Annotated in this window: 48 protein-coding genes and 2 tRNA genes (1 of these 50 running past the window's edge); 25 read left to right on the forward strand and 25 right to left on the reverse strand. The window is 58.9% G+C overall.

Features of this window, described 5'->3' with window-relative positions; translation table 11 throughout:
• Positions 1 to 433 (forward strand): transposase (locus IOD40_RS03145; RefSeq protein ID WP_233713825.1); only part of this gene is annotated, 433 nt, incomplete at its 5' end.
• A 122-nt stretch (positions 434 to 555) separates the two neighbouring features.
• Here the strand turns inward: IOD40_RS03145 and IOD40_RS03150 are convergent.
• The 3 genes from IOD40_RS03150 to IOD40_RS03160 form a co-directional block, all read right to left on the reverse strand.
• Positions 556 to 3,672, reverse strand: coding sequence for an efflux RND transporter permease subunit (locus IOD40_RS03150; RefSeq protein WP_198474276.1), 3,117 nt, complete (start codon positions 3,670 to 3,672; stop codon positions 556 to 558).
• Between the two features lie 15 nt (positions 3,673 to 3,687).
• Entirely contained in the window at positions 3,688 to 4,860 is a 1,173-nt protein-coding gene (locus IOD40_RS03155; protein ID WP_198474279.1) for an efflux RND transporter periplasmic adaptor subunit, read from the reverse strand.
• A gap of 181 nt (positions 4,861 to 5,041) precedes the next feature.
• Entirely contained in the window at positions 5,042 to 5,869 is an 828-nt protein-coding gene (locus IOD40_RS03160; RefSeq protein ID WP_198474280.1) for a MurR/RpiR family transcriptional regulator, read from the reverse strand.
• A 172-nt stretch (positions 5,870 to 6,041) separates the two neighbouring features.
• Here IOD40_RS03160 and IOD40_RS03165 point away from each other — a divergent pair, with 172 nt between their 5' ends.
• The 3 genes from IOD40_RS03165 to IOD40_RS03175 all read left to right on the forward strand — a co-directional run bounded on the left by IOD40_RS03165 (position 6,042) and on the right by IOD40_RS03175 (position 10,070).
• Entirely contained in the window at positions 6,042 to 7,412 is a 1,371-nt protein-coding gene (locus tag IOD40_RS03165; protein ID WP_198474282.1) for a glutamine synthetase family protein, read from the forward strand.
• Between the two features lie 27 nt (positions 7,413 to 7,439).
• Positions 7,440 to 8,825, forward strand: a complete 1,386-nt coding sequence (locus IOD40_RS03170; RefSeq protein WP_198474284.1) for an aldehyde dehydrogenase family protein — start codon at positions 7,440 to 7,442, stop codon at positions 8,823 to 8,825.
• A gap of 72 nt (positions 8,826 to 8,897) precedes the next feature.
• On the forward strand, positions 8,898 to 10,070 hold the full coding sequence (locus tag IOD40_RS03175; protein WP_198474286.1) for an iron-containing alcohol dehydrogenase: 1,173 nt from the start codon (positions 8,898 to 8,900) through the stop codon (positions 10,068 to 10,070).
• Positions 10,071 to 10,143: 73 nt separating this feature from the next.
• On the opposite strand, the gene IOD40_RS03180 is transcribed toward IOD40_RS03175, so the two are convergent.
• Complete coding sequence (locus IOD40_RS03180) at positions 10,144 to 11,313, reverse strand: TMEM43 family protein (protein WP_198474288.1); 1,170 nt, start codon at positions 11,311 to 11,313, stop codon at positions 10,144 to 10,146.
• 186 nt (positions 11,314 to 11,499) lie between these two features.
• On the opposite strand from IOD40_RS03180, the gene IOD40_RS03185 reads away from it, so the two are divergent.
• Positions 11,500 to 12,405: a bifunctional 5,10-methylenetetrahydrofolate dehydrogenase/5,10-methenyltetrahydrofolate cyclohydrolase gene (locus tag IOD40_RS03185; RefSeq protein ID WP_210336785.1), complete on the forward strand. Its 906-nt coding sequence runs from the start codon at positions 11,500 to 11,502 to the stop codon at positions 12,403 to 12,405.
• Between the two features lie 56 nt (positions 12,406 to 12,461).
• Here IOD40_RS03185 and IOD40_RS03190 read toward each other — a convergent pair whose 3' ends face one another.
• Positions 12,462 to 12,773 (reverse strand): hypothetical protein, encoded by a 312-nt coding sequence (locus tag IOD40_RS03190; protein WP_198474290.1) that lies wholly within the window; start codon positions 12,771 to 12,773, stop codon positions 12,462 to 12,464.
• 140 nt (positions 12,774 to 12,913) lie between these two features.
• Positions 12,914 to 12,988: transfer RNA gene (locus IOD40_RS03195), tRNA-Val, on the reverse strand.
• 166 nt (positions 12,989 to 13,154) lie between these two features.
• On the opposite strand from IOD40_RS03195, the gene IOD40_RS03200 reads away from it, so the two are divergent.
• Positions 13,155 to 14,093, forward strand: coding sequence for a DUF3387 domain-containing protein (locus tag IOD40_RS03200; protein ID WP_407649061.1), 939 nt, complete (start codon positions 13,155 to 13,157; stop codon positions 14,091 to 14,093).
• Between the two features lie 38 nt (positions 14,094 to 14,131).
• On the opposite strand, the gene IOD40_RS03205 is transcribed toward IOD40_RS03200, so the two are convergent.
• Positions 14,132 to 15,157, reverse strand: a complete 1,026-nt coding sequence (locus tag IOD40_RS03205; RefSeq protein ID WP_198474292.1) for a tyrosine-type recombinase/integrase — start codon at positions 15,155 to 15,157, stop codon at positions 14,132 to 14,134.
• 348 nt (positions 15,158 to 15,505) lie between these two features.
• Here IOD40_RS03205 and IOD40_RS03210 point away from each other — a divergent pair, with 348 nt between their 5' ends.
• Positions 15,506 to 16,069 (forward strand): recombinase family protein, encoded by a 564-nt coding sequence (locus tag IOD40_RS03210; protein WP_198474294.1) that lies wholly within the window; start codon positions 15,506 to 15,508, stop codon positions 16,067 to 16,069.
• Between the two features lie 397 nt (positions 16,070 to 16,466).
• Complete coding sequence (locus tag IOD40_RS03215; protein WP_198474296.1) at positions 16,467 to 18,350, forward strand: hypothetical protein; 1,884 nt, start codon at positions 16,467 to 16,469, stop codon at positions 18,348 to 18,350.
• 111 nt (positions 18,351 to 18,461) lie between these two features.
• Here the strand turns inward: IOD40_RS03215 and IOD40_RS03220 are convergent, their stop codons facing one another.
• From IOD40_RS03220 to cpdR, 3 genes are all read right to left on the reverse strand, one after another.
• A complete protein-coding gene (locus IOD40_RS03220; protein ID WP_198474298.1) occupies positions 18,462 to 19,466 on the reverse strand; it encodes a site-specific integrase in 1,005 nt (334 codons plus the stop codon).
• Between the two features lie 105 nt (positions 19,467 to 19,571).
• Positions 19,572 to 19,646: transfer RNA gene (locus IOD40_RS03225), tRNA-Val, on the reverse strand.
• Positions 19,647 to 19,721: 75 nt separating this feature from the next.
• On the reverse strand, positions 19,722 to 20,084 hold the full coding sequence (gene cpdR / locus IOD40_RS03230; protein ID WP_198474300.1) for a cell cycle two-component system response regulator CpdR: 363 nt from the start codon (positions 20,082 to 20,084) through the stop codon (positions 19,722 to 19,724).
• A gap of 189 nt (positions 20,085 to 20,273) precedes the next feature.
• Between cpdR and IOD40_RS03235 the strand changes: the two genes are divergently transcribed.
• Complete coding sequence (locus IOD40_RS03235) at positions 20,274 to 21,164, forward strand: N-formylglutamate amidohydrolase (protein ID WP_198474302.1); 891 nt, start codon at positions 20,274 to 20,276, stop codon at positions 21,162 to 21,164.
• Between the two features lie 208 nt (positions 21,165 to 21,372).
• Positions 21,373 to 22,152 (forward strand): histidinol-phosphatase, encoded by a 780-nt coding sequence (hisN, locus tag IOD40_RS03240; protein ID WP_198474304.1) that lies wholly within the window; start codon positions 21,373 to 21,375, stop codon positions 22,150 to 22,152.
• Here the strand turns inward: hisN and IOD40_RS03245 are convergent, their stop codons facing one another.
• A complete protein-coding gene (locus IOD40_RS03245; protein WP_198474306.1) occupies positions 22,153 to 23,097 on the reverse strand; it encodes an alpha/beta fold hydrolase in 945 nt (314 codons plus the stop codon).
• 428 nt (positions 23,098 to 23,525) lie between these two features.
• Between IOD40_RS03245 and IOD40_RS03250 the strand changes: the two genes are divergently transcribed.
• The gene (locus tag IOD40_RS03250) at positions 23,526 to 23,987 is read left to right on the forward strand and encodes an Hsp20 family protein (protein ID WP_198474308.1); all 462 of its coding nucleotides are present in this window, start codon (positions 23,526 to 23,528) and stop codon (positions 23,985 to 23,987) included.
• 54 nt (positions 23,988 to 24,041) lie between these two features.
• Here IOD40_RS03250 and IOD40_RS03255 read toward each other — a convergent pair whose 3' ends face one another.
• Positions 24,042 to 25,091, reverse strand: a complete 1,050-nt coding sequence (locus IOD40_RS03255) for a threonine aldolase family protein (protein WP_198474310.1) — start codon at positions 25,089 to 25,091, stop codon at positions 24,042 to 24,044.
• Between the two features lie 355 nt (positions 25,092 to 25,446).
• On the opposite strand from IOD40_RS03255, the gene gltB reads away from it, so the two are divergent.
• Together gltB and IOD40_RS03265 are read left to right on the forward strand one after the other, a co-directional pair.
• Entirely contained in the window at positions 25,447 to 30,153 is a 4,707-nt protein-coding gene (gltB, locus tag IOD40_RS03260; RefSeq protein ID WP_233713826.1) for a glutamate synthase large subunit, read from the forward strand.
• Between the two features lie 185 nt (positions 30,154 to 30,338).
• Complete coding sequence (locus IOD40_RS03265) at positions 30,339 to 31,796, forward strand: glutamate synthase subunit beta (RefSeq protein WP_198474314.1); 1,458 nt, start codon at positions 30,339 to 30,341, stop codon at positions 31,794 to 31,796.
• A gap of 3 nt (positions 31,797 to 31,799) precedes the next feature.
• Here the strand turns inward: IOD40_RS03265 and IOD40_RS03270 are convergent, their stop codons facing one another.
• Positions 31,800 to 33,005, reverse strand: coding sequence for an SGNH/GDSL hydrolase family protein (locus tag IOD40_RS03270; protein ID WP_198474316.1), 1,206 nt, complete (start codon positions 33,003 to 33,005; stop codon positions 31,800 to 31,802).
• 59 nt (positions 33,006 to 33,064) lie between these two features.
• Entirely contained in the window at positions 33,065 to 34,291 is a 1,227-nt protein-coding gene (locus tag IOD40_RS03275; RefSeq protein WP_198474318.1) for a lytic murein transglycosylase, read from the reverse strand.
• 225 nt (positions 34,292 to 34,516) lie between these two features.
• On the opposite strand from IOD40_RS03275, the gene galU reads away from it, so the two are divergent.
• Positions 34,517 to 35,428 carry a UTP--glucose-1-phosphate uridylyltransferase GalU gene (galU, locus tag IOD40_RS03280; protein WP_198474320.1) on the forward strand — a complete coding sequence of 304 codons (912 nt, stop codon included), beginning with the start codon at positions 34,517 to 34,519 and terminating at the stop codon, positions 35,426 to 35,428.
• 45 nt (positions 35,429 to 35,473) lie between these two features.
• On the opposite strand, the gene denD is transcribed toward galU, so the two are convergent.
• The 4 genes from denD to IOD40_RS03300 all read right to left on the reverse strand — a co-directional run bounded on the left by denD (position 35,474) and on the right by IOD40_RS03300 (position 38,152).
• The gene (gene denD, locus IOD40_RS03285) at positions 35,474 to 36,439 is read right to left on the reverse strand and encodes a D-erythronate dehydrogenase (RefSeq protein ID WP_198475289.1); all 966 of its coding nucleotides are present in this window, start codon (positions 36,437 to 36,439) and stop codon (positions 35,474 to 35,476) included.
• A 10-nt stretch (positions 36,440 to 36,449) separates the two neighbouring features.
• A complete protein-coding gene (locus IOD40_RS03290) occupies positions 36,450 to 36,647 on the reverse strand; it encodes a hypothetical protein (protein ID WP_198474322.1) in 198 nt (65 codons plus the stop codon).
• On the reverse strand, positions 36,647 to 37,405 hold the full coding sequence (locus IOD40_RS03295) for an SDR family oxidoreductase (RefSeq protein WP_198474324.1): 759 nt from the start codon (positions 37,403 to 37,405) through the stop codon (positions 36,647 to 36,649). The genes IOD40_RS03290 and IOD40_RS03295 overlap by 1 nt, the downstream gene beginning before the upstream one ends.
• Positions 37,406 to 37,468: 63 nt before the next feature.
• Positions 37,469 to 38,152, reverse strand: coding sequence for a GNAT family N-acetyltransferase (locus IOD40_RS03300; RefSeq protein ID WP_198474326.1), 684 nt, complete (start codon positions 38,150 to 38,152; stop codon positions 37,469 to 37,471).
• A gap of 83 nt (positions 38,153 to 38,235) precedes the next feature.
• Between IOD40_RS03300 and IOD40_RS03305 the strand changes: the two genes are divergently transcribed.
• A complete protein-coding gene (locus tag IOD40_RS03305; RefSeq protein WP_198474328.1) occupies positions 38,236 to 39,405 on the forward strand; it encodes a pyridoxal phosphate-dependent aminotransferase in 1,170 nt (389 codons plus the stop codon).
• A 50-nt stretch (positions 39,406 to 39,455) separates the two neighbouring features.
• Here IOD40_RS03305 and IOD40_RS03310 read toward each other — a convergent pair whose 3' ends face one another.
• From IOD40_RS03310 to trhO, 3 genes are all read right to left on the reverse strand, one after another.
• On the reverse strand, positions 39,456 to 40,214 hold the full coding sequence (locus tag IOD40_RS03310; protein ID WP_198474330.1) for an SDR family oxidoreductase: 759 nt from the start codon (positions 40,212 to 40,214) through the stop codon (positions 39,456 to 39,458).
• Between the two features lie 203 nt (positions 40,215 to 40,417).
• Positions 40,418 to 41,137, reverse strand: a complete 720-nt coding sequence (locus IOD40_RS03315; RefSeq protein WP_198474332.1) for a tellurite resistance TerB family protein — start codon at positions 41,135 to 41,137, stop codon at positions 40,418 to 40,420.
• 115 nt (positions 41,138 to 41,252) lie between these two features.
• Positions 41,253 to 42,173 (reverse strand): oxygen-dependent tRNA uridine(34) hydroxylase TrhO, encoded by a 921-nt coding sequence (gene trhO, locus IOD40_RS03320; protein ID WP_198474335.1) that lies wholly within the window; start codon positions 42,171 to 42,173, stop codon positions 41,253 to 41,255.
• Between the two features lie 111 nt (positions 42,174 to 42,284).
• Between trhO and IOD40_RS03325 the strand changes: the two genes are divergently transcribed.
• Positions 42,285 to 42,995 (forward strand): N-acetylmuramidase family protein, encoded by a 711-nt coding sequence (locus IOD40_RS03325; RefSeq protein ID WP_198474337.1) that lies wholly within the window; start codon positions 42,285 to 42,287, stop codon positions 42,993 to 42,995.
• A gap of 84 nt (positions 42,996 to 43,079) precedes the next feature.
• A complete protein-coding gene (locus IOD40_RS03330; RefSeq protein ID WP_198474339.1) occupies positions 43,080 to 43,727 on the forward strand; it encodes a 2-dehydro-3-deoxy-phosphogluconate aldolase in 648 nt (215 codons plus the stop codon).
• A gap of 1 nt (position 43,728) precedes the next feature.
• Here the strand turns inward: IOD40_RS03330 and cueR are convergent, their stop codons facing one another.
• A complete protein-coding gene (gene cueR, locus IOD40_RS03335; protein ID WP_198474341.1) occupies positions 43,729 to 44,169 on the reverse strand; it encodes a Cu(I)-responsive transcriptional regulator in 441 nt (146 codons plus the stop codon).
• A gap of 2 nt (positions 44,170 to 44,171) precedes the next feature.
• Positions 44,172 to 46,649 (reverse strand): heavy metal translocating P-type ATPase, encoded by a 2,478-nt coding sequence (locus tag IOD40_RS03340; RefSeq protein ID WP_198474343.1) that lies wholly within the window; start codon positions 46,647 to 46,649, stop codon positions 44,172 to 44,174.
• A gap of 136 nt (positions 46,650 to 46,785) precedes the next feature.
• Here IOD40_RS03340 and IOD40_RS03345 point away from each other — a divergent pair, with 136 nt between their 5' ends.
• Positions 46,786 to 46,977: a heavy-metal-associated domain-containing protein gene (locus tag IOD40_RS03345; protein WP_233713827.1), complete on the forward strand. Its 192-nt coding sequence runs from the start codon at positions 46,786 to 46,788 to the stop codon at positions 46,975 to 46,977.
• 69 nt (positions 46,978 to 47,046) lie between these two features.
• Here IOD40_RS03345 and IOD40_RS03350 read toward each other — a convergent pair whose 3' ends face one another.
• Both IOD40_RS03350 and IOD40_RS03355 read right to left on the reverse strand, forming a co-directional pair.
• Positions 47,047 to 48,813 carry a DUF882 domain-containing protein gene (locus IOD40_RS03350; RefSeq protein WP_233713828.1) on the reverse strand — a complete coding sequence of 589 codons (1,767 nt, stop codon included), beginning with the start codon at positions 48,811 to 48,813 and terminating at the stop codon, positions 47,047 to 47,049.
• A 240-nt stretch (positions 48,814 to 49,053) separates the two neighbouring features.
• Entirely contained in the window at positions 49,054 to 50,598 is a 1,545-nt protein-coding gene (locus tag IOD40_RS03355; RefSeq protein ID WP_198474347.1) for a sigma-54-dependent transcriptional regulator, read from the reverse strand.
• A 139-nt stretch (positions 50,599 to 50,737) separates the two neighbouring features.
• Between IOD40_RS03355 and IOD40_RS03360 the strand changes: the two genes are divergently transcribed.
• The 7 genes from IOD40_RS03360 to hemH form a co-directional block, all read left to right on the forward strand.
• Positions 50,738 to 52,603: a M3 family oligoendopeptidase gene (locus IOD40_RS03360; protein WP_198474349.1), complete on the forward strand. Its 1,866-nt coding sequence runs from the start codon at positions 50,738 to 50,740 to the stop codon at positions 52,601 to 52,603.
• 16 nt (positions 52,604 to 52,619) lie between these two features.
• Positions 52,620 to 53,777, forward strand: a complete 1,158-nt coding sequence (locus tag IOD40_RS03365) for an aminodeoxychorismate synthase component I (protein ID WP_198474351.1) — start codon at positions 52,620 to 52,622, stop codon at positions 53,775 to 53,777.
• Positions 53,726 to 54,391, forward strand: a complete 666-nt coding sequence (locus tag IOD40_RS03370) for an aminotransferase class IV family protein (protein WP_198474353.1) — start codon at positions 53,726 to 53,728, stop codon at positions 54,389 to 54,391. The genes IOD40_RS03365 and IOD40_RS03370 overlap by 52 nt, the downstream gene beginning before the upstream one ends.
• A 7-nt stretch (positions 54,392 to 54,398) precedes the next feature.
• A complete protein-coding gene (locus IOD40_RS03375; protein WP_198474355.1) occupies positions 54,399 to 55,313 on the forward strand; it encodes a heme-dependent oxidative N-demethylase family protein in 915 nt (304 codons plus the stop codon).
• 137 nt (positions 55,314 to 55,450) lie between these two features.
• The gene (locus tag IOD40_RS03380) at positions 55,451 to 55,855 is read left to right on the forward strand and encodes a hypothetical protein (RefSeq protein ID WP_198474357.1); all 405 of its coding nucleotides are present in this window, start codon (positions 55,451 to 55,453) and stop codon (positions 55,853 to 55,855) included.
• Positions 55,856 to 55,940: 85 nt separating this feature from the next.
• On the forward strand, positions 55,941 to 57,194 hold the full coding sequence (locus tag IOD40_RS03385; RefSeq protein WP_198474359.1) for a phenylacetate--CoA ligase family protein: 1,254 nt from the start codon (positions 55,941 to 55,943) through the stop codon (positions 57,192 to 57,194).
• Positions 57,195 to 57,353: 159 nt separating this feature from the next.
• Positions 57,354 to 57,671, forward strand: partial view of a ferrochelatase gene (gene hemH / locus IOD40_RS03390; RefSeq protein WP_198474361.1) — the 5' end (the start) only. The gene runs 747 nt beyond the window's last position; only the first 318 of its 1,065 coding nucleotides appear in the window; its start codon is at positions 57,354 to 57,356; its stop codon lies off the right edge, out of view.

Raw genomic sequence — 57,671 nt, forward strand, 5'->3', positions numbered from 1 at the left:
ACTTGCCAGCCTCGATGACGAGATGGACGGCCACATCCGCAAATCACCGATCTGGCTGGTGCGCCGACAGTTGCTCACCTCCATGCCGGGCGTGGGCACCGTGACCGCACGCACGCTCCTGGCCGAGCTTCCAGAACTTGGGCAGCTTGACCGGCGTCAGATCACGGCGCTGGTCGGACTTGCGCCGTTCACGCGCCAGTCAGGCAAATGGCGCGGCAAAAGCTTCATTGGCGGCGGGCGAAGCGGGGTGCGAGCGAGCCTCTTCATGGCCGCCCTCAGCGCCGTCCGACACAACCCTCAACTCAAGGAATTTCGCGATCGGCTGGTCGCTGCCGGCAAGCCCAAACTCGTCGCGCTGGTAGCTGCCATGCGCAAACTCGTCACCATCCTCAACGCCATGCTCCGGGACAGCAAACCATGGAAAACAGCTTGACCCCCAACACAGTCGCTCCCCCCCACAGGCGGGGGAGGATCGGAGCGCCGAGCGCTACGTTCCCTTATCCTCCCCGCCTGCGGGGGAGGTGTCGCAAAGCGACGGAGGGGGCTGTTGACCCTTTACTCCGCCGGTTGCGCTGCGATGCGGTGAGCTTCTTCCAGTTCGCGCACGAGGCGCTTTTCTTCTTCGACTTTCGGGGTGACGAAGCGGCCGAGCAGAAGATAGACCACGGGTGTCAGGTAAAGGGTCGAGATGGTCGAGAGGCCAAGGCCGCCGACGATGACCCAGCCGAGCGAAACGCGTGCTTCTGCACCCGCTCCACTTGCCAGGACCAGCGGCAGGCCGCCGACGATCGTGCAGAGCATCGTCATCACGACCGGACGCAAGCGAATGTTCGACGCTTCCTCGATCGCATCGCGCACATTCATGCCGCGATCTCGCAGCTGATTGGCGAACTCGACGATGAGGATACCGTTCTTCGCCATGATGCCAACGAGAAGGACAAGACCGATCTGGCTGTAGACGTTGAGGCTGGTGCCCGTCAGGAGTAGCGCGAAGACGGCGCATGCGAGGCCAAGCGGTACGGTTGCCATGATGATGGCCGCCGACACGAAGCTCTCAAACTGCGCGGCGAGGACCAGAAGGATGATGACGATCGCAAAGCCGAACACGGTCGTCATGCTGCCCTGTGTCTCGCCCAGCGTCGCAGCCTCTGCCAGCGGAATGATACGGCTCCCGTCCGGGAGATGGGGTTCTGCGATGTCCAGAACCGCGTCATAGGCGGTGCCCAGGGCAACTTCCGGCGCAAGCGCGGTCGTGACGGCGACCGAGCGCATCTGCTGCTCGCGGGCGAGCGACGGGGCGACGGCTTGTTCGGTCAACGTTGCGATCGTCGACATCGGCACGAAACGACCATCTTGGGCGCGCAGGAAGATGTTTTCGAGATCAGTTGGATCGTTGATCGGGTTCGTTGTCGACAGGAGCTTCACGTCATAGGAGCGATCATCGATGAAGACCGAGCCGATTTCCCGCCCGTCGAGCATGGCCTGGATCGCGGCGTCGAGACCGTTGATCGGGATACCCATATCCGAAGCGCGTTCGCGGTTGATCTGAACAGAAAGCTGCGGCTGTGTCGTTTCCTGCGTCAGGCGAGGCTGCCGGAAGCGCGCATCATCTCTCAGATCTTCAACGATGTTTTGCGCAGCGCGTGTCAGGTCCGCATAATTATTGCCGACGATTGCAAATTGCAGGCCGCTCCCGGCTCCGCGAATGCCAAGGCTATTGGGCTGGAATGCAAAGGCGCGCACGGCCGGAAGGTTTTCCACGCGCTTGCTGATATCTGCGAGAATTTGCTGCTGGCTGCGCGTGCGCTCCTCCCAAGGAGCCAGGGTCATGACCATGAAGCCGGAATTCTGTCCGCCACTGCCGGCGATCGCAAAGGTCGAGGCAATCTCGCCAGAATCCCGCAATGGCTGGATAAGCGCTTCAATCTCCCGCATCTGCTGGGCAAAGTAGTCGAGCGAGACGCCCTGCGGTGCGCTGACGCGCAAGAAAGCGGACGAGCGATCTTCCTCTGGCGTCAATTCCGAACGGATGGTGGGGAACAGCGCAATTGCAAGGGCAGAGAACAGCACCGCGACGAGGATCACGATGGACGGTGCGTTCAGGGAAGCGCGCAGCGTCTTGCGGTAGAACGAGCCAAGCGCCCCGCCGATCTTCCCAATGATGCCGGTGTGAGAATGTTCGACATTCGCGCCGAGCATGCGGGAGGCCAGCATCGGGCACAGCGAGAGCGCGACCACGGCCGACAAGATCACCGAAACTGCAAGAACAAAGCCGAACTCGCGGAACAGGCCGCCAGTCTGCCCGGGCAGGAAGGAGAGCGGAACAAAGACCGCGACAAGAGTTGCGGTGGTCGCGACCACCGCGAAGAACACTTCTTGCGTGCCCAGAACCGCCGCTGCCCGTGGCCCAAGTCCTTCGTTGCGACGGCGCACGATGTTCTCGAGAACGACGATGGCGTCATCGACCACCAGACCAGCCGCCAGCACGAAGGCAAGCAGCGTCAGGATGTTCATCGAAAAGCCCGCCATCCAGACGAAGGCCACCGACCCGATCAGCGCGATGGGAAGCGCGAAGCTTGGGATCAGGGTCGCCCTTATATCCAGAAGGAAGAGGAAAATGATCAGCAGGACGACCGTGACCGAGATGCCAAGCGCAATCTCCACCTCGTGGATCGCGCCGTTGATGAAAACGGCTTCGTCGCCGGTGATGAAGATGTCGACGCCCTCGGGCAGGGTCGGCCGGATGCGTTCGACGGTTTCGTGAACGTCCGCCGATATCTGGAGCGTGTTTGACTGAGCCTGGCGGATGATGCCCATGCCAATGCCGGTGCGGCCGTTGGCACGCAGCTGCGATTCACCGATGTCCCCGCCAAGAGTCACCGTTGCGACGTCCCGCAGGCGCGTCTTGCCGTTGATGATGATATTCTCGAAATCATCCGGTGTGGTAACCGGTGCTGTCGCGCGAACGATCAGATCCTGGGTATTGCTCGTCAGCGACCCCGCTGGCGTGTCGAAGGAGATCGTGGCGAGCGCGTTGCGGATATCCGCGACCGTCAAACCAAGGCTTGCAAGGCGGGACTGGTCGATATCTACGCGAAAAATCTTGTCTCGACCGCCATAGACCTGCACGTCGGCGACGCCGTCAATCGACGAGAAGGAATCGACAATCTGGTCCTCGACGAGGATCGTCATGTCGTGGACGCTCATCGAGTTGGAGGTGATCGCAAGGCGGACGACGGCTTGGGAATCTGCGTCGGCTTTCACGACCCGCGGAATTTCGGCATCGTCAGGCAGGCGGTTCTGGACCTGGCTGACAGCGTCGCGCATGTCGGATGCAGCGGTGTCGAGATCGACGCCATCTTTGAATTCGACAGTGATCCGGCTGCGCCCGAAAGACGATGAAGAAGAGATCGCCTTAACGCCGGAAACCCGGGCAACCGCGCCTTCAATTTCCGCAGTGATCTCGCGGTCGATCGATTCAGCGGAAGCGCCGGTGTAGGTCGTGTTGACGGTGATGACTGGGCGGTCGACATCCGGCAGCTCGCGCACTTCAACAGCGTAAAGCGCGGCAAGTCCGGCAACTGCTATCAGCGTATTGAGGACGAACGCCAGAACAGGGCGGCGAACGAAAAGTGCGGTCATGCCGCCTTCAGCGGAGGTGATACGGTTCATATCCTGACCTCCAGCTTACGAATTGGTTGTAGAAAGTGCGGCCTGCGGCCGACTTTCCTGCGGGTCTCCAACGATGCGCACGGTCGCTCCCTCGCGAACCGAGTGTATTCCCTGCGTGACGACGCGCTCCGCCTCGCCAATATCGCCGGTGATCAGAACGTTTTCGGTGTTTCGCTGGACGATCTTGACGTTGACCCGCTTTGCCTTTCGCTCATCATCAAGAACCCAGATGAATGCTCCCTCGGTTCCCCACTGGATCGCAAGAGGGTCAACGGACGGGTAAGTATCGCCGGGAAAGCGCATGGAGACTTCGAAGGACATGCCTGCGGACAGCCTGTCCTCCTCGTTAGGCAGCCGCGCCTGAACGTGAAGCGTGCGGCTTTGCGGATCAACCTGATTGTCGAGTGCGGAAATGGTGCCCTCATAAGCCTCGCCAGCACGCGCCAGTGACGAGGCTGTCACCGACTGGCCGATAGAGATCATTCCGGCAAAACGCTCTGGCACCCAGAAGTCGACCACAAGCTGCGAGCGATCTTCAATGGTTGCGATGACGGTCTGTGTTGCGACGTAATTGCCAGCCGAGACCGGTAGAATTCCGACGGTGCCGGAAATCGGCGCGGTGATCGAGCGGCGGCGAAGTGTCACTTCTGCATCCTGCAGGGCGAGACGCGCATTGTTCACGTCCCGCTCGGCATCGGTAACCTGAACCGCCGTTGCTGTGTTTGATGATCGCAGCGAGCGCACCCGGTTAAGCCGTGCCTCGGCATCGTCAAGAGCGAGGCGAGCCCGCTCAACGGCAATTTCCTCAACCTCGCTGTCGAGCCTCGCGATCACGTCGCCAGCTTCTACCTGTGATCCGGACTGGACCAGAAATTCAGTGAGGCGGCCCGAAGAAAATGGCGTGACCGAAACTGAGTTCAGCGCCTTGCCGGTGCCAATGGCAACAAGACGGTCATTGATTGTCGAGGTTTCAATTTGCGATGCGATCACCAATGCTGGCTGGCCGAAGCCGCCTGCGGGACCGGGCGTGCCCGAGGGGGCGCTGGTTGCAACGGCTGGGTCAGGCACTATCCAGTCCAGCCCCCAACGCGCCAAAACTTCGTTTGAGCCCGGGAAAAACTTTACCCACAATCCTGCTGCAACGGCGAGAATGATCAGCGCTGATGCCAGTTGCTTCCAGAACGACATGCAATACTCCGGGCTTGGCTTGGTCCCAAACTGAAATTGGCGACCATCCGACGAGCGAATTTGGGCAACGCGGTGCGCCTTTTGCGTGCAGCGCATTACCCGCACGGAATGTTATGCCAACACTTCGACGCCAATGCATCCGAAAGTTCATTAAATATCGGTAAGTTGACCTCGCGCGGGATCAGCTGCCCCGAAGCTTTTCCATCTCGCGGATCCGGTGCGCACTCTCATCATCAAGCGCGCGCGTTAGTTCTGCAATCAACATCTCTGCAACGACAAACAGGGAGGCGCTAGAATCCCAGGCAGAAGGGACCGCAGTGCGGCCCGCAATCACATGCCTGGAAAAGCGGGTGATCGGCGAGAGCCACTGGTCCGTGAACAGGACGACCTGCGAGCCACGCTTGTGAGCGGCTTCGGCGAGGCGAAGGAGGCTATCCTGATATCTGCGAATATCGAAAATGATGACGACGTCGCTTTTGCCCATGTCGAGCAGGCGGTCGCGCCAATTGCTCTCCTGACCGGAAAGACGAAGCACCCCGGGTCTGATTATGGCCATATGCGCCGCCATGTAGGCGGCGATCGGATCGGTAAACCTTCCTCCGATTAGAAACACTTTCCCCTTCGTGTTGCTGAGGGTGCGCACAATTGCCGTGAGCTGCGCTTCGGAGAGATGGCGGTAGGTCTCGTGCAAGTTCTGGATCGCAGCCGAGAGGAAAGGCGGAGCCTTGGCGCCAAGGTTCGGCTGGGTTGCGCGCGACAAAGGCGATTGCAGCTGAGCTGCCAATTCATCCTGAAGCCTTGCCTGAAAGTCGGCATAGTTGTGAAATCCGAGCCGTGCTACGAAACGAAGAATAGTTGGGGGAGATACACCTGCCTGGGCAGAGAATTCGGCGACTGTCTTCAGGCCCGTGACGGGGTAATTGGCAATCAGAACCTGGGCAGCGCGGCGTTCACCAGCTGGCAGGCTGTCGATACGTTCGGCAATCAGTTCGGCGACGCCGATATTCATTGGAAAGGCTTTCGATAACCGGTTTGACAAAGTTGTTGGAAGTGTATGAAATCATCCAGAACAGCGCAATCTAGTCGATCTCGTAATATTCATTACAGATTTTCGAAGATGGCTGACGGTCGAAAAGTAGCCGGGCAGGCTCGGGCCGGAAAGGGAACACGCGGAGTAGATGATGACAGGCAATATTTCGTTCGACCAGTTGAAGCAGCTTGTTGGGGAAGATCGGGTCGATACGGTGCTGGTCGCCGGGGTGGACATGCAGGGCCGCCTCATCGGCAAGAGATTCTTGGCGAGGTTCTTCGTCGAGTCAGCATATGACGAGACGCACGCTTGTAGCTATCTGCTCGCCGACGACATCGATATGGAGCCTGTCCCGGGCTACAAGGCAGCAAGTTGGTCGAAGGGCTACGGCGATTTCGTGCTGAAGCCGGATCTGGGCACCATCCGCGTATTGCCATGGCTTGAAAAGACCGCGCTGATCCTCTGCGATATTCAGGACCACGAAAATCACGAGGATCTACCGCATTCGCCGCGTGGCATCCTGCGCCGGCAGATCGCTCGATTGCAGGAGCGCGGATACCTCGCTTATTTCGCGTCGGAGCTGGAATTTTACCTTCTGGACGAGAGCTTTGACTCTGCCCGTGCCAAGGGTTTCCGAAATCTCGCGACGGCATCTCCTTACATTGAGGATTACCTGATCGGCCTGACGACCAAGGAAGAGTATTTCATGCGCCGCCTGCGCAATGAAATGGACGCAGCGGGTATCCCGATCGAGAACTCCAAGGGTGAATGGGGTCCCGGCCAGGAAGAAATTAACGTTCGCTACGCCGAAGCGCTCGAGATGGCTGATCGCCACGTCGTTCTGAAAAACGGTGCCAAGGAAATTGCGCATGCCGAAGGCAAGGCGATCACCTTCATGGCCAAGTACAGCTACGATCTTGCGGGAAGCTCCAGCCACATCCACAACTCACTATGGAGCGCGGATGGCAAGACCCCCCTCTTCTTCGACAAGAACGCAAAGTGGACGCTGAGTGAGCTGGGCCAGCAATGGGCCGCAGGTCAGTTGAAGTATGCCAAGGACTACACCTGGTTCCTGGCGCCTTACATCAACTCGTACAAGCGCTTCCAGGCAGGAACTTTCGCGCCCACCAAGATCATGTGGAGCGAAGACAATCGTACCGCCGGGTTCCGCCTCTGCGGCATGGGGACAAAGGGTATTCGCATGGAGTGCCGCATCGGCGGGGCTGACATCAATCCCTATCTGGCATTCGCGGCGTTGATCGCCGCCGGCCTTGCTGGCATCGACGAGAAGCTGACGCTGGAGGAGCCTTTTGTGGGGGACGCCTATTCAGCAAGCGAATTGCCGGATGTGCCGCGAACCTTGCGCGATGCCATCGTCGCGTTGGATAATTCGAAGATGCTGCGCGAGACTTTTGGCGATGATGTGGTCGAGCACTATGTGCACACGGCGCGCTGGGAGCAGATGGAATACGATCGTCGCGTGACCGATTGGGAACTGCATCGCGGCTTCGAACGATACTAGAACTCCGACTTACTCACGAGGTATCCCATGACCGAGATGGTCAAACTCAAATCTCCGGTGGACGGCTCGATTTATATTGAGCGTGCGGTTGCCGAGGATGCGGCGATTGAATCGGCGGTCTCGCGCGCACGCGCTGCACAGGCTGAGTGGTCGCAGGTATCGATCGCCGAGCGCGGAAAATATTTGCTTTCGTTCCTTGAGGCTTTGCTGGCGATGAACGATGACATCGTTCCGGAAATCGCCTGGCAGATGGGCCGACCCGTCCGGTATGGCGGCGAAAAGGGCGGCGTCGAGGAACGAACGCGTTACATGGTGGAAATCGCCGAGAAGGCGCTGGCACCCTACATCCCCGACGATCGTCCCGGCTTCCGCCGCTATCTCAAGCGCGCTCCGCTCGGCATCGTCTTCACGATTGCCCCGTGGAACTACCCTTACCTGACGACCGTGAACTCGGTTGTGCCCGCGCTGATGGCGGGAAATGCAGTCATCCTGAAGCATGCAGCGCAGACGCTGCTGGTCGGCGAGCGTTTCCAGCAGGCCTTTGACAAGGCGGGGCTTCCGAAGGGTCTCTTCCAAAACCTCGTGATGAGCCACGGTCAGACGGAGAAGCTTCTCGCTTCAGGCAGGGTCGACCATTGCAACTTCACCGGATCGGTAGCTGGCGGCCGCGCGATTGAAAGGGCTGCGGCGGGGACGTTCACGTCACTCGGCCTCGAACTAGGCGGCAAGGATCCGGCCTATGTTCTGCCCGATGCGAAGCTTGATCATGCGATCGCCAATCTCGTTGACGGCGCCTTCTACAACACCGGCCAGTGCTGCTGCGGCATTGAGCGCGTCTATGTGCACGAGAAGGTTTATGACGAATTCGTTGAAGGGTTCGTCGCGGAAACGAAGAACTACGTTGTCGGCAATCCGCTCGACCCGTCGACCACGATGGGCCCGATGGCGCAGGCGCGCTTTGCCGATTTCATCCGCGAGCAAAAAGCTGAGGCGCTGCGCAAGGGTGCAACCGCGCATATCAATATGAAGGTCGAGAACGATGTCGCTGGCTCGCCCTACATTGCGCCGGAGGTCCTGACCAACGTTGATCACCAGATGAGCGTCATGCGCGAAGAATCCTTCGGCCCGATCGTCGGCATCATGAAGGTGCGAAACGATGAAGAAGCTCTCGCGCTGATGAATGACAGCCCCTACGGCCTGACCGCGTCTGTCTGGACGACGGATACCGACCACGCTGCCGCGCTGGGCGATCGCATCGAGACCGGCACCGTCTTCATGAACCGCTGTGACTACGTCGATCCGGGCCTCGTCTGGACGGGCGTCAAGGACACCGGCAAGGGCGGTGCAATGGGCGTTGTCGGTTACCAGAACCTGACGCGACCGAAGAGCTATCACTTGCGTGAAGCGATCTGAATTCAAATCTACAACGCAATTCCTGATGCGCCAGTCTCCGCCCGTCTCAGGAATTGCTCTGGAAAGGCTGACATGAGCAATCTCGTTTCCAAGTGGAATTATCCGACCACGGTTCGTTTCGGTGCAGGCCGCATCAAGGAACTGCCCGAAGTCTTGAAGGAAGTCGGCATCTCCAACCCGCTCTTCGTCACCGACCCTGGCCTGGCGAAACTTCCCGTCGTTTCTTCGACCCTGAAGCTTCTGGTTGAAGCCGGCGTGCCACATGGCGTGTTTTCGGATGTTAAGCCGAACCCGGTTGAGTCAAACCTTTACGACGGCATCGAGGTCTTCAAGAGCGGTCATCATGATGGCGTTATCGCCTTTGGTGGTGGCTCGGCGCTTGATCTTGGCAAACTAATTGCCTTCCAGGCGCATCAAAGCCGTCCGGTTTGGGATTTCGAAGATATCGGTGATTGGTACACCCGCGCTGACGCGTCGAAGATTGCGCCGATCATTGCCGTACCGACAACAGCGGGAACCGGGTCGGAAGTTGGCCGCGCCGGCGTCCTGACACATGAAGAGAGCCACACCAAGAAGGTGATCTTCCATCCGAAGATGCTGCCGGCAATCGTCATTGCTGATCCGGAGCTGACGGCCGGCATGCCGCCGTTCATCACCATCGGCACAGGTATGGATGCGCTGGCGCACTGTCTCGAAGCCTATTGCGCTCCCGGCTATCACCCGATGGCAGATGGGATTGCGCTTGAAGGCATCCGCCTTGTGTTCGAGAACCTTCCGAAGGCTGCAGCCAATGGCAACGACTTGGAAGCACGCGCGCACATGATGTCTGCGGCGGCAATGGGCGCCACTGCTTTCCAGAAGGGGCTTGGTGCGATCCATTCGCTCTCGCACCCGATTGGCGCGCTTTATGACACCCATCACGGCATGACGAATGCTGTCTTCATGCCCTACGTGCTGGCTTTCAATCGCTCGGCAATTGAAGACCGCATCAACCGTCTCGCCGCCTATCTAGGCATTGAGAACGGCTTTGACGGCTTTGCTGCTGCGATCCTGAAAATGCGCAAGGACCTGAATGTTCCGCACACGCTGCCGGAGTTCATCAAGGATTTCGCGCCGGATGATGCTCGCTTCGACCTGATGGCGGAGATGGCGATCGTTGATCCGACCGCAGGCGGAAATCCGGTGAAGCTGACGAAGGAAGCAGCGCTGGCACTATACAGGCAAGCCATGACTGGCGAGCTCTGAGAAGTTCTTCCATTCCGTGAAAAAAGGCGGGCGTACCTTTAGTGGTACGCCCGCCTTTTCTTTTGTTTCTGGATCAAGCTATCGAGGCCGAGGCCTGACTTGCGTTTTTCTTGGCGCGCTGGGTTAGCAGCCAGGAAATGCCGAACCCCACCGCAATGACGATGAGCGAAGTCAGCGGTCGGTACCAGAACCATGCGACGGCTATCGTCAATGTGCCGGTCATGATTCCGAAGATTATGGCGACGATGCCGCTCCCGAACCGCACGATGGAACCGAGTATGGGCACGATATCGGCGATAACGCCGAGCGGCCCCATTATCATTGCGAATCCGATGACCAGCATGAACACTGCGACCGCGCGAAGGATCCAGGTGAGCATCGCGTTTGACTGGGCTGCATCAGCGAACATGTCTGATGCGGATGCAATGCCATGGGTGACGAGCAGCAGTCGGTCGCCAGCGTTGGTCTGATAGTTGACGATGCCGGCGCCAGCCTGTTGGCCAATGACGCTCGCGGCACCGATCGGCACGATTTTGTAGCTGATGCGGTAGTCGCCTACCTGCGGATTGTGTGGATCGTCTCCGAGATAGATGTTGCCGTCGATGATGTGCACGCGGTGGGATCTGCCCACTACGTCCTGAATGGCCTCCGCGTTTTCGCGGCCCAGCCGAAGCGGTTCCTGATTGTCGATCATAGCGATCACGGTGCTGCTCAGCTGGAATTCACCAATCGACGCGTCTTCTACCGGGAAGTAGCCTCTCCTAAGTTCCATCGGAGGATTTTCGCGTCCGTCAGGATGCCTGAACTCGGATGATTCATGCTCCTGCTCCGACCAGCGCCTGGAGTAGGTGTAGGTTGTAACGGTGTCTTCGCTGCCGCCGAGGTTCTTCGTCGTCTCGCTTCTGCTTTCCTCTACCCATTGGTACATCTCGACCTGTCGCAGAAGTTGCAATGCGTTGACCATGATTCCGAAATCGGGGTCTGACGGCATGTCGTTCGTGGTCACCATTCCGGTCACATGGACAAGCGCATCCTCGTTCGCCGGATCGATCTGGCCAGCGCTGACGGAAACGACGATCCCCGCGCCTTCTTCCAGCGACCGGGCCGTGGTGACGGCCCTGCCTTCATTCCAGAACAACAGGATGATCATTGCGAGGATCAGGACGATGCCAACCAGCACGCCCACCACCGAGTTCTTGATGCGTCCGAACCACGATACGGACGTTACTTCCTGATAAGTCATAGCTCCCCCGACTGGTCGCAATGCGACCCGGCAATCTATAGACGAAGTTTCACGGGGAAGAAGGTCGTCGCAATAGGGGTCATTGAATTGTATACACCTCTGGCTATTCGCCGCTATCGTTGGATAGAGTGGCGAGAGTCAGCGGCAAGGCTGTACGCATCATAATGTAGGGGAAGGAGACTGTACTTGTCAGATACAATTTCGGCGGAATCAAAGGTTCGAGACCACCGCCTCATAGAGGGCAAGGCTGTTCAGGCGCGCATTCTCGCGGAAGTGGCAGAAGAAGTAGCGACCGCAAGCCCGCCTGTAGGTAAACTCGTATCGGTTTGCATCGGGCCAACGCCGGAAGTTGCGGTCTACGTGCGAAATCAGGCGAGGGCCGCCGCGAAGGTCGGCATCCCGTTCGATCAGCAGGTATGGCCAGCCGAGATCACGCAGGAGGAGTGCAAGAAGAGGATTCAGGCACTGAACGACAGCAAGGATGTTCTTGGCATAATCCTGCAGCGACCGGTTCCGGCTCACATCAATGTGCGTTCGCTCCAGTCAGCCATTCATCCTCTCAAGGACGTTGAGGGAATGAACCCGGCGTCGATCGGCAACATCGTCTATAGCGATATCGCCCTGGCGCCGTGCACGGCAGCCGCCTCGGTCGAGATGCTGCGCTCCACCGGGCTGGACCTGAAGGGTCTTGAGGTCGTGATGATTGGCCACTCCGAGATCGTCGGAAAGCCGGCGGCGCTGATGCTGACCGCGGAAGGCGCGACTGTTACGGTTTGTCATCACATGACGCGCTCGGTCGCTATGCATTCACGTCGTGCCGATGCAGTCGTCGTAGCGGTCGGCAAGGCGCATCTGATCGGCCCGGATATGATCAAGCCGGGTGCCGCTGTCATCGATATCGGTATCAACCAGATCACGGATGAGGATGGAACCGTGCGGATCGTCGGCGATGTCGACACCGATGCCGTTAAAGAGGTGGCAGGCTGGATAACGCCCGTCCCGGGAGGCGTTGGGCCGGTAACCGTTGCCATGTTGATGCGGAACTCGATGGTCGCCTACAGGCGCCAAAAAGACGCCGGCTGGATTTCCTGAATTCGAGAGATGCGGGCGACACGTCGTCGGACGAGTCGCTCTGCATCACGGTCTCTTTATTCTTCGTCGCGGCGGATCAGTTCGTAAAAGCTGTCGCGACGTCCAGGGACGTCTTCATTAACAAGAAGCGCCAGCTTGCCCTCGTCGAAGATCTTCATCCAGTCATCCCATTCCACGTGTTCATAGCCGCCAGCATTTTGCGGACGCTCTGCCATGTCCTGGTCCTGATAGGCGGCTTGATCGAAGACGATTCTCAGCATCGGCTGAATGCCTGATTCGACCGACGTGTCGACAACGACCGGGAAGCCCATGCGAGCCGCCGCCCAGTCACGGATCGATTCTTTGTCGGTGAGGATTGTCGTGGCCATGGCGTGCCCTCCATTGCAAGAGTGAACTCTGCGGCAAACGCGCCATGTGCAAGCATGTTCCTGCAATCGGCCGGTTAAGCGTATGCAGTTCAATTCAAGATGATTGAAAGATCTGGGTAGGGACGCATTCCGGGGTGGAATGGTGGGCGTGACAGGGATTGAACCTGTGACCCCTACGATGTCAACGTAGTGCTCTCCCGCTGAGCTACACGCCCATCCGTTCGCTGTCGTTCTCAAAAGTCAGAGATATCAACTGCTTGGGCGTCATCTAGTTCATTCGGTTCGGAAGCGCAAGCGCTAAGTTTGCTTTTCTCGCGGTAATCCAGTGTGACCCAGCTGTGACCAGAGTGTGACCAGCGTTGTGACCTAACGTCTTGTGCGGTGCCGAGTTTTCGGTTGCCTCAAAGCGATCACGCGCCGAGCTATCTCGGGGGATCGATCGGCCTCCAACCCAAGTGGCCAAGAGGGGGCGACATCGGCTTTACAAGGCTTGAGTTGCGTCGGTATCAGGACGCCGTGCTCGAGCTGAGCAAAGCCTTCGCGCTCGCGTCTGCCAGCGATGAAGCGAGAGCGATCATCGATGAGGTTGGTTTCTTCCAGACAGTGCGTGCTGCGCTGAGCAAGACAAGCGGCACGGGCAAGCTCTCGGACAGGGCGAAGTCGTTCGCCGTGGAGCAACTGCTGAACCGAGCGGTAGCGAATACCGAGATCGTCGACATCCTCAAGGCTGCCGGGATCCAGTCGCCGGACCTATCGATCCTGTCGGACGAGTTTTTGGCCGAAGTCCAGCAGATGGAACGCAAGAACCTTGCTCTGGAGGCCCTCAGGAAGCTGCTGAACGGCGAGATAGCCAGCCGGTCAAAGTCCAACGTCGTTGAGACGAAAGCCTTCTCAAAGAGGCTGGAAGAGGCTGTGGCGCGATATCATGCCAACGCCATTTCAACGGTCGAGATGATCCACGAGCTGATCCGTATGGCGCAGGACCTCAAGGCCTCGGTCGCTCGCGGCGACGAACTTGGGCTCTCCCAAGAAGAGCTCGCCTTCTATGACGCGTTGGCCGACAACCAAAGTGCAGTCGAAGCGATGGGCAGCGAGCAGCTCCGCGTGATTGCGCACGAGCTGGTTGAGCAGATGCGAGGCTCCGCGACTGTGGATTGGCACCATAAGGCCAGCGCACGAGCGAAGATGCGGGTCGTCGTCAAACGTATCCTCAAGCGCTACGGCTACCCACCAGATCTGGAGCAGGAAGCCGTGCAGACGGTCCTCGCTCAGGCCGAAGTGCTGCTTCGTGAGGTCGTAGGGAGCGACCACGGTGCGTAACCTGTACGTCGTAGGCGCTGCGTCTCACATCCTGACCACTACCTTGTGATCGTAACCCGTTTGCTCAGCACATCAGCTGCGAACTCTAGGTCTCGCGGTGCAACGTAAACGTATCGCATGGTCACCTGGATCGATCGATGTCCCATCCATTTCATTACTTGAGGTAGGGGAACACCGCCAGCGACCAAGCGTGTCGCGCAGGTGTGGCGCAGCATGTGGGGCACGAAGGCACGGTCGCGCTGGGCGCTGAAGTGTTCTCGCAGCTGTTCCCAGTGATAGCGTAACCGATTGATGGGAACCACTGCCAGCGGATGCTCCAGATCGCTCATACTACAGAGCTTCTCCCAAGCCTCTCGCGCTTGCGGGACCAGTGGGATTTGTCGGGATTTTCCATTTTTTGTGGTGTCGCCTTCAAAGTTGATCCAACCGTCGACCACCGATGACCTCTTGAGAAGGTAAGCCTCGCCTTTCCTGGCTCCGGTGTACAAGAGAAACCGGAGGACCTCTCGAGACGCAATAAATCCGGACTGCTCGAGAAATTCAAAAGCCTGTCGTTCATCGCTTTCAGACCAGACGCGCTCAAGCTGATTGTTAACCCTGCGGCGCTGGATGTGCGGTAGATCGCGGATTGTACCCTTGCGTTTGGCGTACTTGAGAAGTTTCGAGAGTACGGCCAGCCGATTGTTGATTGTACTGGGCGCGAGGCCTTCGCTGAGCCATTGTTCAATGGCGTAATCGACCGCGCGTGTGTCGATTAGCTTTACGCTGGTGGTCGCGCCGAACATACGGAAAATGACAGCCAGTCGCCCACGGATGAATTTCGTGTCCCTGTTCTCCCCCCAGATCGCATCGAAATGACGTTGAGCGATGTACTCCAGCGATACGGAGTATTTTGTGCGCTGTGGCCTCGCTCGTGAGCCGAGACGGCGGGACATTATAAAATCGCCGAGTAGCGGGAATTTCTCGAACTCGACGGCTTCATCCTCGGTCTTAAACGATCGTCGGACACGCTTTCCGTTAATGGTTACGTCTGCTTGCCAACGGTCACCCCGTCGTCTTGCCATGAGCTGTCTCCTGCACAGATGCCGGTGCGAGGGTTCAGGATATCAAGATTTCCCAGAAATAAATATTAAATATCAATGCGTTACTGGAGATTCTCCGATACCGGCGACATTTTTTGCAAAACCTCTGGATGCGGTTCCTTCGATGTGAGTGTTCTAAAACCCCCCCTGTGCCCCCTAGGCGGTTCGTCAGCGCTTCTCCTACACCGTGGACTTATCCGCGCGTCTCAATAGACCCTGCCCATGTGACTCTCGCTGGCTTCCGGGAAAATAGTGCCACACGAATGGTATTGACATTCTGGCACTCGGTGTCTCACTAAGTCTTAGATCTATGTGAGTTGGAGAGTGCAGTTGCCTAGCGCGGTGGTTGGATATGCCCGGACGTCGACTGTGGAGCAGGTTGCCGGACTGGAGAAGCAGTTGAGGGACTTGACGGCGGCTGGCTGTCAAAAGGTCTTCAGCGAGCAGGTCTCGTCTGTTGCTACTCGTCGTAGAGAATTGGAACGCGCCCTGGAGTACGTCAGGGAGGGAGACACTCTCGTTGTTACACGCCTGGACCGGCTTGCCCGATCCATGACGCATCTGCTGCAGATCACCGGAACCCTCTCGCAGAAAGGGGTAGCACTACGCGTCCTTGCACTGAACTTGGATACTGCGACGCCCACTGGCAAACTGATGCTCAACCTAATGGGCTCGATCGCTGAATTCGAACGCGAACTGATGTTGGAGCGGCAGCGCGAAGGTATCGCTAAAGCGAAGGCAGATGGAAAGTACAAGGGTAGAGCACCCACGGCGCGACGGAGGGCAGCTGAAGTCCGACGCTTGAGGTCAGAAGGTGGCACCGCTGACGCGATAGCAGCCCAGTTGGGCATAAGCAGATCCAGTGTCTTTAGGATCCTGAAAGAATCGAATTAGCTCGTCACCGAGCAGACGCGAAAGCTCGCGTGTGCTGGATATTGCACCGTGCCCGACTGATTACACTCGCTGAGGCGAAGTCGCTCATAGCGGACATCTCCCGCTCGCAGATGCTAAGTGTGGTTGAGGCACTCTCAAATCGGGGCGTGAAGCGTAGCTTTGACAAGTTCTGCACCGTTCGGAAGAACTCTCGGTGCCTACCCGCTACCTAGGCTTTGACCAGCGTGACCTGCGGCGTGATGTAATTTCTGCCTCATACAGAGATATCGCTTAGCTCGTACGCCTTCGATCAGGCCACGATGCGGTATCGCGCAGCCGGTCTTCAAGTCGGCTTTCCAGAACTCAATCTCAGTGAGGAAATATGGTCACGCGTAATATCGTGGAGCCAAACGACTTCGTGCGCGAAATGGATGCGCATTGGTCAGTCAATCTCGGCAATGCAACAAGTCCGGCGCTTCGTGAGCTGTGGCGCATCGTTGCCAACACCTTCAACAAAGCGATCCTTAACCAGGATAACAAGTGGCGAGTACTCGAACCAGCTACGGGGACAGGGAAAACACAAAGCATCGTCGTCTATTCCGCACAGATGGCTACGCTAAACGCTAGCAGCGACAGGCTGGCTCGAACCGGCATTCTGGTGGTTGTGCGAACGATCAAGCAAGCGGATGAACTGGTCGCTGCGATCAACGCGCGTGTCGGGAAATCTGTGTCCGTCGCACGGCACAGCGAAAATCGCACCAATACGAATGACTGCCAGCTGGCGGATGTCCTCGTCATCACTCACTCGGCGTATCAGTCGGCAATTAGCGGCGTCTACCGAGGTTCGAGCGAGCGATGGTTTGAGTATGTCGATTGGTTGGGTGGCAAGCGTTGCCTGACGATCATCGATGAGGCTTTGGGCAACATCGTCGAGCATCACGAGGTGAATGCCCAGGACATTCGTAAGGTTTTGGCTGTTTGCGACAAGGAGCTTCGTCAACGCCATATGACGCAAATCAATGCGCTCGAGCGACTGGTGACGACGCTCGATTACATGGAGTTCGCCGGTCGGGCAAAGGAAGGAATGCTCTGGAAGGAGCGTCCCGCGGATGAAGAGATATATTGGCCGCGTAGTATGTCGATGGGGAGTTTGATCGAGGAGATCCGACGTCTGCCACTCGACCTCGACATCTTGCATAGGTCAGATCCACGCGAGCGGCTGTGCTTGTGTGAGCAGTTCGTTAACACACTGCAGTCCTGCGACCGCATCCTTTGTGGTTGGGCATATTACAGACGGTCTGGTGACTGGCGGACGCTGAATCACGCAGAACTGTTGATCCCCGTGGATCTCCCCGGGCCAGTGGTGCTGGATGCAACCGCTTCGCAGAACATGCTTTGGGAGCTACTTGGTGACCTTGTCGAACGTCCAGTCTTCCCGTCAAGGGCAAGGTCGTACAGAAATGTCCGACTACACGTGGCCTACGCCCGTGGACTAGGTAAGGAGAGTATGGAGAAGAAGGGTAAGGAGCGATTGCCGCGGCTCTTCGCCCATCTCGAGCGTTCCTGTACCTCCTTGTCAGTGCTCCTTTGCGCTCATAAGCATCTCGAGCCGTTCGCGAGGACGTTAGCACCTTCATTTCACCGGTACGACGTGGCGCATTGGGGGGCGATAGACGGGAAGAACGACTGGCAGGATTACGACACTGTTGTCATCTTCGGCCTCCCTTACCACGGTGACGTGTGGGCCTTCCGAACGTTCATGGCGCTCCAAGGACCACCGGAGGATGACTCGTGGTTCGAGTCTCCGACTTGGCGACAGTATCAGCACATCCAAAAGTCGTTGGATCGAAAGCAGGTGACGGTGTCGTTGATCCAAGCGGTCAATCGAATTCGCTGCCGGAGGGTGTTGAACCAAGAAGGAGACTGCCCAACTTCGGACATCTATCTTCTCTTGCCGGAAGGACGGGAAGGCTTGGATATGCTTGAGGATATCAGGCTTGAGATGCCCGATATCTCGGTCGTCGGCTGGGACTTCGTACTTGATGGAGCGGAGGGGGTCGTTCGTCGCCATGAAGGTTATGAGCCGCTGATACGCTTCATGCAGGACCAGCAGCCCGGCTCTTACGCTATGTCTCAAATTCGGGACGCCCTAGGGTGGACAAGCAACAAGATGAAGGAGGTTGGGCGTGTACTGCGTGATTGCGACCACCATGTTACGCGTAAGCTGGCAGCCCTCGGAGTGGTTGTGAGCACCAATCACGGACGTGGACGAGGCGCTCAGACCTGTCTGGTCAAGGTCTAGAGATCGCGAATGGTGGGTAACTCCTATACCAGAGAGGAGACGCCCACCAAACAATCAGGGATCGGCGACTGTGGGAGAACTGGGGCGTGCCTCAGCTCCCACATTTGTCGGTCATCTGGTTTGCGACAGCTTCTCAGCCAGTCTCGCTTGGCTGGCATGTGCGTATCTGAAGAGCATCCTCATGTCTCTATGGCCACTGATCGACGCTACTTCGGGGGTGGTCAGACCCAGTTCGAAGAACCGAGAAATCGCTTCGTGTCTTAGATCATGGAAGTTGAGGTCATCGATGCCAGCTCTCGTCGTCAGGCGGTCCCACGCTAGCCGAAGCGCGATGGGAGACATCGGGAACACCTGCTGTCGTACCCCTCCGTCTACCAAGAGGCGGACCTCGTCGAGAACCGCGATGGCCCTGGTGGTCAATGGGATAGTCCTCGAATAGCCGTTTTTCGACTCGTGGATGGTCAGGGCGGATCTGGGGAGATCGATGTCTTGCCAGCGCAGCGCCAAGATTTCTCCGCGTCTCATTGCTGTTTCCAGCGCGAAGACGATGCAGGGCATGACGAGAGGGTTACGGGTACGCGCTGCTGCACTCTGGAGAGCCTCCAGTTCCCCGTCGCGAAGCCGACGCGTTCGCTTGTTATCTCGGACTTTGAGGCTGAGGGTCGTCAAGGGGTTTGAAGGTAGCGGAAGACCCCACTCGTTCCTCGCGACCTCGAACATGTTGCTAACGGGAGATAGCTGTCGCTTCAGTGATTTCGCCGAGATCGTCTTGAGGCGCTCGTCGCGATACTCCGCAAAGTCGGTTGTGTTGATCTCTGCAAGGCTCTTTCGGCAAATGCGGTGTCGGCGGAACGCTCGCAGTATGATGCGCTCGATATCGGCTCCCTTCTTACGCGGAAGTACCTCTGCGATGTAGCGATCGATGACGGAGCCTAGGGATACACTAGCGAGTTCCTTCCGCGACGGAGCGAGTTCCTGTCGGTCGGCCTTCGTTTCCATCAGGCGAGCCCACTCTTTCGCGTCGGCGAGTTTGTGGAACGTTCGCGAGACGGAGGGGAAGCCCTGACGTCTGATCTGAACTTGATATTTGTCTCGGTGTTTTCGGATTGTCGCCATGAGAAAATCTTCGCTGTGACCAGTGTGTGACCAGCAGCTGAATCTCTCGATTTTTCCGGCGAACTCTCAAGCGATAAAACGATTTCGTTTCAAAGGCTTGAAGGATGGTGGGCGTGACAGGGATTGAACCTGTGACCCCTACGATGTCAACGTAGTGCTCTCCCGCTGAGCTACACGCCCATCCGACGAGGCGCATACACCACAGGTGGACGCCGTCGTCAATAGTGGAAATCGCTTGAAGTGCTCTCCTCGAACTCAGGCCGCGTGCAGCATCTTGTCCACCTCGGTGACAAGCTCACGCAGGTGGAAAGGCTTCGAGAGAACCTTCGCGTCGCGCGGAGCCTTCGAATCCGGGTTCAGCGCAACCGCCGCGAAGCCGGTGATGAACATCACCTTCAGATCAGGGTCGATTTCCGTCGCGCGGCGGGCAAGTTCAATCCCGTCCATCTCAGGCATCACGATGTCGGTCAGCAGCAGCGAGAATGGCTCCTCGCGCAGTCGCTCATACGCGCTCGCGCCATTGTCGAAGTCGATGACATCGTGGCCCGCTCGTTCCAGTGCCTTCACCAGGAAGCGCCGCATATCCTCGTCGTCTTCCGCGAGCAAAATTCTTGCCATGTAGCCCGTCCGAATCAGTCAGTCCCCGTTCAGCGTCTGCCGAACACCAGATCAAAGGCGTATATGAGGCCGCTTCTGTAAAGATCAAGTGAATGTCCAGGCTGGGGTGCGACGCGTCGGAATCTGGACAAAAACGGTTGCGAATGGCACGGTTTAGGCTCGTTTCAGAACCAGGTTATTCTCGGCAACATGAACGCGACGACCGATTTCGGCATGATCCCCCCCTTTGAGGTGTTGGCACCTGCCGAACAGCGTGTTCCGTTCGTGTTCAACTCCCCCCACAGCGGACGATATTATCCGCCGCGCTTTCTCGCCATGAGCAAATTGGATCCCATGGCGATACGGCGTTCAGAAGATTGCTTCGTTGACCAGCTTTTCGCGGGTGTTGTGAGCCTTGGGGCGCCGCTGCTGGCAGCGAACTTTCCGCGTGCCTGGCTCGACGCCAATCGGGAGCCCTGGGAACTCGACCCCCGGATGTTCCATGAGACACTGCCAGGTCACGCCAATACACGCTCGGCAAGGGTGGTCGGTGGGCTTGGCACGATCCCCCGGCTGGTAGGGGAGGGGCAGGACATTTATTCGGGGAAGATGCCGCTCGCGGAGGCAATCGGACGCATCGAGAGCGTCTACAAGCCCTACCATACCCAGCTGAAGCAGTTGCTGGCTTCCACGCATGCGCGGTTCGGCTTCGCCGTGCTCATCGATTGCCATTCGATGCCTGCCAGTGTGCGCGTGCCTGATGGGGGTATCCGGCCAGACTTTATCGTTGGGGACAGGTTTGGGGTTGCCTGTGCCCCGGCACTCACCCATGCGGCAATCGAGATTTTGTCAGGCATGGGCTACCGCGTTGCGCATAACAAGCCATATGCGGGCGGGTTCATCACCGAGCATTACGGACGCCCGGCCAAGGGCCTTCATGCGCTTCAGATTGAGATCAATCGCGGCCTCTACATGAACGAGATCGCCTTCGAGCGCACGGCCGGCTTTGACCAGTTGGTGAGGAACCTCAACCGCTTCAGCGCGGATATCATGTCCGTTCCGGATCATGAACTTTACGGATTGCCACTCGCGGCCGAATAGTTCCGCCACCAGCTGCCCAGCTTCTAAAAAAAGGACCGCATTGCTTTTGCAACGCGGCCTAAGTCTAGGGAGGAAACGCCCATAAAGGGCATAAACAGGTCGCCCTGTTCCTCTTCAGGATCATGCTGCGCGGCACAAAAGTCAAGCGAAGTTGGCCAGAGACTGAAATTTATGCGACAGGCTCACGGCGCCTTTCAGGGAGATCGAAATGAGAATCGAAGCGGAATTCATGCAGCAGATCGCGGCTGCAGCCGCAGAACAGACACTGCCGCGTTTCCGCCAGGCAGGTCTTGTTTCAGCTAACAAGCTGGCGAGTGGCTTTGACCCGGTAACCGAGGCCGACCGAGAAGCCGAGCAGGCTATCCGGGCGCTGATTCGCGACGCATTTCCCGACCATGGCATTATCGGTGAAGAATTTGGACGCGAAAACGAGGATGCGCGCTTCCAGTGGGTGATCGATCCCATTGATGGCACGAGGGCGTTCATCTCGGGCATTCCCCTTTGGGGAACGCTGGTCGGCTTGACCGACAATGGCGATGCGGTTGCGGGGATGATGTCGCAGCCCTTCACGGGCGAGCTCTTTTGGGCCGATGAATCATCGAGCCAGTACACGGGTCCCGATGGAAGCCGGACACTTTCGACACGTCAGACCACCGATCTCGCCGAGGCGACGCTTTGCACGACGACCCCTGCAATGTTCACCGGCTGGCGAGGCGACGTGTACGGAGCGCTTGAGCAGTCAGTCAGGCTCGCGCGCTACGGTACCGATTGCTACGCCTATGCCATGCTTGCCTCGGGATCTGTCGACCTCGTGGTGGAGACGGGGCTGCAAAGCTATGACATCACCGCGATGATCCCGATCATCGAGAAGGCTGGCGGCGTCATCACGACCTGGGATGGCAAGCCTGCGGAAGCGGCCGGCGATATTGTGGCCGCCGCGACGCCTGCGCTTCACGAAGCAGCCATGAAGATCCTGAACGCCCGCTGATCAATTGCTTCCGGGGATGAATGCGTCAAATGCCGCGAGCACTTGCTCGCGGTAGAAGTCTGCTTCCTGGAGAAGCTCGTGGCGCGCGCCATCGATCATGATCAGAGCGCCGGTACGCAGTTTGCGCGCATACTCCTCGATTGCCGAAGTGCTGACGACACTGTCCTGTCCAGCGCCGATCAGGAGCATCGGGATGCGGATCTCTGTTAAAAAGTCCGGGCTGTTGACTGCGGCCATCGCCTTGGACGCGGCACGCGCCCAACTCGCTGTCACCCCACCGATGCACAGGTCTGGATAAGCTGTGGCGATGCCGCAGTTCCGGTCGTAGCGCCGTCGATCGCTGGTGAGTGGGTTCCCTTGAAAGGCCTGTACGCCGCCAGGCTTCCCGCCGTGAACATACATCGTTCCCAAGCCTGCAGCATGCAGGAAGCTTGAAATTGGAGCTGCCTTTCGCATCGCAAATGAGCGTCCGGGGAAGCCAAGCAGCGGTGCCAGCAGCACCATCCGTTCGATGCGGTTGTAAAGGTGGCGGCAGGCAAGCAGTGAAACCAGCGCACCTGTTGAATGCGCCAGAAGATAGTAGGGACCTCGGCAGTCGGGCAAAACGATCTGTTCGAAGAATGGTCCTATGTCGCCTGCATAATGCGCGAAATCGGCAATGTAGCCGCGATATGGATCCCGCAACAGACGGTCAGACCCGCCCTGTCCGCGCAGATCGAACGTCGCGACACCAAATCCGCGGTCGCTCAGGTCCTGGACCGTTTCGAAAAATCGCTCGATGCAGTCATTTCTGCCTGGAATGATGACGACGGTACCCTGTAGGGGACGCGCTGCAGCCGGGAAACGGGCGTAACGAAGCCGCTTGCCCTCCGGCATTTCGATCATGCCGCTCACCGCGCCGGCGGGTATGGGATTGTCCGGCGTCTCGAACAGGCTTCCATCCATGTTTTGCGATTCCGTCCCGTGCGAGAAATGCATGCTTCGTGATAGGAACCGGGCGGGCGAATTGCAAAGAGATTTCGCGCGCTCGTACCCACCAGGGAAAGGGTAGGCCGGAAGCGCTGTTTGCAACTTCCGGCCTTCTGACGATCCGGGCGGAAGGGACGGGACACCCGGCTCGCTTCGATGACGGCGACTGGAGGAGGCCGTCTGTTCGATGTTGGGACCAAGCATATCTGCAGGCAGCTGAACGTCAGCCGACACGACGGTTCATCCCGCGTTCATCAAGATTGCGAGGACTTGAAACGCGGGTTTGCAATTACCAGATGTTGTGTGCGGTCGCTGATGACGGGGCCGCTGGCCACAGCGAAATGCCAAGACGGATTTCAGGCTGGCCATACGCGAAACTTGTTGCTCAACCGGAGAACAGAACTATGCGTCACGTTGATTTTTCGCCGCTCTATCGCTCGACTGTTGGTTTCGATCGCCTTTTCACAATGCTCGACTCGCTCGGACAGCCGGACAGCGGCCAGAGCTATCCGCCCTACAATATTGAGCGCACCGCTGAAGATGCTTACCGCATCTCGATGGCAGTCGCGGGCTTCTCGGAAGAGGATCTTTCGATCGAGGCACACCGCAACGTGCTCACCATTAAGGGCGAGAAGACTGACGACCAGTCGGAAGGCACCGAATTCCTGCATCGCGGCATCGCTGCGCGCGCCTTCGAGCGTCGCTTCCAGCTCGCCGACCATGTGGAGGTGAATGGGGCGGAACTTAAGAATGGCCTTCTGCACATCTCCCTGAAGCGGAATATTCCAGAGGAGATGAAGCCGCGCCGTATTGATATTGCAGCCGCGCGGTCGACCACCCCGCAGATCGAGGCGAAAGCAGCCTAATTCGCCTCTGTTTCAAGCTTGACTGCGGCGCCCTCGGGCGCCGCTTTTGTTTGCTCAGCCGAGCAGGTCTGCAAACTGATCTATTTCTTGCTCTGACGTTGCAAAGCTCGTGACCAGTCGCGTGAGAGTCTCATCAGGCCCGATCCTGTCGATGAGCTCCAATGGCGTTGGCCAAGGGTAAAATGCTGCTCCTTCGCGCTGGAGTCGTTCGACAGCCTCGCGACGGACAATCGGGAACAACTCGTTCGCATCCACCGGCCAGGCGAGGCGGGCGTTCTTTGAGACGTTAATCCTTTCGGCGAGCCGGCTTGCCATGGTGTTCGCATGCCGGGCACTTGTGAGCCATAAATCATCCTTGAAGTAGGCTTCAAACTGCGCGGCGATGAACCGTGACTTTGAGAAAAGCTGTGCCGAGCGCTTGCGGATGTAGGGAAAATCCTTTGTCTGCTCCGGGTTCATGAAAATCACGGCCTCAGCGCACCAGCAGCCGTTCTTGGTCCCGCCAAACGAAAGCACATTGATCCCACGCTTCCACGTCATCTCAGCTGGTGTTGTCGCCAGCTTCACCAGTGCGTTGGCGAAGCGCGCGCCGTCCATGTGAACGGGCAGGGCGTGCTGTTTGGCAAGATCACAGATCGCGTCGATCTCTTTAAGCGTATAGACTGATCCGATCTCGGTGGCCTGTGTAAGCGAGATACCGGCGAGCTGACCGGAATGGACCGCGCCTTCGGGGTAGCAATTGATAGCGGAGGCAAGTTCCGCGACATCTATCTTGCCACCGCTGCCGCCCACGCCTGCCATACGCAAACCGCCGGTGAGAAATTCCGGAGCGCCGCCCTCATCGGTAATCATGTGCGCGTCGCGGTGGGAGAGCATGATCCCGCCGGGTCGCGCCAGAGCGGCTGCCGACAGCGAATTGGCGGCGGTACCGGTTGCGACGAAGAAGACAGCGACCTCACGCTCGAATATCTCGCAAAAAGTTCGCTCGACAGCCTGGTCAAGATCGCTGGTGCCATAGGCGCTCGCAAAGCCTGGGGCATGGCGGGTGAGGTTTTCGGCAATGGCGGGGTGAGCACCCGCCCAATTGTCTGAAGCGAAGAACATTTTACGTCGCATTCCGTTTACAGGTTGGGGCGGGACTTTGGCTTCGACGTGTTCGTGCCGCAAGCGAAATCAGAAAAGTTCAAGCTGCCCTGCAGGCAAGCAACAAAGTTGCCAAAAAATGCGCGTTTGGCTTTCTTTCCGTCTTGTGCGTGTTTTTCGCTTGTGTCATAGGAATTTAGGACAGCACTGCTGTCTTATTAATCATGCAGCGAAGCATCCGGTGTCGCGTATAATGGTTCCAGAGATCTCGCGCTCAGCTCGTCGATAATTTCTGACCTTCGTGACCGGCTGTGCTCGCACAGATCGATACAACGAAAGCCCCCCAATTTTCAGGGGACTAGGGAGAATGAGGCAAATGCCCCAGACCATTCCATATGTGACGCCAGCACGATCGCTAGCCGCGCAGTCCAACCCGGCGATCCGAAAGGAAGCTGAACTGCGCGGCCTCTACAATTCGAGAAAAGAACACGATGCCTGCGGCGTAGGCTTCATTGCGAACATAAAGGGTGCGAAGTCGCACCAGATCGTCAGGGACGGGCTTGCAATGCTCGAAAACCTGACACACCGAGGCGCAGTTGGCGCGGACCCGTTGATGGGTGACGGAGCCGGCGTACTCGTCCAGATTCCAGATCGCTTCTTCCGTGAAGAAATGGCCAGGCAGGGCGTCACCCTGCCAGAGGTTGGCTACTACGCCATCGGCCACATCTTCATGCCGCGCGACGATGCTGCGCGTGCCCGTGTGGAAGAGATCATTGCCGAAGTCGTTGCTCAGGAAGGCCAGACACTGCTTGGCTTCCGCGACGTTCCGGTCGACAACGCTTCTCTGTCAAAAGCCCCCGACATCGCAGCCAGCGAGCCGGTGCACCGTCAGGTGTTCATCGAGCGCAGCGCGAGCGTTGCAACGCAGGAAGAGTTCGAACGCCGTCTTTTCATTCTGCGTAAGGTGGTTTCGGCACGTCTGTTTGCCGAAGCTGGCGGGCGTGATGAAGGTGCCTACACGGTGTCGTTGTCGTCGCGCACCATCGTCTACAAGGGCATGTTCCTCGCCTATCAGGTCGGCGCCTACTACCAGGACCTTTCAGATCCGCGCTTTGAAAGCGCGCTGATCCTGGTTCACCAGCGCTTCTCGACCAACACCTTCCCGTCGTGGAAGCTGGCGCACCCGTACCGCATGGTCGCGCATAACGGCGAGATCAACACGCTGCGCGGCAACGTCAACTGGATGGCTGCACGTCAGGCGTCGGTCGATTCCGAGCTGTTCGGCAACGACATCGCCAAGCTCTGGCCAATTTCGTACGAAGGCCAGTCCGATACGGCTTGCTTCGACAACGCGCTCGAATTCCTGTGGCAGGGCGGCTACTCGCTCGCGCATGCGATGATGATGCTGATCCCGGAAGCCTGGGCCGGCAACAAGACCATGCCTGCCGACCGCAAGGCATTTTACGAATATCACGCTGCCCTGATGGAGCCGTGGGACGGTCCTGCCGCTGTCGCGTTCACCGACGGCCGCCAGATCGGTGCAACGCTGGATCGTAATGGTCTGCGTCCGGCGCGCTACGTCGTCACCGACGACGACCGCGTCATCATGGCGTCGGAAGCTGGTGCCTTCTCGGTTCCAGAAGAGCGCATCGTCAAGAAGTGGCGTCTGCAGCCGGGCCGCATGCTTTTGATCGATCTTGAACAGGGCCGCATCGTTTCCGACGATGAGATCAAGTCCGAGATCGCTGGCAAGCACCCGTATTCGCAGTGGCTCAAGAACACCCAGCTGATCCTCGAGGATCAGAAGCCGGTTGCGCCGCGCGAACTGCGCCGTGACGTGTCGCTGCTCGATCGCCAGCAGGCGTTTGGCTACACCCAGGAAGACCTCAAGCTCCTGATGTCGCCGATGGCGACGACTGCGCAGGAAGCTGTCGGTTCGATGGGCACCGATACGCCGATTGCAGCGATGTCGGACAAGCCGAAGCTGCTTTACGATTATTTCAAGCAGAACTTCGCGCAGGTTACCAACCCGCCGATCGATCCGATCCGTGAAGAGCTGGTGATGAGCCTTGTCTCGTTCATCGGCCCGCGTCCTAACATCTTCGATCTCGTTGGCTCCTCACGCCGCAAGCGCCTGGAAGTTCGCCAGCCGATCCTGACCAACGCGGATCTCGAAAAGATCCGTTCGATCGGTCATACCGAAGACCGTTTTGACACGAAGACGATCGACATCACCTATTCGGCGTCGGAAGGCTCGGAAGGCATGCCGGCAGCAATCGAGCGTCTGTGCGAACGCGCAGAAGCAGCAGTTGCCGGTGGCTACAACATCATCATCCTGTCGGATCGCCAGATCGGGCCGGATCGCATCGACATCCCGACGCTAATCGCAACGGCAGCCGTGCATCACCATTTGATCCGCAAGGGTCTACGCACGTCGGTTGGTCTGGTCGTTGAATCGGGCGAGCCGCGTGAAGTGCATCACTTCTGCTGCCTTGCAGGTTTTGGCGCCGAGGCGATCAATCCGTATCTCGCGTTCGACACTCTGCAGGACATGTACGCCAAGGGGCAGTTCCCGCCGGAAGTCGACAAGGACGAGGTTGTTACCCGCTACATCAAGTCGATCGGCAAGGGCATCCTCAAGGTCATGTCCAAGATGGGCATCTCGACCTACCAGTCCTATTGCGGCGCGCAGATCTTTGACGCCGTTGGCCTGTCGCAGGAGTTCGTCGACAAGTTCTTCACCGGCACGGCGACGACCATCGAAGGCATTGGCCTCGAGCAGATGTGCGCTGAAACCGTTCGTCGTCACCGCGACGCCTTTGGCGACGATCCGGTGCTGAAGAACGCGCTCGAAGTCGGTGGCGAATATTCCTACCGCATGCGTGGCGAAGCCCACATGTGGACGCCGGATGCAGTCGCAAGCCTGCAGCACGCTGTGCGCAAGGGCTCGTGGGAGACTTTCAAGGAGTTCTCCGCGCAGATCGACGGCGAGAATGCTCGTGCCAAGCAGATCCGTGGCTTGTTCCACATCAAGCTGGCCGAAGAGACGGGTCGCAAGCCTGTTCCGCTGGAAGAGGTCGAGCCGGTTGCCGAGATCGTCAAGCGCTTCTCGACGGGTGCAATGTCGTTCGGCTCGATCAGCCGCGAAGCGCACTCGACGCTCGCCATCGCGATGAACCGCATTGGCGGCAAGTCGAACACGGGTGAGGGTGGCGAAGAGGCGGATCGTTACATGCCGCTGCCGGATGGCTCGGCAAATCCGGAACGTTCGGCGATCAAGCAGGTCGCGTCGGGACGCTTCGGTGTCACGGCCGAGTACCTCGTCAACTCCGACATGATGCAAATCAAGGTCGCGCAGGGTGCAAAGCCCGGCGAAGGCGGTCAGCTTCCCGGTCACAAGGTCGATGCGACGATCGCAAAGACCCGTCACTCGACGCAGGGCGTTGGCCTCATCTCGCCGCCGCCCCACCATGACATCTACTCGATCGAAGATCTGGCTCAGCTGATCTACGACCTGAAGAACGTCAATCCGGCTGCAGATGTGTCGGTCAAGCTGGTGTCGGAAGTAGGCGTTGGTACGGTTGCTGCTGGCGTTGCCAAGGCACGTGCAGACCACATCACCGTCTCCGGTTACGACGGTGGCACCGGCGCTTCGCCGATGACCTCGCTGAAGCATGCTGGCAGCCCGTGGGAAATCGGTCTTGCCGAAACGCACCAGACGCTGGTTCTCAACGGCCTTCGTTCGCGTATCGCGCTTCAGGTCGATGGTGGTCTGCGTACCGGTCGCGACGTGATTGTTGGCGCGCTTCTGGGTGCTGACGAGTTCGGTTTCTCGACGGCTCCGCTGATCGCGGCTGGCTGCATCATGATGCGCAAGTGCCACCTGAACACCTGCCCGGTGGGCGTCGCAACGCAGGACCCGGTTCTGCGCCAGCGCTTCAAGGGTACGCCCGAGCACGTCATCAACTACTTCTTCTACGTTGCAGAAGAAGTGCGCGCGCTGCTCGCAGCCATGGGTTACCGCAACCTCGACGAGATCATCGGCGAAAGCGATCTACTCGAAAAGAGCGAGATGGTCGACCATTGGAAGGCACGCGGCCTCGACTTCGACCGCCTGTTCCACAAGCCGCAGGCTGCCAAGGAAGAGATCTACTGGACTGAGCGTCAGGTGCACCCGATCGACGACGTGCTCGATCGCAAGCTGATCGCTCAGGCCGAGGCCGCTCTGACAGCGCGCCAGAAGGTCGAGATCGAAGTTCCGATTGTGAACGTCGATCGCTCCGCCGGTGCGATGCTGTCGGGTGAAGTTGCCAAGCGCTTTGGCCACAAGGGCCTGCGCGACGACACCATTTCGGTCAAGCTGACCGGTACAGCTGGCCAGTCGTTCGGCGCCTTCCTCGCACGCGGCATTTCCTTGACCCTCATAGGTGATGGCAATGACTATGTCGGCAAGGGGCTGTCGGGTGGCCGCATCGTGGTTCGTCCGCCGGAAAACACAAGGATCGTTCCGGAAGAGTCCATCATCGTCGGCAACACCGTTCTTTACGGTGCGACCGAAGGCGAGTGCTACTTCCGCGGCGTTGCTGGTGAGCGCTTTGCGGTCCGTAACTCGGGCGCGGTTGCAGTCGTCGAAGGCGTTGGCGATCACGGTTGCGAATACATGACCGGCGGTGTTGTCGTGGTTCTGGGTCCGACCGGCCGCAACTTCGCAGCAGGCATGTCGGGCGGTGTTGCCTATGTCCTCGATGAGGCAGGCGACTTCGCAAGCCGTTGCAACATGGCGATGGTTGAGCTCGAGCCGGTTCCGGAAGAGGATGACATCCTCGAAAAGCTGCACCACCATGGTGGCGACATCGCCTACATGGGCCGCGTCGACGTGTCGGGCGATATGACCCGTCATGACGAAGAGCGTCTGGTTCAGTTGATCTCGAACCACCTGCACCACACAGGCTCGACACGTGCCAAGGCGATCCTCGACGATTGGGCAATTTACCGTCCGATGTTCAGGAAGGTCATGCCGGTCGAATACCGCCGGGCGCTGCTCGAAATGGAACGTCTGCGCAGTGGAGCGGCTGCGGCATGATCCAGCTCGCTATCTTTCCTACGGGCGTTCCACCCGCACTCAAACCTGGGGCGCGTCCGCGCTGATCGACGGGGCCGCGCTTCAGCGGCCCTCCACACCGGAGACGTCTCCGGCTTCGATTGACATTTACGCACGACCTTTGGCGCAAAATTTCCCAGGGTCGAACGCAAGTCCGAGGTGACTAAATGGGTAAGGTAACGGGTTTTCTCGAAATCGACCGGCAGGTTCACAAGTACCAGCCGGCATCGGATCGCATTCGCCACTATCGTGAGTTCACGCTCCCGATGTCGCAGCCTGAAGTCGAAAAGCAGGCGGCACGCTGCATGGATTGCGGCATTCCGTTCTGCCATGGGCCGACCGGCTGCCCGATCCACAACCAGATCCCCGACTGGAACGATCTCGTCTACAACGGCGATTGGGACGGTGCGATCCGCAACCTCCACTCGACCAACAACTTCCCCGAATGGACCGGTCGCGTCTGCCCGGCGCCGTGCGAGGAAGCGTGCACGCTGAACCTTGAAGACATTCCGGTTGCGATCAAGACCGTCGAGCAGGCAATCGCCGACAAGGCTTACGACACCGGCCATCTGGCTCCTCAGCCAGCTGCGACCAAGACCGACAAGAAGATCGCGATCATCGGATCGGGTCCGTCGGGCATGGCGGCTGCGCAGCAGCTTGGCCGCGTTGGTCACGGCGTGCACGTCTATGAGCGCGAAACGAAACCGGGCGGTCTCCTTCGCTACGGCATTCCCGACTTCAAGATGGAGAAGAAGTACATCGATGCGCGCGTGACGCAGATGCAGGGCGAAGGCGTGACCTTCCACTGCGGCGTCAATGTCGGTGTCGACAAGACCGTCGAAGAGCTGCTCGCCGAATATGATGCAGTCCTCTACTGCGGTGGTTCGGAAACGCCGCGCCCGGCTGGTATCCCGGGTGCTGAGTTCAACGGCGTGCACGATGCGATGCCGTATCTGGTTCAGCAGAACCGCCGCGTTGGCAACGAAGACATCCAGTCGGTCGCTTGGCCGGCAGATGCCATCCTCGCGGGTGGCAAGCACGTCGTCGTCGTTGGTGGTGGTGATACGGCATCGGACTGCGTCGGCACGGCATTCCGTCAGGGTGCAGTGCGCGTCACGCAGCTCGACATCCGTCCGCAGCCGCCGGAAAAGGAAGACAAGCTCGCGGTCTGGCCGTACTGGGCAACCAAGATGCGCACCTCGTCCTCGCAGGCGGAAGGCGCAAAGCGCGAGTTCCAGGTCGCGACGCTCGAGTTCACCGGCGACGAAGACGGCAACCTGACTGGCGTGAAGTGCTGCGAAGTCGACGAGAAGCGCAAGCCGATCGAAGGCTCGGAGTTCGTCATCAAGGCTGATCTTGCCTTCATCGCGATAGGCTTTGCCGGTCCGATCGCAGGCGGCGTCGTCAAGGAACTCGATGGCAAGCTCGAACTGACGACCGATGCACGTCGCTCGACCAACGTCGTTGCCAATGATCGCGACTACAAGACGAACATTGAGGGCCTCTACGTCGCTGGCGACGTGCGTCGTGGGCAGTCGCTTGTCGTCTGGGCCATTCGCGAAGGCCGTCAGGCCGCGCACGCGATCGACCTTGCCCTGATGGGCGAGACGGTTCTGCCTCGCTGATGATTAAGGAAGTGCCGATGTCGTCTCGCGCGACATCGGCAAATTGCGGGGCAGGAGGAAATCGTCGGCGCGTCCCTTTTGTGGTGCCGGGCCAATCCCCTCAAGTCTCAGACGTTCTGCATCGGTCGTTGCTTCCCGTGCATCGCGTTTGAACGATGCGCCCAAAAGAACATCGCCGTCGCCTGAAAGATCAATGATAGGCATTGGTGCAGTGCGATCAATTACGGCAGGTGTCGTCTCTTGAGGTTCCGTCGATAGTTCGCCATCGGAAAGTGGCAATCCGGCTTCTGGTTGCGCGTCTCCGAGCCCAAGCAGCCGCGCAAGCGGCTTTTCGAGATAGAAAGCGATCTTGCGGCGGCCTTGTCGGGTCACGTTAATGCCATCGCTAGCGCGCAACTGCGCGGGCTGCCCATTCATGTCGGGACCAGCGGCAGCAAAGCTCCCTGTTTCGTCAACAAATCCATCCCATACATCAACATACTCACCACCAGCTTCCGTCACGATCCGGCGGTATATATCGTTGAAGACGACCATGTCCGAGGACATGGAGGGTGACTTGAAGGGCAGGTTACCAACCCAGAACAGCGGCAGGTTCTTGTCCCGAATGGCCTTTGTAAGAGCGGCAACGCGGCGCTCGTATTCTGCAGTCCATTCGTCTGAGCGCAGATCCAGTCGCTTCCCGCCGCTGGCGATCTGCTGACGGTCATTTGCTCCGATCATCACGACGACCGCTACCGGGCGGTTTTCATCGATGACAGCCGCTACATTCCCGGGCCAGTCATAATGGTCGTCGCGCACCAGACCAGATGAGCCGTTGGCGCGATCAATCACCACGACATCGGGGTTTTGCGCGTAGGCTGTCGTCAGGCCGTCTGCCAGTCCCGACGCGATGAAATCGCCGATTACAAGGATACGCTTGGCATTCTCGGCCTTCTCTATGGCGGGGGGCGGAGGGGGCGCTGCAGGCACACGGCTTTTTGCCGGGCTTGTCGCCCGCCGTTGCTGCTTTTTCTGCTGCGGCGCTACGCGTTCCTGACGCGGCGGCTCCCGCTTCGGGAACAAGAAGCGCAGCAAGCCGACACCTTGTCGTTGTTCCTGGGCGTGCGCATGGGCAACGAGAGAAAAATCGCCCGCTGGCAGAAGCGAAAGTGCCAGCAGAATGCAGAGGAGACGCAGAGGAAGCAGCAATTTGGAGACGGGCAGTTTCATGCAGACTTCCTTGTGAACGCCGCCGGCAGAGCCTTTTACCTGCCTGCGGCATTAAGGTTCTACTGCCTCCGGAGCCGCGTCAACAGTTCCTTGCTCGGATGACCGTCCTGCGGCATGCCAAGACGCGCCTGCATCGCCCTGATCGCCTCGCGTGACCCGGATCCGATCCGGCCATCGATCTCGCCATTGTAGAAACCGTGAGCGGACAGGCGCTTCTGCAATTCCTGCGTCTCGGCAAAGGTCAGACGTGTAAATGGCCGGTTCCAGTCTCGGCGGGGTGGATTGTGTCCGGCAATTTGATCGGCGAGCAGTCCAACCGCAATCGCGTATCGGTCCGAGCTGTTGTAGCGTTTCAAGACGTTGAAATTATGCAGGACCAGGAAGGCGGGACCTTCCCGGCCGTCGAGAACTTTCAATTCGGCCTGGTCGTTGGGGCGTGGGTAAGCCTGACCATTCGCGCGGACCACGCCGATTGCCTGCCATTGCGCCAAGGTCATTCGGCCTGCGGGGAACTTGCGGCCGGCGGGCAACACGACCTCGTAACCCCAGGCATGGCCGGTGCGCCAGCCATTCTGCTTCAACAAATTCGCGGCTGATCCGAGCGCGTCTGGGATCGAGTTCCAGATATCGCGTTTGCCGTTGCCGTCGAGGTCGACAGCCCAGGTCTGGTAGCTGGTGGGGATGAATTGCGTATGCCCCATTGCGCCAGCCCAAGAGCCAGTCAGCTGCTTGACCGACACATCGCCATTTTGAACGATCTTCAAGGCAGCGATCAATTGCTGGCGCGCGAATTTTTGCCGGCGCTTGTCGGCATAGGCAAGCGTTGAGAGTGAGGTCACGATGTTGCGTACGACGCTCGGGTTGGACAGTGCCTCGCCGTATCGAGACTCTATCGACCAGATGCCGAGGATGATGTTGCGGTCGACGCCGAACCGCTTTTCGACCACATCCAGGGTTCGGCGGTGTTGCTTGGCCATCTGACGGCCATTTGTAATGGATTGTTCATTGACCTGATTGTCAAAATATTGCCAGACGGGCGCGGTGAACTCGGGCTGGTTCGTCGCAAGACGCAACACTTCAGGGTCTGGGGCAGTGACACCGGCAAAGGCGCGGTCGAAGATCTGGGCGGAAACGCCACTGTTAAGTGCGGTCGCCCGAAACTGGCTGACCCAACGCTGGAACTGGGCATCGGCAAAGGCAGCGGAGGTGGGGAGTGTGAGGGACAATGCGAGACACAGCGCGCGGCTGGTAGTAACTAAGCGACTTGCCCTCATGCGTGCGAACATATGTGCCTCCTTTTGACTTGGCTGCCCCATTCTTCGAACATCAGAGTTAGTAAAGTGTTTACCCTATCAGTTATGCTGCGGAAGCAACCGGACATGGCCCATTTGCGTTACGGGGGGAGGTAACGCATCACTGCTGTCTCCGGCACAGATTCAATGAATTTCAATCCTGGCATGAAAATGTCATCTCGGATCGCCTGATTGGCGCAACAATGGGTATGAACGTTGATGAGAAAAGTTCGTAAGGCTGTATTCCCTGTGGCAGGGCTTGGAACCCGCTTCCTCCCCGCGACCAAGGCCACTCCAAAGGAGATGCTCACAGTCGTCGATCGTCCGGTCATCCAGTATGTCGTTGATGAGGCCCGTGAGGCGGGCATTGAGCATTTCATTTTTGTCACCGGCCGCAACAAGGCGGTGATCGAAGACCATTTCGACGTGCAGTTCGAGCTTTATGATACGTTGGAGCAGCGCGGGAAGCTCGATCAGTTGGAGCGCCTGCGCTCGATGCAGCCAGCAGCGGGACAAACCAGCTTTACCCGCCAACAGGAGCCACTTGGCCTCGGCCATGCGGTGTGGTGCGCCCGTGATCTGGTCGGGGATGAGCCGTTCGCGCTGTTGCTGCCCGATATGATCATGCGCTCCGAGGAAAGCTGCACCAAGGGCATGGTTGAGCTGTTCCAGAAGACCGGCAACAACGTCATTGGTGTGCAGGAGTGCGCGCCGGACGAAACGCACAAATACGGCATCGTTGCCAAGGGCGCGTCCATTCACACCGGGTTTGAGATCACGGCGATGGTCGAGAAGCCGAAGCCGGGGACAGCTCCGTCCAATCTTTACATCAACGGCCGGTACATCCTGCAGCCGGAGATCTTCCGTATTCTGGAGAGCCAGGAGCGCGGTGCAGGTGGCGAGATTCAGTTGACCGACGCGATGCTCAAGCTTGGAAAGGAGCAGACGCTATTTGGCTACCACTATCGCGGCGAGACCTATGACTGTGGATCGCCGGAAGGGTTCGTCGAGGCCAATATCGCCTTCGCCCTCCAGCGTGATGATCTGCGAGAGGTCGTGTTCAACACCATCGATCGTATCCGCGGAAAAAGCGACGCGCTGGCGGAGGTCGAGGAAAAAGCGGACGCCTGATTGTTCCAGAGCGCGCGGACGAACGGTTCGCGCGCTCTGCGTCGTTTACTGGTTTAGATCGTCTTCGATGTAGGCGCGGATGATCTCGTCGAAGCTCTCTTCGGCCTTGAAATCCAGCGCGCGAGCGCGCCGTGCTTCGAAACGCGTCGGCCAGTTCTGGACCATTGCCCAGATCGTATCGTCGTGCTCTTCGCGGATCAGTTTCACCACGTCATTTCCGGCGACGCGAGCAAGCGCCTCGATCTGCTCGCCAACCGTAACTGCCGCTCCCGGCAAGGCGAGATTTCGGTGAGGGCCCACTGCGGCACCGTCTATGGCGGCTGCATGGATCAAGAAGCCGACGGCAGCACGCGGGCTTGCATGCGTGCAGACAACCGAGCGCGGCACCGGAAGCACGGCTGGCAGACCGGAAAGCGGTTCGCGGATGATGTTTGAGAAGAAGCCCGAGGCCGCCTTGTTCGGCTTGCCTGGACGGACCGTGATGCCGGGAAGACGAAGCCCTACGCCGTCCATGAAACCACGGCGGGTATAATCCTGCAGCAGGGCCTCACCCATCACCTTTTGCGCGCCGTACGAGGAGAGCGGCGAAGTGTGAAAATCGTCCGGAATGACGTCCGGAAATGGTCCGCCATAGACCGCAATCGAAGAGGTGTAGACGACGCGCGGTGCGTGACCTGCCGACCGGACAGCCTCGAAAAGGGACCTGGTGCCGTCGAGATTTACGCTGTAGCCGAGATCGAACTCGGCCTCTGCCTGGCCGGAAACAATGCCCGCGAGATGGAAAACGATGTCGGGGCGGCCTTCGATAAGGGAAGCCGCGCTTCCGGGAACCGACAGGTCGCTCGCGTGCGTCGCAATTGCGATGTCACCAGCATCTGGGGCATCGAATGGCACCACGTCGTGCAAGTCGATGGAAGTAATCGCGCGGCCTGCAATGGCGCGTTCTTTCAGTAAGCGTGCGGTTAGCTTGCGACCGATCATGCCGGCCGCTCCAGTTACGAGGATCCGCAATTTAGTAGCCTCAATCACGGCGACTGCGTCCACGCAGCCAGAAAATGCCGAAGAACCCCACGACAAACAGGAATGCTGCCGCTCCGCCGAGGTAGGGGGAAATATTTCCGAGCCACAAAACGATGCTAGGAAGAATGAAAGCTATGAAGCACAGGCTCGCCATGACGAGCGCCGCTGAGATAGCGGTTTTCTTGGTTGAAGGATCCATCAGGCGCTCAGACCTCCATCAACCGGGATTGCGGTGCCGGTGGTGAACGCCGATTCATCACTCGCCAGATATACGGCCAATGCTGCAATTTCCCACGCTTCGCCAACACGGCCCATAGGCTGGCGGGCTATGAACATTTCCATCGCCTTGTCCTTGCCTCCGACTTCGCGACCGAGTTCTTCAACCCGCTCCTCCCAGGAAGGAGAGCGCACAGTGCCAGGGCAGATGGCGTTGCAGCGGATACCGCGTCGGACAAAGTCGATCGCGACTGCCTTGGTCAGGCCGATGACGGCAGCCTTTGAAGCGCCGTATGCGTAGCGATTGGCAATGCCCTTGATCGATGATGCACCGGAGGAAAGATTGATGATCGAGCCCGAGGTGCCATTCTGCTGCGATCGCGCCAGCATCCCGGGAAGGAATGCCTTGATGGTTCGGTGCATGCCCTTGACGTTAATGTCGAACGAAAGGTCCCAGTCGCTGTCGGAGCATTCCAGTACTGAGCCGTGATGAACGTACCCGGCTACGTTCGCCAGGATGTCGATCTGGCCCAGTTCCGCCGCGAGGGCGTCGACAGCCGTGGTCGATGTCACATCAAGCGCCGAAATGTGCGGAGTGGCACTGCCGGCAAGCTTTGAAATGTCGACATCGGTCGCGTAGACGGTTGCGCCTTCCTTGACGAATGCTTCGACAATTGCGCGTCCAATACCCTGGCCGGCAGCAGTCACCACCGCGACTTTGCCGTTGAGTCTTCCTGTCATGTAGCTCTCCCTGTCGAGGCTCGCAGACCGGCGATGCATCCCTCTCAGGAAAAACAGCGTCGGTCAGGATCCTGCAGCCCGAATCTCCTCCAGGCGCTTCCTCTGTCGTCCCTCACTATCGAAGTTTTCGGGTTCTAGCCACACTTCGAGCGCGTTCCGCAAGCTTGGCCATTCTGTATCAATCATAGAAAACCAGGCCGTGTCCCGGCTCTTGCCTTTAACGACCATGTGGTTCCGGAAGGTCCCCTCGTAGATAAATCCAAAGCGCAGTGCGGCGCGTTTTGATGGCTCATTCTCGGCATTGCATTTCCACTCGAACCGCCGGTAGCCAAGATCGTCAAAGACATGACGAGCAAAGAGATAAAGCGCCTCGGTCGCAGCAGGTGCCCGCGCAACCGGAGGGTTCCAGAGTATTGCGCCGATTTCGATGACCCCATGAGCGGGGTCGATGCGCATGAAAGACTGGCGTCCTGAGACGCTGCCGGATGCCTTGTCGATCACGGCATAGAACATGGGATCGTCAGAAATCGAGGCGTTTTCCAGCCATCCCTGAAACTCCTCGCGACTGTCAGGAGGATATTCCCCCAGCCAGCGGAACCTATCCTCGGCGTCGATAGTGTTTGAAGCGGCATAGAGCGGATCGCCGTGCGACGCTGGCACCAGCCTTTCAAGGCGCACATAACGCCCCTCCAAAGTGGAGACGGCGGGCCGCTGCCTCGGGGTCCAATCAGTAAGGTCTGTATACATTCTGAGGGCTCGGCGATTGACAAACGGCGGACAAGGATCACAAAGGCGCATTACGCAGCGTAGAACCAGGGAGGATGGCCTGTATGCTCCAAACGATAGAGTCTTTTGACCGGATTGGCGAAGAGAACGCCTTTGCAGTGCTCGCTCGGGCGACGGCACTTGCGCAGGAGGGCCGGGACATCATCAATCTCGGCATCGGCCAGCCAGACTTCCGCACTCCAGAGCATATTGTTGAGGCCGCAATCAAAGCGCTGAAGGACGGTCACCACGGTTACACGCCGGCGACGGGACTTCTTGCCGCGCGTGAGGCGGTTGTCCGTCGCACGATCACGACCACCGGCATCGAAGTCTCGCCGGAAAACGTCATGATCCTGCCGGGCGGCAAGCCGACCATGTTTGCGGCGATCATGATGTTTGGTCAGCCAGGCACCGAAATACTTTATCCGGACCCAGGCTTCCCGATCTATCGCTCGATGATCGAGTTCACGGGTGCCAAGCCGATCCCGGTTCCCATGCGCGAAGAAAATGGCTTTGCCTTCTCCGCTGAAGAGACGCTGTCGCTGATCACGCCGCAGACGCGTCTGCTGATTCTCAACTCGCCAGCTAACCCGACTGGTGGCGTGACGCCGCGCGCTGAGATCGAGAAGCTCGTGAAGGGCCTCGAAGCTCACCCGCATGTGGCGATCATGTCGGACGAGATCTACGATGTCATGACGTATGATGGGGAACAGCACGTCTCGTTGTTGCAGTTCCCGGAAATTCGCGACCGCCTTATCGTTCTCAATGGCTGGTCCAAGACCTGGGCGATGACCGGCTGGCGCATGGGCTGGTCGATCTGGCCGGATCAACTCTACGACAAGGTTCGCAAGCTTGCGGTCAACTGCTGGTCATGCGTGAACGCACCGGCGCAGTTTGCTGGTATCGCCGCGATTGATGGCCCGCAGGATGAAGTCGAGAAGATGATGCGGGCATTCGACAATCGCCGGAAGATTGTCGTGGAAGGACTGAACAGTCTGCCCGGCATATCGTGCATCACGCCGAAGGGTGCATTCTATGCGTTCCCGAACATCTCGAAGACCGGATGGCATGCGAAGAAGCTCGCAAATGCGCTTCTCGATGAAGCTGGTGTTGCGCTGATCGGCGGGCCTGACTTCGGGGTGCTCGGTGAAGGATATATCCGCCTGTCCTACGCCAATTCTGAAGAGAACATCTTGCGGGCAATCGAGCGCATCGGTGCGTTCTTGCAGAAGTAAGTGAAGCTGCATCTCCCCGGCCTGTCCGGGGAGATGCATTTAGGCCCCTGTTAGCCGCGTCCGACGAAGGGCATCTTCGTCGCCATTACGTTCATGAACAGCACGTTGGCCTCGAACGGCAAGCTTGCCATGTGCAGGACAGCATCAGCTACATGTTTGACGTCCATCACGGCTTCTGCGCGCATGGAGCCGTCCGCCTGCGGCACGCCAGTAGCCATCGGTGCGGCAAGATCCGTCAGTGCGTTACCAATATCAATCTGACCGCACGCGATATCGAAGGGACGGCCGTCGAGAGCGAGTGTCTTGGTCAGGCCGGTGATTGCATGCTTGGTCGCCGTGTACGGCACGGTGCCGGGGCGGGGTGCATAGGCTGAAATCGAGCCATTGTTGATGATGCGGCCCCCCTGAGGTTTCTGATGGCGCATCATGCGAAACGCCCCACGAGCGCACAGGAACGAGCCGGTGACGTTGACGTTGACGACGTCGTTCCAGACCTCTACCGGGATTTCGTCGATCGTCGCGCCTTTCGCGCCCATGCCGGCATTGTTGAACAGCAGGTCAAGACGCCCGAACTCCTGTTCTATTCGTGCAAAGAGCGCGTCAACCTGGTCTGCCTTGGTGACATCGCAAGCCACGGCGACGGCCTTGCCTCCACCTGCGGCCGTGGCTTCGTTCGCAGCTTCCTCCAGCTTGTCGAGGCGGCGGCCGGTGAAGACGGTGTTCCAGCCTGCGGCAACGAGAGTCTTGGCCACGGCCTTGCCGATGCCGGAACCAGCTCCTGTGACGAGGGCGACTTTACCTTCAGACATGTATGCATTCTCCCAGTCTCTATAGACTGTGCTTTGCAGATGACGAAGGGGAAGACAAGCGGATTGCCGCAAAGAAAGGGCGGTCGTAGGGACCGCCCTAGTTCGATTGCGCTTGGGAGGAGGAGAGCGAAATCGTCTGTGTTTCAGGTTGAACCCGAACAGTTAACCAAGTCTTAACAGCCGAAAAATATCTGCGGAAGCAGCTACCAAACGGAAGGTGTCGCTTCTGTTTTGGCGCTGGAGACGGTAGCCTCGATGTGATCCACCAATGTATCGGGAAGGGCCAGACGACCTGCGAGCATGTCGAGATACCCACGCTCCGCTCGCGTCTCTGGTTCAATGGCAATCCGCGACGCGGTGTAGAGCTCGACTTTTTGAGCGTCGGTCTTCGCTGCGGAGACGATCGAATCGAGATCCAGAGGTTTCTCAAGTTCGGAAAGCAGAAATGCCTCAGCCTCATCACCAATGCCCGACAGGTGAAGCCGGTCTGCGATGCGCGAGCGCTCCTCAGCGTCGATATGGCCATCCGCGCGGGCGGCAGCGATCATTGCGCGTATGATAGTCAGCGCAAATTCGTTCTCGCCCTGCGGAGCCTGAGCCGGGTTAAACGGAGTGTCAGCCGGGGGCGGGAGAAGTTCAGGCTCCGACGCCGTTTCCTGGCCCGGCTTCTGACCGTTTGAATAATTCTGGTATGCCTTGTAGGCGAGACCGGCGACCGCCGCGAGGCCACCGATCTTCAGCGCGGAGCCTGACATGCTTCGACCTGCCTTCGTCCCCATCAGAACGGCAGCCAGCGCGCCAGTTGCAAGAGGATTGTCCTTGGCCAACTGAGCGGCCTTGCCAGCATTGTCGCGCAGGGTTCCACCGGTGCCAGGCACGTTAGAGCCGAGCAAATCGTCCAGCAGCCTTTTAGGGTCGAGCATTCTTGCCTCCTTGTTGCGGCATTTCGTGCGGCCGCTCCAAGCAGCGACCTGCCAAAAGGTAGGCAGCGCGATGTGGCATTACAATGATGCCGTTTCGAAGGAGTTCGCTTTGGACTTAGTTGCCGATATGCGGGCCCTTGCCGCGCTTGGCTGCCAGCATCACCTGCTTGTGGCGTTCCGCATATCTCGCGCGGTCTTCCTCGGTGCGGGTGTGGTAGCAATGATGGCAGGAAACGCCTTCCTGATAGAGAGGGGACTCGCGGTCCTCTGGCATCAGGGGGTGGCGGCAGGCGCGGCATAGCTCGGCGTCGCCTTCCTCAAGACCGTGCTTGACCGAGACGCGCTCGTCAAAGACGAAGCATTCGCCTTCCCACAGGCTCTCTTCGGGCTTGACCTCTTCAAGATATTTAAGGATGCCGCCCTTGAGGTGATAGACGTCGTCGATGCCGATCGAACGCATATAGGCGGTGGCCTTTTCGCAGCGAATGCCACCGGTGCAGAACATTGCCACCTTACGGCCCTTCAGCTCGTTGTGACGCGCCTGCGCCCAGCGCGGAAATTCGGTGAAACTGGTCGTTTCAGGGTCGATCGCCCCCTTGAAAGTCCCGATCGCGGTTTCATAGGCGTTGCGGGTGTCGATGATGATCGTATCTGGATCAGAAACCAGCTGGTTCCACTCCGCTGGCTCGACATAGGTGCCAGCGTCTCCGATGGGATCGATGGTGTCGACGCCCATCGTAACAATCTCACGCTTCAGCCGCACCTTCATACGGTGGAAGGGCATTTCGCCTGCGTGCGAATATTTAAGCTCCAGACCATCCAGTTCCTTGATCGTACCAAGGAAGTCGATGAGTTCCGCAATCGCTTCATAGCTTCCGGCAACGGTGCCATTGATGCCTTCATGTGCAAGAAGCAGCGTGCCTTTGATGCCTCGCGCCTCGCAAAATTCGGTCAAAGGAGCCTGAAGCTCCTTCCACTGCGGGAGCGAAGTGAAACGATAAAGCGCAGCGACGCGAAAAGAGCCGTTATTTTCCATGCAGGGCGCTCTAATCCTCTGATCGCCACTATTCAAGACGTTTCGGTGACGCACTTATCCAACTGCACTCAAGCCGGACGAGACTGGGCCTCCAATCACGGAGGCAGGATCATGATGCAAGATGAGGCGATGAGGCAGGCGATTGCCGAGGTGGCGCGGACGCTGAAGGTGCCGCCGGCAGCTTTTGCCGCGGTTGTAAAAGTCGAGTGCGGCGGTCGTGCTCACGCGCTAGTACGCGGCAGGAAAGAGCCGATGATACGATTCGAAGGGCATTATTTCGATCGCCGCTTGTCCGGCGTGAAGCGGGAACGGGCGCGCAGCGAAGGGCTTTCTTCCCCGCAGGTTGGTGGGGTGCCGAACCCCGCGTCCCAGACTGCACGCTGGAACCTGCTGGCGCGCGCCGCCCAGATAGATCGCAAGGCCGCATATGAAGCGACCTCCTGGGGCGTTGGGCAGGTGATGGGCGCGCATTGGGCATGGCTCGGATACGGCTCCGTAGACTCCTTTGTCGACGAGGCTCGAAACGGGCTTTCTGGCCAATTGCGAGTAATGGCGAAATACATATCCCAGGCCGGATTGGCGCCCGCGCTACAGAAACAGGAGTGGGCGGACTTTGCCCGCGGCTATAACGGTCCGGGCTATCGTCGCAATCGCTACGATGCCAGGCTTGCGGCAGCTTACGAAAAATATGCGGATACCGACTTCGACTTTCAGGTTCCAACCGTACCGGAGTTGGTAAGGCAGCAGTTGCCTGGAACAACCACTTCGATGTTCAACATCCCGATCAGGTTTTTCGCCGCATTGTTTTCGCGGCGTCGCTAAGTTGATGAGCGGATAATGGACAGTGGGGGCTGACCTCTGGTAGAGCCCTCGCTAATCGATTGAAAATGATCTGGAGCAGGACGCATGCCAACCGGTGCACAGAAGACCGAGCCGCTTCTAAAAGTAATGGAGGGCCAGCCGGTCATTCCGGTCCTGAAAATCGACCGAGCGGAAGATGCTGTCCCTCTGGCTAGGGCGCTTGCCAAGGGCGGTCTTCCGGCCATTGAAATCACCATGCGCACGCCCGCTGCGCTGGATGCAATTCGGCTGGCGGCCGCGGAAGTGCCGGAAGCTATTGTCGGCGCTGGGACCATTCTCGACGCAGAACATTTTGCGCAGGCAGCTGAAGCCGGTTCCAAATTCATTGTCAGCCCCGGGCTGACGCCGCAGCTGATTGAGGCTGCAGCTGCCAGCGATGTGCCGCTTCTTCCAGGTGCGATTACGCCGAGCGAAGTCATGGCGGCGCGCCAGGCTGGCTACTCGCTGCTCAAATTCTTCCCGGCTGAACAGGCAGGCGGCGCGGATTTCCTGAAAGCTCTATCTTCTCCTCTGGCAGGTATCCGCTTCTGCCCCACCGGCGGTGTCAGCGCGAAGAATGCACCCGATTATCTGGCGCTGCCCAACGTCGTCTGTGTCGGCGGGTCATGGATTGCTCCCGACGCGCTGGTCAAGGCCGGCAAATGGGATGAGATCGAAGCCCTTGCACGCGAAGCTGCAGCGCTGAAGCGCTAAGTCAGCCCCGCATTGCGCCGCGCATTAGGTGCGGCGCTGAGGCTGCCAGTCCTTCTGAACTTTCGAGATCGGCGAGGATCGGGCAGTCGGGACGATTGTCGCCGGAGCAGCACGAAGCGAGCTGCTCCAGCGTTGCAGCCATCTGTTCCATCTCCGTGATTTTCCGGCGCAGGTCGGCAATGTGATCCATCGCGATCCGCTTGACGTCGGCGCTCTTGCGATTTCGATCGCGCCAGAGCCCAAGCAATCCCTCGATTTCCGCTACCGAGAAGCCAAGGTCGCGGGCACGCCGGACAAAACGCAGAACGTGCACGTCCTTTTCCGAGTAGTCGCGATAGCCTGAAGGCGTTCGGTCGGCAGGGGGGATCAGCCCGGTCTGCTCATAGTAGCGGATCATCTTCGCGCTAACGCCCGATGCCTTGGCCGCTTCACCAATATTCATCGTCAGACCCCCGGTTTGAACGCGCGCAGGCGCAGTGCGTTGCCAAGAACAAACACGCTCGACAGCGCCATGGCGCCAGCCGCGAGCGCCGGCGAGAGCAAAATACCCGCGCTAGGATAAAGAGCACCTGCCGCGACGGGGATCAGGGCTACGTTATATGCGAAAGCCCAGAACAGATTCTGCCGAATATTCGCGATTGTTGCTTTAGAAATCTCCACCGCGCGCGAAACGCCTGTAAGCTGGCCGGACATCAGCACCACATCGGCGGCTTCGATTGCAACGTCGGTTCCGGTGCCGACGGCGATGCCGACATCGGCTTCTGCGAGTGCCGGTGCATCGTTGATGCCGTCGCCGACGAAGGCGATGGCGCCATGCTGGCTGCGCAGCTGACGCAGCATCTCGACTTTCCCCGCTGGCAACACTTCAGCAATGACTTCATCGATCCCGAGTGTTTTTGCGATTGCCTCGGCGGTGCGCCTGTTGTCGCCGCTGATCATGGCGACCTTCACGCCGGCTCTATGCAGCGCATCAATCGCCGCTTGTGTCGTCTCCTTGATACGGTCTGCGACTGCGATGATGGCTGCCGCTTTGCCATCAATCGCCGCATAGAGCGGGCTCTTGCCCTCTTCGCCCAAGCGCTGGGCCTCGCGCATGAAGGAACTCACGTCGACGCCAAGCTTTTCCATATACCGGTCCGCGCCGACGTCGATGCGTTGCCCGTCGATCATGGCATGTACGCCGTAGCCGGTCAGGCTCTCGAAGCTGGAGATGGCCGGAACTCGCAGCCCCTCCGCCTCCGCCGCGTCAACGATAGCTCGGGCGATCGGATGCTCCGAGCGCTTTTCGACCGCGGCAACGAGGGCAAGTACGCTAGACCTGTCATCACCATCTGTGATTACGAGGTCAGTCAGACGCGGCTTTCCTTCAGTCAACGTGCCGGTCTTGTCGAAGGCGATTATCGTCGCATCCTTCAGGCGTTGCAAAGCTTCGCCCTTGCGAAAGAGGACGCCCATTTCCGCTGCCCGTCCGGTTCCGACCATGATCGAAGTTGGGGTGGCAAGGCCCATCGCGCAGGGACATGCGATGATCAGCACAGCGACCGCGTTGACGAGGGCAAGGGTGAGGGCAGGCTCAGGGCCGAAAACCAGCCAGATGACGAAGGTCAGCAAAGCCGCCGCCATGACCGCGGGCACGAACCACAAGGTCACCTTGTCAACGAGTCCCTGAATCGGAAGCTTCGATCCCTGAGCTTCTTCAACGAGACGGATAATCTGGGCGAGAACGGTGTCGCTGCCAACTGCCGTTGCGCGGAAGGTCAGTGCTCCGGTCTGGTTGACCGTTCCGCCGGTAACGGGGCTCCCTGGCTGCTTCTCGACAGGAACCGGCTCGCCGGAAATCATGGATTCATCGATGAAGCTTGCCCCTTCGACGACTTCCCCATCCACTGCGACCTGCTCGCCAGGGCGCAGGTCGAGGACATCGCCTGGCACCACATCGGCGACATCGATTTCAACCGGCTGGCCGTTTCTGACAACCCTCGCGGTCCTCGGGCGCAAGTTGATCAGACGGCGAATTGCCTGCGACGTGCGCCCCTTGGCACGTGCTTCGAGCAAGCGGCCGAGAAGGACAAGCGTAACGATGACCGCTGCCGCCTCATAATAGACGTTCACCGTGCCTGCCGGCAGGAGGGAGGGGAAGAAGGTCGCAACCAGCGAGTAGAGATATGCGGCAAGCGTTCCCACGGCCACCAATGAGTTCATGTCCGGTGCCAACCGTGCCAGCGCCGGAAGACCCTTGGCATAGAAGCGTCGGCCCGGCAGCAGCAGAACGATCGTTGTCAGCGCAAACTGCAAATACCAGCTTGCCTGCATGCCAATCGTTCGCATGACGAGATCATGGACGAACGCAAAGGTGTGTGAGCCCATTTCGATGATGAAGAGGGGGAGCGTAAGCGCAGCCGCGATTGCGAAGTCGCGCCTTAACGACGACGCCTCCGCGTCCTTTCGCTCTGCGCGGTGTTCCTCCTCGTCGCGGCTGCGATCGATGACCCGCGCGTCGAAACCCGCTTTCTCAACCGCCGCGATCAGCGCCTCCGGACCTGCAGCGCCTTGAACGAAGGCCCGCTCGGTAGCGAGATTGACAGCGGCCTTTTCCACGCCCGGCACTTTGAAAAGGGCGTTTTCGACACGGCCCACACATGACGCGCAAGTCATGCCCACGATCGCGAGCTCAACGGATCGCCTTTGGGGCACGTCAAAGCCGGCCTTTTGAACTGCATCAACCAACGCGGTGTAGTTTGCCGGAGCGGAGAAGCTGATGTCAGCGCGTTCCGTCGCCAGATTTACGCTGGCGTTTTCAACACCTGTGACAGCCCTCAACGACTTTTCGACGCGGCCGACACAGGATGCACATGTCATCCCCTCAATCGACAGGGACAGAGTTTTTCTTTCTGAAGGTGCAGTTGGAACAGGCGCGTTCATGGTGTCATCTCGCAATGCGCTGGCGTCCGTCCTTAGATAAGGGTTCCCACCATTGGAAGGTCAAGAAAGTTTTCGGTTGACCTTCCAATGGTGGAAAGGTGCATGCTCCAACGGATCTCAGAAGCTGGAGTTTATGATGCAATTCCAAATTGAAGACATGAGCTGTGAGGGCTGCGTCAAGGGCATCACCAGGGCTATCGCGCGTGTGGACCCTCAGGCTGAGGTGAGCGCCGACCTGTCCGCAAAGACTGTCGACATCATCTCCCAGATGCCGCGTGAGGCGTTCTTGCCGGCAATCGAGGATGCAGGGTTTACAGTCTCTGGTTGAGACATCCCATCGGACACCGAACAAAAAAGGCAGCACGTGGCTGCCTTTTTTTATCAATGTGACTGGTGGTCAGTTCTGCTTTGCGGGAAAGCGCGCGACGGAAATGAAGTTGACCGCCTTGCCGGTAAACCGGTTCGGATCTGCATCCGACGCACTCGGCTGGAAGCCGTGGGTATAGACGGTTTCCGGGGCAGACCAGACCACATTGTAAGCTTTACCGTTGGTGGTGCCGCCCGCGTTGTTAACGTCGAGATCGCGGCGGAAGGCCCAGCTCGTCACGTCCCTGTCGATCGGAACGGTCCTTGCTTTCGGCTCGGTCCTGGAACTTCCGGCCTGAGGGCGAGCAGCCTTCCCGCTGGTGCGAACACCTGAGTCAAGTTCACGACCAATAGGTGCGACGCGCGGTTTTTCGCTAAGGGCGGCGATCCGTTCGTCCTGCTGTGGAGCAGGGGGGATTTCGACCGCAGCCTGATTGATGCCAAGCGCTGCGGGGCGTGTTTCCGGCAGGGCCGCGAGAGCGAAGACATCGCCGCCGGAAGATACTGCGGCCACCTGCCTGGCGAGCGCGCTGTCATCTCCGTCAAGCGACGGGCGCATCGTCGGTATAGGCACATTGTTGATTACAACGCCCGCACGGGCGTCCGCAGCCGACAGGGCCAGCATCTCCGCGATCGCTTCCGAGCCGCCGGTCGGCGTCCGGTCTGCGGCAATCGCGGTGATCGGCAAGTCTTCAGCTGCAACCGCGACTTCTGCAGCAGGTGCATATTCAGGCCGACGCGTCGGGAGCGGCACCTGCGCAAGCACCGGTGCGGCATCAGCTTGCAAAGGCTCTTCGGGTGTAGCGCCAACGGCGATGCCCGGAATGATCGGCTGTGCTGGCTTCGCACCAACGTCAAGCAACGGCCTCGGAGCCGCACCTGGGACTGGCGGATTGCGTTCGGGCAAAGCGGCGATGATCGTTTCCGCCTGCGGAGCAGGTGTCGCGACCGGTGCGGGGGCAGTCTGACGAACTGGCGCGGCAGGAGCTGGCGTCGGGCGGGCTGGAGCAGCGGCTGGCCGCTCATCGTTGCGGTTGCCACCGAAGAGAGCTGTCAGCAGACCACCGCCTGAACCGCTCGAGGCGCGGGATGAACCGCTGTCGAGGCTGGCAAGCTGGGTGGTGCCGGATTTCTGACGAGCCTTATAAGCAGCCATGGCCTGCTGGTAGCCGGGCAGAGGCTTGCCATCGGATGGCAGGTGAATGGTTCGGCCGTCCGGGAAAAGAGCCATCAGCTCTTTGCGGCTCATCCGTGGCCACGAGCGGACGTTGCCCGTGTCCAGGTGAATGAAGGGCGCACCCGACTTCGGGTAATAGCCGACACCGCCGGTTTCAGCCTTGAAGCCGGCAGCGCGCAGCGTGGAGAGCTTCACGCCGGGGATATAGAAATCGATCGCCTTGCCCTTCATGTGCTGGCTGTTCTCGGCCACGCCGGACGAACGGCTGCGAAGGGACGAATTGGTCTTAGGGGAACGGTAAGCGGAGACGACGTGGATGTAATCGCGAGCGCCAACCGAGCGGTAGACCTCCCACATCAGATCCAGCAGCTTCGGATCCATATTCGCCGGCTCATTGCGACGCCAGTCGCGCAGAAACCGGTTGATCTGCTCGATACCCTTCTTGTCGTAGCGCCCATTGCGCTTGTAGGTGATCTCGGCCCTCTCCTTCGTATGGATGAAGTAGAGTTTCAAGCTGCGGGTTTCAGCGGCGGCGCTGGAGGCAGCACCAAGGGAAATCATCATGGCAAGCGCCAATCCGCCCAGCATCTTGAGCTGGAATTTCCCCTTGCTTGAACGCATCACGTCGGGTCGGTTCAGAATGGTCAAAACGCATCGCCTATCGGCTATTGACAGGTCCCCGGAAAATTCGCGGACTTAAAGACAAGTCCGACTATTATCCTTAATGGTTAATCACTGCTTAGTGTAGCATGATTGCGGAGAGACCGTGGCGATATCGTGGCAGCGCTCCACAGGTGAGTTTATGGTATACAAACGGTAAATGGTGCCTAAGTCCTTTTGAACGCTGCGTCGCGTGCAAGGCTAAGACGCCAAGCGTTCGCTGCGCTCCTCCTCGGGTGTAATGCCCATTTCTTTCAACTTCCGATAGAGCGTTGACCGGCCTATGCCGAGCCGCCGGGCGACTTCACTCATCTGTCCCTTGTAGTGATCGATCGCGCGCCGGATCACTTCATGCTCGATTTCTGCCAGCGTCCGCATGTTTCCGCGTGCGTCCAATACCTGCAGAAAACCGAATGGCGCATCGGACGTGTCGGGCTCGGCTGCTTCGCGTTGCTCTGCCGGCTGAACCACAGCCTCCTCTACACGCTGAAGCGATGTGTCCGCTGCCGCTGTCGCAGGTGAGGGGGGTGGAGCCGGGGCAGTATCAGCTGCCGTAATGTCGATCCCATCAACCTGTGCCCTGATCTGCGGAAACTCGTTTTCGGTGAGAAGGCTACCTTCGGCCAGCACGACCGCGCGGAAAATCGCGTTTTCCAACTGCCGGATGTTGCCGGGCCAGTCATAGGATTGCAGCATGGCGAGCGCAGTAGGTGAAATACCGTTCACGCGGCCGCGCGTTTCTGCTGGCCCCACTCGCGAAATGAAATGCTGGACCAGCCTCGGGATGTCCTCGCGGCGATCACGCAGAGGCGGAACATAGATTGGGAAGACATTCAGGCGATAGAAAAGGTCTTCGCGGAATTTCCCATCCTCGACACGCTGAAGGAGGTCCCGGTGCGTCGCCGAAATCAGGCGAATGTCGACCTTTACCGTCTGTCGTGCCCCGACGGGGTCAACCTCACCTTCCTGAACAGCACGCAGCAGCTTGACCTGGACGTCGAGCGGAAGGTCGCCGATTTCGTCAAGGAACAGCGTTCCACCATTGGCTTCAACGAATTTGCCGACGTGCTTTTCGGTCGCGCCGGTGAACGAACCCTTTTCGTGACCGAACAGAATGCTTTCGACCAGATTGTCCGGGATGGCGCCGCAATTGACGGTGACGAATGCCTTGGAACGGCGAGTGCTCTCCGCTTGAATTGCCCTCGCGATCACTTCCTTACCGGAACCGGATTCGCCTTCGATCAGGATCGGAATGCTGGATCCGGCGGCTTTGCGTGCAAGTGTAATCACACGCTGCATGGAGGGGCTGCCGGTAACGATATCCGCGAAGGTCAGGCTTCCCGCAGTGCCCTTCTTGGCCCGCTTTGCTTCCCCGCCGAAGCTCTCCACCTTCATCGCGTTGGCGACTGCGACCTGTAGCCGCTCAGGTGACGCTGGTTTGACGACGAAGTCGAACGCCCCCGCGCGCATGGCCGACACTGCCGTGTCGATGCTTCCTTTGGAGGTTTGCACAATGACGGGGATTTCGATCTCGCGCTCGCGCATGCGCTCAAGGACTTGCAGTCCATCCATTCCGGGCATGACGAGATCAAGGATGACGACGCCAATGTCGCTGCGCTCGAGTGCAGACAATCCGGCCTCGCCGCTATCTGCCGTAATGACAGCGTGCCCAGCCTTCGACACCGCAGCTTCAAGCAGGCGGCGCTGAACGGGATCGTCATCAACTATCAAAACAGAACGGGCCATGGCACTTTCGGAGAATATCGGTAGGCTGAAACAAACGAGTTGGCTCAACATGGCACAGACGTCTGAACACCGGCTCAAGAAACCCGGTGAACGGCCTCTTGCCGGATTGACTAAAATGCAAATCATGCGAGCGGATTGAATGCTGCATATCAACAAGCACCCACTGAACCGCGGCTTTGCTGCTCCCTCGACCTCTTCCGCAGCTGCGGCCGCGCCGGCGGAGCAGCTTCCGGAGTGGAACCTTGCGGACCTCTATTCGGGCATTGACGCGCCAGAGCTGGCGCGAGACTTCAAGCAGGGAGCCGAGGACGCGGCTGCCTTCGAGCACCGCTGGAAGGGAAAGCTTCTTGATGCGGCAAAAAATCCGACGTCGGGGGATCTCGGACAGGCGCTCCGCGATTTTGAGGCGCTGGAGGAATTGCTCGGCCGCATCGCTTCCTATGCCGGGCTTCTTTACACCGGAGATACTTCAGACCCGGTTCGGGCGAAGTTCTATGGGGATGTCCAGGAAAAGCTGACGGATGCGAGCGCCAAACTCCTTTTCTTCACGCTCGAACTTAATGAGATCGATGATGCACTGATCGACGCAGCCTTCGAGGCCGATCCCGGTTTCGCCTATTACCGTCCGTGGGTGGTCGACCTGCGCAAGGACAAGCCATACCAGCTGGAGAACCGCGTCGAGCAGCTTTTCCACGAAAAATCGATCACCGGCCGTGCCGCGTTTAATCGTCTGTTCGATGAGACGATGACCAGCCTTCGCTTCGAGGTCGGGGGAGAGAAGCTTGCGCTGGAGCTGACGCTCAATCGGCTGCAGGATCCCGATGGGGAGGTGCGGCGCGAGGCTGCGGAAGCTCTCGCGAAGACGTTCCAGGAGAACATCCGCCTGTTCACCCTGATCACCAACACCCTCGCCAAGGACAAGGAAATCTCCGACCGCTGGCGTGGCTTTGAGGACATTGCAGACTCCCGCCACCTGGCGAACCGGGTTGAGCGTGAAGTCGTCGACGCGCTGGCTGCAGCGGTCAAATCCGCGTATCCGAGGCTTTCGCATCGCTACTATGCCATGAAGGCCAAATGGCTCGGCATGGAGCAGATGAACCATTGGGATCGGAACGCGCCGCTTCCTGAAACGCCGAACGCAACCATCAGCTGGCCAGAGGCGCGAGAGACTGTCTTGTCCGCCTACGGCAAGTTCGATCCACGCATGTCAGAGATCGCTCAGCGCTTCTTTGATGAGAACTGGATTGACGCGCCGGTGCGACCGGGCAAGTCGCCGGGTGCCTTTGCGCACCCTACTGTGCCATCTGCGCACCCCTATGTGATGCTGAATTACCAGGGCAAGCCGCGCGATGTGATGACGCTTGCACATGAGCTTGGACACGGCGTCCATCAGGTTCTGGCTGCTTCCCAGGGCGCGCTCATGGCGTCGACTCCGCTGACACTGGCCGAGACGGCTTCAGTGTTCGGAGAGATGCTGACCTTCCGTTCGATGCTGGACCGCACAAGCGACAAGCGCGAGCGCAAGGCCATGCTGGCCCAGAAGGTGGAGGACATGATCAACACGGTCGTGCGCCAGATTGCCTTCTACGAGTTTGAGCGTCTCGTGCATTCCGAACGCCGCGAGGGCGAGCTGACCAGCGAACGGATTGGTGAATTGTGGCTCCAGGTCCAGGCTGAAAGTCTCGGGCCGGCGATTGCGCTGCGTGAGGGTTATGAGACCTTCTGGACCTATATCCCGCACTTCATCCACTCACCGTTCTACGTCTATGCCTACGCCTTCGGCGATTGTCTTGTGAACTCGTTGTTTGCTGTATACATGCAAGCTGACCAAGGCTTTCAGGACCGATATTTCGACATGCTGAAGGCTGGTGGCACCAAGCACCATTCCGAGCTGCTCGCTCCCTTCGGTCTTGATGCGTCGGACCCGGAATTCTGGGGCAGGGGCCTTTCCATGATCGAAGGTCTGATCGACGAATTAGAGGCAATGGATCAGCAGCCGGCGTAAAATTCGGACTGCGCCCATGAACTCACGACGATCAATCGCCTGCTTCCGGAACGATCTGGATGGTACGGAACTGCTGTTTGCCAAGCCACAGCAACTGATTGTCGCGTGGGAGCCGGAAGAGTTCTTTCCGGCTCTCGCAGCCATTGAGGAGGCGCGGCGCGCTGGAAAGTGGGCCGCAGGCTATCTTTCCTATGAGGCCGGCTATCTTCTTGATCCTGCGCTCGAAGCATCCATGCCAGCGAAGAGGAATGCGCCCCTTTTATGCTTCGGCATATTTGATGGCCCTGCCGACCCGGATGAGGTTGCGGCGCTGCAGCTAGGCGACCCCACCAACGCTTGGATCGCCAACCCCCGCGCGACGTGGTCGCGGGCAAAGTATCGTGAGCGTTTCTCGCAGCTTCATCGCCATCTGGCCCAGGGCGATTGCTATCAGGGAAATCTGACTTTTCCGGTGGAGGCAAGCTGGGAAGGCGATCCGCTCGCGCTGTTCGGTACAATTCGACAGAAGCAGCCGGTGCGCCACAGCGCGTTCATCGACCTTGAAGGACCGGTGGTTCTCTCGCGCTCACCGGAGCTGTTTTTTACGGTTTCGCGTGATCGCTGGATCGAGACCCTGCCGATGAAGGGCACGGCTCCGCGCGGCAAAACGCCCGAAGAGGATGAGGCGCTGCGGGAGTTTCTGCGCAACGACCCCAAGAACCAGGCCGAGAATCGGATGATCGTCGACCTGTTGCGAAACGACATCTCGCGGATCAGCGAAGTAGGCACGCTGGATGTGCCCGAGCTATTCCGGATTGAGAGCTATACGACCGTCCATACGATGGTAAGCCTCGTGAAGGCGCGGCTGCTCGAGGGTCTGGAATTTCGCGACATTCTGGCAGCGCTGTTCCCCTGCGGCTCAATTACCGGTGCGCCAAAAATCAGCGCGATGAAGATTTTGCGCGAGTTGGAGGATGAACCGCGCGACGTGTATTGCGGGTCAATCGGTTGGCTGGCGCCAGACGGACGCATGGAGTTCAATGTCGCGATCCGCACGATCTCGCTCTATCCCAATGGGCGCGCGGTTTACAATGTGGGAGGCGGCGTGGTGTTCGATTCCACGGCCGATGGAGAATATGAAGAATGTCTGCTGAAGGGGCGGTTCGCAACGGGGGAGAAGCCCGCTTCCATCTGATAGAGACGCTGCGCTTTGAACCTGAGACTGGTTTGATGCGCAGGGACCATCATTTCGCGCGGCTGTCTCGATCGGCGGCAGCACTGGGCTTCACATGCCCGCTCTCCGAGATCGAGGCCGCACTGCATGAGCGGCTTCGTGGCGTAACCGAGCCCAAGCGTGTCCGTGTCGGCCTTGAAGCGGATGGTAAATTCGATCTGCAGGTAAAGCCATTCGCTCCGCTTGCCGCCGGGACAATATGGCGCCTTCGCATAGCCAACACCCGGCTGAGTTCCACAGACGAGCTTCTGCGTTACAAAACCTCTCGCCGCGAGTTATATGAGGTGGCTCGCGCCGAGTTTACTCCTGAGGAAGCTGACGAAGTTCTCCTCCTCAACGAAAACGGGGAAATCTGCGAGGGGGGGATCTGCAACATCTTCGTTGAGATGGAAGGGGGAACCTTGGCGACTCCGCCCCTCAAATGCGGCTTGTTGAGGGGAGTTCTGCGCGAAACCTTGCTGCTGGACGGCAAAGCCGTCGAACAGATCATCTACCCGGATGATTTGAAAACCGGGGGCCGGATTTTCGTCGGGAACTCGTTGCGCGGTCTGATTGAAGCGCGGTTGGTGGGGTAGGCTGAACATGACGCTCGCATACACGCCGTATGATGGATCCGGACCGTTGTTCAAGATTGGCCTGAAGCCGATGGAGCTGCCGGGTTGGCTTGAAATCGATGAGCTGCTGATCCCGTATCTGGCCGAGAAGAACAGGCTGTTCGCAACTCTCCCCGAAAAAGTCTTTGCCGCTGAGGAAGGCACTGAAGACGCCCAGGCCGAAGTGCTCGAGCTCGCCGTTGAACATCTGCTCCGGCATTTTCCCGAGACGTACAAGCGGGTCGGGGACGCGATCGAGATCACGGATCACGATCGAAAGATCGAACTTCAAGGCGATGCACCGCTGAAGATCGCCTCGCTCTTGGTGCAGGAAGATCTCGTCATTATGCGTCGTGGAGATGATGGCTGGCGCTTGGCTGCAGCATCGCTTTGTTTCCCGTCATCATGGAGACTTGCCGAGAAATTTCGCAAGCCGATCGACAAAATCCATATGCCAGTGCCGGGGTTTGGCAGTGGCACACGCAACGCTTCGCTCATCGAGCGTATATTCGATAAGCTGGCCGTGGATCTGCCCATTGAGCGAATGAACTGGTCGTTGCAATTGAATTCCGATCTTTACCATCCGCTTTCGGACATGGAGCGCGATGCAAGAGCTTCAGACCGATCTTCACGCTTCGGAAACGAGGATCTGGCCGCTTCACTCTTTATCCGAGTAGAGCGTCAGACGCTGCGCCGATTGGCGAAAACCGGGGATATCTTGTTCACGATCCGGATTTATCTGGATCCGATGACGCGGCTGCGGGCTCACCCTGACCGGGGGCAAATTGCCTCTGCGTTTGCGGACCAGATGCTCGCGTTGGATGAGGATCAACTAGACTACAAGGGCTTCACGGCCGATCGCGACATGCTTGTCAGCAGCTTGAGGCAGATAGCTGCCTCTTGAACGCAACTTCTCGATGTAACCGTGCAACAATCTTCAGTGACGAACGTTATCAACCGGGGCGCTGGGTGTGCCGCCTTGCGTTCGGGCAAAAAACCGGCAAATGACGAAGTAGTCGTACCGACGAGAGGACTTTCGGGATGATTAATGCGGGACTAATTCGCGTCAGCGCGGCAGCGGCAATGGCGGTGGCGCTGGCGGCGTGCCAGAGCGCGGGGCCTCCACCAATGCGCGGGGGGCCGTCCGGTCCGTATGTCGCGCCAAGCTCGGGCTTCGAAGGCGAGTGGATCAGCACGGATGGAGTGGCGATCTCGCGCTTCATCAGTGGCCGTTTCGAGACGCTGGCGACGGATACTGGAAACAAGCTCGCTGAGGGCAGCTATAGTCAGGTCGATCCGAGCACTGTTTCCATTTCAGTGACGTCGCTCATTCGGCAGACAACTACTCAGGTCAACTGCCTGATGGCGACGCAGACGATGCTTAACTGCACCGGTTCTAACGGATCGCAGTTCTCGCTGATCCGTCGCTCCACGGGTATTTCCTGAGTCATAAGGCGGTTTCCCTTGCCTCCGCTGCGAAGGTCCTGCGATAGTCGGGGCCTGAAACCGCGCCGGAGGTTTGGGAAGTGCCATGACAGCCAGTTCCTACGATGCCGAGCGCCGGCCTCCCGAAGAGCGGGAAGCAGAACTCTTTGCACGTCTGCCGGAACTTATCTCATCAGCGCTCGCCAAGGCTCCGGGCCTTGTCCGCATGCTGGGTAATGTTGATCCCGCAAGTCTGACATCCCGCGAAGCGTTAGCCGCCCTCCCGGTTCTTCAGAAATCGGAACTGATGGAGCTGCAGGCCAGCGAGCCGCCATTCGCGGGTTTCGTTCACCCTGCGGAGTTGAGAGGCCGGCGAATTTTCATGTCACCTGGGCCGATTTGGGAGCCAGAGGGGCAGGGGCCCGACCCGGCTCAAGCAGCACGTGCCTTTCGAGCGGCGGGTGCGCGTCCAGGTGATATCGTCCATAACGCTTTTTCTTATCACATGACCCCTGGCGCCTTCATGATGGACGGCGGTGCCAGAGCGCTGGGTTGTTCTGTTTTTCCGGCAGGCACGGGAAATGTCGACACGCAAATTGAGGCTGCGCAGGCGCTGCGGCCTAGAATCTATGCAGGAACGCCCGATTTCCTGAAAATCATTCTCGATCGAGCTGCCGAGCTTCATAGCCCTCTTACTTCGTTCGAGATCGGGCTGGTTAGTGGCGGAGCGTTGTTTCTTTCACTGCGAGAAGAGTATTTCTCGCGGGGTATCCGGGTTTACCAATGCTACGCGACCGCCGAGTTCGGCGTGATTGCATATGAAAGCGCAGCTGAAGATGGCTCGCCCCATCCTGGGATGATTGTGAACGAGAACCTGATCGTCGAGATCGTTCGCCCCGGCACCGGGGATCCCGTGGCCGAGGGGGAAGTGGGTGAGTTGGTTGTGACCAGCCTTGACCCGATCTATCCGCTGCTGCGCGTTTCTACCGGCGATCTGTCTGCGGTTTTGCCCGGATCGTCGCCTTGCGGGCGCACGGGGATGCGCATACGGGGGTGGATGGGACGCGCCGACCAACGCACGAAGGTCAAGGGCATGTTCGTCGATCCGAAACAGGTCGCGCTCGTTCTTGCTCGCCATCCGCAATTGCAGCGGGCCCGTCTGGTCGTTTCCCGTGATGGAGCGCGTGACGTAATGACGTTGCAGGCCGAAGCAGAGAACGGGCACGCTCTCGACGTCGAAGCGATTACCGCAACCTTGCGCGATGTCACGAAACTGGGTGCGACCGTACAAATTGTTGCCAAAGGCTCCCTTCCAAACGACGGGAAGGTGATTGCAGATGAGCGCGATTATTCAGCCTGAGCCGCGCGGCAACGTCTCCCCGTTGTCGTAAACGCAGCAGGTTCAGCACGTTCAAAGTTGCGTTACAGTTTGGAATGGCTCTAAGGTGCGTCAAGCCGCACTCTTGCAATGAGGATGAAACTGCCTAGGTTCGGGGCCACTTGCAAGGAGATTTTCTCGATGAACGCTATCGCGGCAACCGCCGACGACAGAGCCCGCTCGGCTTCACATTTGCCAGCTGGCCACCCGAAGGTTTTGACGGGCAAGGTCGGTGTCCTTCTTAGCAACCTGGGTACTCCGGACGGAACCGACTATTGGTCGGTTCGGAGATATCTTCGGGAGTTTCTTTCCGATCCGCGTATCATCGAGGCACCGCGTGCGATCTGGTATCCGATCCTTCATGGCATCGTCCTGACAACGCGGCCGCAGAAGGCTGGCGCGAACTATGCGACCATCTGGAACCGGGAGCTTGACGAATCTCCCTTGCGTACGATTACG

The sequence above is a fragment of the Aquamicrobium zhengzhouense genome (genome assembly GCF_016124105.1).
In the GTDB taxonomy this organism is placed as follows: Bacteria; Pseudomonadota; Alphaproteobacteria; order Rhizobiales; family Rhizobiaceae; genus Aerobium; species Aerobium zhengzhouense.

Excerpts from the sequence above, each read along its gene's own strand:
- IOD40_RS03245 (WP_198474306.1), bottom strand. The coding sequence starts at position 23,097 with ATGGATGGAAGCCTGTTCGAGACGCCGGACAATCCCATACCCGCCGGC.
- IOD40_RS03220 (WP_198474298.1), bottom strand. The coding sequence starts at position 19,466 with ATGGCGACAATCCGAAAACACCGAGACAAATATCAAGTTCAGATCAGA.
- IOD40_RS03155 (WP_198474279.1), bottom strand. The coding sequence starts at position 4,860 with ATGTCGTTCTGGAAGCAACTGGCATCAGCGCTGATCATTCTCGCCGTT.
- IOD40_RS03300 (WP_198474326.1), bottom strand. The coding sequence starts at position 38,152 with ATGTATACAGACCTTACTGATTGGACCCCGAGGCAGCGGCCCGCCGTC.
- IOD40_RS03375 (WP_198474355.1), top strand. The coding sequence starts at position 54,399 with ATGACGCTCGCATACACGCCGTATGATGGATCCGGACCGTTGTTCAAG.
- IOD40_RS03350 (WP_233713828.1), bottom strand. The coding sequence starts at position 48,813 with ATGCGTTCAAGCAAGGGGAAATTCCAGCTCAAGATGCTGGGCGGATTG.
- IOD40_RS03180 (WP_198474288.1), bottom strand. The coding sequence starts at position 11,313 with ATGACTTATCAGGAAGTAACGTCCGTATCGTGGTTCGGACGCATCAAG.
- IOD40_RS03315 (WP_198474332.1), bottom strand. The coding sequence starts at position 41,137 with ATGCTCGACCCTAAAAGGCTGCTGGACGATTTGCTCGGCTCTAACGTG.
- trhO (WP_198474335.1), bottom strand. The coding sequence starts at position 42,173 with ATGGAAAATAACGGCTCTTTTCGCGTCGCTGCGCTTTATCGTTTCACT.
- IOD40_RS03360 (WP_198474349.1), top strand. The coding sequence starts at position 50,738 with ATGCTGCATATCAACAAGCACCCACTGAACCGCGGCTTTGCTGCTCCC.
- IOD40_RS03385 (WP_198474359.1), top strand. The coding sequence starts at position 55,941 with ATGACAGCCAGTTCCTACGATGCCGAGCGCCGGCCTCCCGAAGAGCGG.
- IOD40_RS03325 (WP_198474337.1), top strand. The coding sequence starts at position 42,285 with ATGATGCAAGATGAGGCGATGAGGCAGGCGATTGCCGAGGTGGCGCGG.
- IOD40_RS03310 (WP_198474330.1), bottom strand. The coding sequence starts at position 40,214 with ATGTCTGAAGGTAAAGTCGCCCTCGTCACAGGAGCTGGTTCCGGCATC.
- IOD40_RS03160 (WP_198474280.1), bottom strand. The coding sequence starts at position 5,869 with ATGAATATCGGCGTCGCCGAACTGATTGCCGAACGTATCGACAGCCTG.
- IOD40_RS03340 (WP_198474343.1), bottom strand. The coding sequence starts at position 46,649 with ATGAACGCGCCTGTTCCAACTGCACCTTCAGAAAGAAAAACTCTGTCC.
- IOD40_RS03150 (WP_198474276.1), bottom strand. The coding sequence starts at position 3,672 with ATGAACCGTATCACCTCCGCTGAAGGCGGCATGACCGCACTTTTCGTT.
- IOD40_RS03370 (WP_198474353.1), top strand. The coding sequence starts at position 53,726 with ATGTCTGCTGAAGGGGCGGTTCGCAACGGGGGAGAAGCCCGCTTCCAT.
- cueR (WP_198474341.1), bottom strand. The coding sequence starts at position 44,169 with ATGAATATTGGTGAAGCGGCCAAGGCATCGGGCGTTAGCGCGAAGATG.
- IOD40_RS03345 (WP_233713827.1), top strand. The coding sequence starts at position 46,786 with ATGCAATTCCAAATTGAAGACATGAGCTGTGAGGGCTGCGTCAAGGGC.
- IOD40_RS03190 (WP_198474290.1), bottom strand. The coding sequence starts at position 12,773 with ATGGCCACGACAATCCTCACCGACAAAGAATCGATCCGTGACTGGGCG.
- IOD40_RS03175 (WP_198474286.1), top strand. The coding sequence starts at position 8,898 with ATGAGCAATCTCGTTTCCAAGTGGAATTATCCGACCACGGTTCGTTTC.
- IOD40_RS03270 (WP_198474316.1), bottom strand. The coding sequence starts at position 33,005 with ATGAAACTGCCCGTCTCCAAATTGCTGCTTCCTCTGCGTCTCCTCTGC.
- IOD40_RS03355 (WP_198474347.1), bottom strand. The coding sequence starts at position 50,598 with ATGGCCCGTTCTGTTTTGATAGTTGATGACGATCCCGTTCAGCGCCGC.
- IOD40_RS03250 (WP_198474308.1), top strand. The coding sequence starts at position 23,526 with ATGCGTCACGTTGATTTTTCGCCGCTCTATCGCTCGACTGTTGGTTTC.
- gltB (WP_233713826.1), top strand. The coding sequence starts at position 25,447 with ATGCCCCAGACCATTCCATATGTGACGCCAGCACGATCGCTAGCCGCG.
- galU (WP_198474320.1), top strand. The coding sequence starts at position 34,517 with ATGAGAAAAGTTCGTAAGGCTGTATTCCCTGTGGCAGGGCTTGGAACC.
- IOD40_RS03295 (WP_198474324.1), bottom strand. The coding sequence starts at position 37,405 with ATGACAGGAAGACTCAACGGCAAAGTCGCGGTGGTGACTGCTGCCGGC.
- IOD40_RS03365 (WP_198474351.1), top strand. The coding sequence starts at position 52,620 with ATGAACTCACGACGATCAATCGCCTGCTTCCGGAACGATCTGGATGGT.
- IOD40_RS03380 (WP_198474357.1), top strand. The coding sequence starts at position 55,451 with ATGATTAATGCGGGACTAATTCGCGTCAGCGCGGCAGCGGCAATGGCG.
- hisN (WP_198474304.1), top strand. The coding sequence starts at position 21,373 with ATGAGAATCGAAGCGGAATTCATGCAGCAGATCGCGGCTGCAGCCGCA.
- IOD40_RS03170 (WP_198474284.1), top strand. The coding sequence starts at position 7,440 with ATGACCGAGATGGTCAAACTCAAATCTCCGGTGGACGGCTCGATTTAT.
- IOD40_RS03205 (WP_198474292.1), bottom strand. The coding sequence starts at position 15,157 with ATGGCAAGACGACGGGGTGACCGTTGGCAAGCAGACGTAACCATTAAC.
- IOD40_RS03165 (WP_198474282.1), top strand. The coding sequence starts at position 6,042 with ATGACAGGCAATATTTCGTTCGACCAGTTGAAGCAGCTTGTTGGGGAA.
- IOD40_RS03305 (WP_198474328.1), top strand. The coding sequence starts at position 38,236 with ATGCTCCAAACGATAGAGTCTTTTGACCGGATTGGCGAAGAGAACGCC.
- cpdR (WP_198474300.1), bottom strand. The coding sequence starts at position 20,084 with ATGGCAAGAATTTTGCTCGCGGAAGACGACGAGGATATGCGGCGCTTC.
- IOD40_RS03275 (WP_198474318.1), bottom strand. The coding sequence starts at position 34,291 with ATGTTCGCACGCATGAGGGCAAGTCGCTTAGTTACTACCAGCCGCGCG.
- IOD40_RS03290 (WP_198474322.1), bottom strand. The coding sequence starts at position 36,647 with ATGGATCCTTCAACCAAGAAAACCGCTATCTCAGCGGCGCTCGTCATG.
- IOD40_RS03235 (WP_198474302.1), top strand. The coding sequence starts at position 20,274 with ATGAACGCGACGACCGATTTCGGCATGATCCCCCCCTTTGAGGTGTTG.
- IOD40_RS03330 (WP_198474339.1), top strand. The coding sequence starts at position 43,080 with ATGCCAACCGGTGCACAGAAGACCGAGCCGCTTCTAAAAGTAATGGAG.
- IOD40_RS03265 (WP_198474314.1), top strand. The coding sequence starts at position 30,339 with ATGGGTAAGGTAACGGGTTTTCTCGAAATCGACCGGCAGGTTCACAAG.
- IOD40_RS03255 (WP_198474310.1), bottom strand. The coding sequence starts at position 25,091 with ATGTTCTTCGCTTCAGACAATTGGGCGGGTGCTCACCCCGCCATTGCC.